This is a genomic window from Sphingobacterium sp. UBA7253, from assembly GCF_002472745.1.
Taxonomy (GTDB): Bacteria; Bacteroidota; Bacteroidia; order Sphingobacteriales; family Sphingobacteriaceae; genus Sphingobacterium; species Sphingobacterium siyangense.
The window spans coordinates 1-45,387 of the sequence record NZ_DKSP01000246.1; the positions used below are offsets into that span (position 1 = coordinate 1).

A 45,387-nucleotide genomic window follows, 5' to 3' on the forward strand; every position below is an offset into this window, starting at 1 on the left:
CCAAGACAGAATAGCTCAATGTCTTTATGGGCTTATCAACAGCAAATGACAGTACGCCATGTTTTCTATCGAGATAAAATTCACCTACAGTGTCCAATTCCACCAATAGATTTATACCCCGCCATTGCCTGTATTTTTTCTTATAGTCAAAGCCGTACAATGTGGGTTCCTTTGTTGTTATTGTTTTTTTGTTTTGATCAATGGTCTTGACACGTACCATATCATCGGCATAGCCCCATTTGAAATAACCCGCAATCCAAGGGTCATCTTCCTTTGCCCAGGCATCGATACGTGATTCTTTATACTGAAAAACACCGCCACGATTACTCGAATCCCGATTCCGTGGAATGGAACCTGTATCAATCACTTTCCCCATAGGCACCATTCCCTGATTGGGCCAACGCGCCAGATGAAAAGCTATGCCGTCCACAAATAATTCGCCCGGAGCATTGCCACTGGCTCTGGAAAAACCAACCTGGCGCAACTGTCCCAAGTCCTTGACACCATGTTCCAGTAAATTCAGTTGATAGAAATTGATCGATCCGTTCTCGCGTGTACGGAACAAACCTGTTGTCGACAGCGGAATGGAGCCTTTAAAAATAACCCTTTCATTGCCATAAGCCTGAATGATGGTATGGCTGTCTCTTTCATCCAACGAAATCCCCGAATCAAAGAAATAAGTTCCTCCACGGAGAAGCACGAAGGCTGTACGCTCCGGCTTCTCCCCCCGCTGTGTGCGCAACAACGTTAGCGCTTGAGCGACCGACGCCAAGGGATGCGCTAGTGAACCGTCTCCATGTTCACTTCCGTCAGGTGAAACAACCAATTGCAGTTGGCCGAAGCTATAAAATGGAATGAAGTAAAACAAACTATACCAGAAAATCTTCCGTGCTAAGGTCAACGCTCTTCTAAGATGCTTCATATCGAAAAATTTAACAGATTATAGTCCCCAATTAAAGATTATAGTCCCCAATTAAATGGTGCCAATAAAATCAACCATGAGCCTTACGTACTCATTAAACCGCGTAAAGGGCAACGTTTCGTATCGATCGTAAATATCATGATAGGCATCAATGCCACCCAGGGTATAGATGAAAAACGAAGGCACTCCCTTTTCATAAAAAGGATAGTGATCGCTCCGGTTCATTGGTCCACGCACCTTTACCTGAGGTAGGTATTTTTTTCCCGTATTGATTGCTGTAAGTCGTTCGAATTGTTCTTTAAATATCGTGCCGTTCACCACTTGAATGCCATCATCGCCTGTGCCTGCCATATCAAAATTAAGCAGGAATTTAATTTTTTTGAGGTCAATAAGTGGATTCTTAGCAAAGAAACTCGAGCCTAGTAAACCGCTTTCCTCGCCCGAAAAGGCCAAGAAAACCATGTTATAACGCGGCGGATGCTGCTGATAGTAGCGTGCCAGATAGAGCATGAGCGCAGTACCACTGGCATTGTCATTGGCACCGGTAAAAACAGTATGTCTACCGATCGCCCCCACATGATCATAATGCGCCGTGATGACAATCGTAGAGTCCGATGCACTGGTTCCCTTCAGCATACCGCAGACATTATTTGTCGTATAGTCTGGCTGAAAGCGGGCATGGATTGCCAGATTGATCTGCTTCCCCTCCAGCGCTACAGCAGCATTATTTTTCACATAAACAATTGGTCGATTGAGCTGACTGGTAGCTCCCCGCCAAAGTAGCTTTTGCTTGGTTTGCACCAGAATCCCACGATAATGCCCCCCTTGGGCAAGGCGCAGCAAGGCAGACCGGAATTGGTCTGGCTTCATTGTTTCCAAAGCCTTGCGCTCATCAAGTACTAGAAATTTGTGTTGAAATGCAGTATTTTGCATCAGTTTATCCAAAGCATCCGTATCAGACGATATCATGACCTCCGTCAGTCCAAATTTCCCGTTGAGGGACGGACTGGATGCTTCAATCAATACCTGTTCACCCATACGGAGTTTTTGGCCATCTATCGTAATTTTAACATCCTTAGGAAATACGTTTGCGGGCATTACAAAAGGTTGATAATAATGATCGCTCAAAGGCAGCAATCCGCTCTTTTTAAACTCCTTCGCAATAAAAGCGGCGGCCTTTCGATCACCATCAAACACATATCCACGACCTGCATAGGCTTTGGATGCCAGCTCCTTTACAACAGCTCGCGCATAGTCGACCTGCGCCCGTAGCGAAAAGCTGGAAATAAAGAAAAGAACAAAACAATAACAATACTTAATTTTCATGAGACGTAACAATAGGTAATGAAATAAAAGAAGCATATTGCCCCTGACAATAGATCCGATGTTCCTGCGTCTTGAAGTCTTTGTCGGCAGCCTCATAAATATTCATAAACTGCTGCGGATTTCGATCAACCAAAGGAAACCAGGAACTCTGTATCTGCACCATAATCTTATGCCCTTTTTTAAATACATGAGCAGCATCCTGCATATCGAAACGTACTTCCTCAATCCTGTTGGGTTTCATCGCTTCCGGATGAGCAAAGCTTTTTCGATATTTGGCCCGCATAACCTCCCCACGAATCAGACATTGACAATCCGAAAGTTTATCCCCTTTTTTGTACGGATGCACATCGATCAGTTTTACGACAAAATCGGCATCACTGCCGGTACTGCTGACAAACAGATTCGCCTGAATATTCCCCATCAACTTTACATCCTGTTCTAAGACTTCAGTTTCAAAGACAAGCACATCTGGTCGCTGCGCGGCAAAAAATTGATCTTCATACATGTATTTATAGCCGCGCAAAACAGTTTTTTCCCGTGTATAGGGAACAGGTTTGCTGGGATCAGAAATATAGGAGACATAGGGAGATGCCGATTTGGGAGCTGGCTTCAAACTCAATTTTCTATCTGCTGTAAGAAATAAGGGCTGTGACCGTACCTCTTCCACAGGCCATGTCCGGTGTGAAGACCAATTATTCTCGCCTGTTACAAAAACTGTAGCTGCAGCAAGTCCGTCTTTACCCTGCCCTTTGAGATGGCTTACAAAGAAAGGAAGTTCAATCTCTTTCCGATAATAACTGGCTGTATTTTGACCAAAATCCAGGCTATCCAGTTGCCTGCCACTTCCCCTAGACCAGGAACCATGATACCAGGGGCCCATCACTAGTTTTACACGATCCGGCGCAATTTTTCGTAGTGCCTGATAGGTTTTCAACGGTCCATATAAGTCCTCTTGGTCAAACCATCCACCAACAACAAGCACCTGCGGTTTCAGCTCGCGAATTCGAGAAAGATAGGCTCGCGAGGTCCAGTAGTCATCATAATTTGGATGAGACATCATTTCGTTCCAAAGGATGTTTTCGCCCTTTAAATACTGCTGATTGAGATTGGCTAGTGCACCTGCTTTCAGAAAAAAGGAATACGCTTGATCTGTTCCATAATTGGAAAATCCCGCTGGCCCCTTGCTGCCGATAGAATCGCGTTTTTTTCCAAACGAGGATAGAAACGAAAAACTCCCCATCAACATAAAAGCCCCATTGTGATGACGATCATCCCCTAAAAACCAATCCGTTACCGGTGCCTGCGGAGATACGGCCCGCAATGCAGGGTGTGAATCAATCAGTGACATCGATGCGTACATCCCGGGAGAAGAAATACCCCATATCCCCACGTTACCATTCGATTTCAGCTGTTTCACGAGCCAATCAATTGTGTCGTAGGTATCTGTTGATTCATTGACCGCTCCTGGCGCATCCGTATAGGGTCGATTGGCAATAAAATCTCCTTCAGACTTATATTTTCCCCTGACATCCTGGTAAACGAAAATGAATTTTTCCTTCACAAATTCCATGCTTGGACCGATCGGAATTCGAAAATTCTGTTCCCCATAAGGTGCAATACTGTAGGGTGTCCGCATCATCATAATAGGATAACTCTTTGCCGTATCTCTGGGGGTGTAAATCGCTGTATAGAGCTTTTTTCCATCCCGCATGGGAATATAAATTTCCTGTTTTGTGTAATGTGCATAAACATAAACAGAATCCTGCGCTGTGTTTTGGGCGCGTAATCCCAGGGAGAGTATCAAGCCTGTTAAGGCCAGCATCAGGTGTAATCGCATAACATTCAATTTAACAGGTTATATCTTGGCCAACAAGTTACGTATTTCCGCTAAGGTTTATTTTTTTTTGATCCCTGCGCTACCAATTCTTTCTTTCCCTTTGCTCCCTCCTGCTTTACCCTGGACAGTGCATATCCATTGACATCATCCAGCACCAACATCGGTCTATAATCCGGCGCCCTCAATTTGAGGACGACCCCTTCAAAATGTATGTTTTCTGCATGTCGAATATAAAAACCCCAGGCAGGAAGCTCTTTAAATTGGGAAAATTCGGGATAAGATGCTTCCATTTCGGGAATACTGTCGAGATCCGTTCTGCTCGTCCCCCGATAGGCATAGTGGGGGTTAGAGCCACCCGGGTAGCTGATTTCGATATTCCTAAAGGTTACATTTCGGATGGGCGCATTTTTCAGTCCTACAATACTCGAGGGTGATGGATTGCGCGGATTATCTTCAATAGGTCCTTCGTAGGAATAACCGCGGTCTGGTTTCTCTTTTGCCACCTCAACTTTTACGTTCTGAATCACAACATTATTAATGGAGCCGATGCGTTCTTTATTCCAGCGTGCGCCAATGCGCAAATAAAAAGGGTTCCCCGTGTTAAATGCTGTCAGACTATCGACAAGAATATCTTCTACTATGCCGCCATCGGGAGTTGCAATCGTCAAAGCCGAACGAAAGGTATCATAGACTTTATTGTTGATGATACGAATGCGTTTATAACCGCCAGCCGAAACAGTGCCGAATTTAATACCATTTGCACTCGACCGTGCTGTACAATTGCGGATCTCAACATCTTCACAGCTCTTCGTTGCATCATGCGACTTTAGGCATATTGCATCGTCCGAAGCATCGATAAAAGAGTTGAGCAACTTAAAGTTACGACAATCGACAATGTCGATACCATCATTGTTCCAAAAAGCCTTGCTATCAACTGTGATGCTATCTACGACCGTATTGACACATTGATCATAGACCTGAACCCAGTCAGCTGAATTTTTGATGGTGACACCATGAATACGGACATTTTCGCAAGAGCGCATATAAATGGCCTTTGGCCTTCTATTGCGCGGGCGATCATAGTCTAAGGGATCTTTGAGCACGCCGCTCTGGATCTGTGCAAGCAAATTATAAGCAACTTCACGCCCTTGCCCGTCAATAACTCCCTTCCCTTTAATGGTGATATTTTTAGCGTCCTTTGCATAAATCAAAGCACAATTCGGGACATCGATATTATAGTCATAAATATTGGTTGAGCCGACTAGGATTGCGCCTTCTTCGAGTTGAATATGCACATTCTCTTTGAGCACGACGGTCCCCGTCAGATAACGTCCAACGTAGAATCGTAACGTCCCCCCGCCCTGCTCATGAATAAAATCAATTGCTCTTTGTATAGAAGTGGTATTTAATGTTGTTCCGTTCGATTTAATGCCAAAAAGAGAAGCATTGTATTCTTTCGCCTGTAATGTCAGTATACCACCATAGAGGAGGATCATAACAAGAATAAGTTTAATTTTCATAAACATCCCATTTATAATGTTTTACCATTAGCCAACCGGCTATTTTCTTTGATGACCTGCTGACTCCCCTCTGATTCAACCAATGCCCTGCCAATGGCCTGAAAGAAAACATTGGACAGACGCACCGTTTTGGAATTGCTGACATACACACCAATGCTGCCCGGACTATTTATATCCAATGCGCTTAGGGTAACATCCGCACACTGATCAATAAATTGTGCTGCTCCGAGCAGGTTCAATTCCATTATGCCGTTGATCTGGATATTTCTAGAAGCTTTCAAATAAATTAGGCTAATGTCTTCCGCTTTTTCAGATAGATCAATGTTTCCTTTCTGTCTTAGCGCTGCGACCTGGCTACGCAATAAAGACTGCTGCCCATCAATGACGCCTTTCCCACCAATCTGAATATTAGATTGACCGACTGCGACAATAAGAGCTCTCTTGCCATCCTGAAGGCTGTAATCAAATATGTTGCTGCTGCCAACCAATACAGCGCCCTCATGCAGTTCGATGAATACATTGGATTTTAAACTAAATGTTCCCGTCAGATAACGTCCGACATAAAAATGTAGTTTACCGCCGCCTTTTTTGGCAATATAATCAATGGCATATTGTATAGAACCCATATTATTGGTTACACCATCGGACTTACAACCGAAAAGCGATGCATTATAGTCCTGAGCGAACAGCTTGAAGCAGCTCGCCCATAACACGATCAAAAATAGATACTTCTTCATGTTAGGCTGTCTAATTAATTTGGACATCTTTTGTTTGATATAAATGGAAACTGTCTTTTAACCGATCTCCATCCAAATAGGATTTAAAATCCCAGGCTCCCCCAGTGAGGTCATCGGCAACAATCGTGGGCCTGTAATCTGCACTTTTAATACGGAAAGTCACATTTTTTAAATTGATCTGTTTGGCATGACGGATATATAATCCCCAAGATGGCAACTCTTTAAACTGTGAAAATTCTGGATAAGCATTAGCCATTTCGGGTATGCCATCCAATGACTTAGGATCAGTCCCGCGGTAAGCATATAACGGATTTCCACCTCCGGGATAAATGATCTCTATATTCTCCAGCGTAACATTTTCGATCTTATGATCAGGTAAGCCGATGATGCTTGCCGGAGAAATATTCCGGGGCATATCTTCTACGGGTCCCTCATAACTATATCCCAAATCCGGTTTATTGGCAGGTACCTCTGCATATACATTGCGAATCGTTATATCTTTCATAAAGGGTTTCTTTCCCTTGCTCCAGCGATCGCCAATACGCAAGAAAATGACATTACCGGTATTGATACTTTTGACACCGTCCACCAGGATATTTTCGACGAATCCACCATCTACGGCAGCAAAAGTGATTGCTGATCGATACGTATCATAGACCACGAGGTTCCTGACAACAAAATTTCGGAAACCACCACGGGAGACTGTCCCAAATTTTAGGGCACTGGCACTGGAGCGCGCCGTACAGTTTTCGACCAGCACATTCTCACAGACTGCATTCGCATCGTGTGACTTAAAGCAGATGGCATCATCAGCCGCATCGAAATAGCAATTCCGGATCACGACATTCTTACAGTCTACCACATCGATGCCGTCATTATTCCAATACGATTTACTGTCTACATAAATACCTTCCACATGGAGGTCTTCACATTGGTCGTAGGTCTGATTCCAACTACCGGGATCACGTAAGGTAATATCCTTAATCAGTACATTTTTACACTCCCGGAAGTAAATATTTTCGGGGCGGTTCCACTCCCGCAATCGATCTAATTTAAGTTCATCCTGCACAATTCCCTTATGCACATTTTGAACGGCATTCATTGCCGTCTGAAAACCGCGGCCATTGATCGTTCCTTTGCCGATAATACCAATATTCTGTTGTCGAATCGCGTAGATCATCGACTGCCAGTTGACGACGGTATCTTTATGGTAATCAAAAGGATTGTTGGACCCCAAGAGATTTGCTCCCTGATCCAGTTGTAAGGTCACATTGGACTTCAGATAAAAAGATCCCGTGATGTAGTTGCCTGGGGTAAAGATGAGCTTCCCACCACCTTTGGCTGTAATATAATCAATGGCGGCCTGGATAGACCGTGTATTCAGTGCTTCACCATCACCGCGAATACCAAAATCTACAGCTTGATAATCCTGCGCTGCGACCAGCCTGACTGTTAAAGCCTGGATGATGAAAAGAAAAATAGGTAATATTTTCATGATTTAGCTTGTATATAAAGTGACTGGACCGATCAGGCCCATAGATTGTATTTCCTGCTCCCGACCTTTTCTATTGACCCAATATTGCGCATTTTCATTATCCTTCAACGTTTTCAAATAGTTTCCCATGGTGGTCGTAATACGCACTTCGATCTGGTTCTCCCCATTTTTTAACACGGTAGCGAGGTCGTAAATCCGCCTTCCATACCATTTTACACCAAGTGATTGGCCATTGACAAAAACCTCAGAAACTCCCGCTACCTTTCCAAGATTCAACAGGCATTGCCCTGCTGCAGACCAGTTAAATGAACGCTGATAGATTGCTGTTCCTGAAAACCACATCAATTGTTCATCCTCTTTAAAGTCCATCAGCCGCGGTAGTACCAGTTGTTGGGATGTACCTTCCTGTTTATGTTTTAATTCCACTTTCCACTGGGTACTCAAATCCAGGACATGGCTTCCAGTGGTTGCCAAAGGCTGCCAAACCGTACCTTCCCGATGGTTGTCAAATACAAAAAGAAAAGCATCTGCAGGTCCCATATCCAGTAGCAAACTATTTTCACGATCCAAGATTACCCGAGAACGTCTGCCCGTATCCAGATCCCATAGCCAGCATGTTTTCTTTCTGATTTCGGGAGCAATAAAAGAGATGTTTAGTCTTGCACTATTCGCCCGGTGCGCATTCTGGATAAAATAGCATTCACTACCATCATCCCGAATAGAACGCATCTGCATCACATAACGGTTAGGCTGATCGATATGCAGGTAATGGGGTAACCTAAACCGCTGCATGGCCAAATGGTACCAGTCCATAAAGTTATTGTCCTCAGGTTTAGACGTGGCAATAAATCGATCTGGATAGGATTGCAGCTTACGCAGTATAGCTTGCACTTCGGCATCATTTTTTACCTGATCTTGCAATCCCAAGCTCATCTGTGGTAACGTTTCAATCGCCACAACACGCCCACCGGATTGAACAAACTCAAGGAGGCGAGCCATTGACTTCGGCGAAATCCGTTTGATACCGGGCAAAAAGAGCACGCTATATTTTCTTTTGCCATAACATAGATTTCCCTTCTCTATCTTACAATCCTGCAGTATCATCTCCGTTATATAATCTGCATTCCCACCATTTTTGCTGATAGCTTCCCAAAGTAAGGAAGTATAGGGGACATTCAATTTCTCAGGAAAGGGATCCGTTTGCACGCCGTTCTCCGTCCAGAGATCATAATTGGCGGGTAAAATGGCCATATCAGCGAAGTAATCGCCCTGCTGCAGCTGCGATGAAAGGCGGGCTTTGTAATTATTTAAATAGTTAAAATAGGGCCACCAGTTGTTGCGTTCATTATAGAAAGAGCCATATTGAATCCACCCAGGAAAAGGAGCTTCTAAGGGCGAATAATTAAATCCATGCCAAACAGAATGTGTAATCCCGGTCATTGCACTCTGATCTGATCCCAGCTTTAACAATTCGAGCTGCGTATTAAAAACAAGATAAGTATTGGTCATCTCCTCACAGCTTACAAGCCGTTTTCCTTTCAGATGTGCTGCGGAGGAGACATATTTATCGATCATGGTATAACCACGTCCCCGACGATAGTCTTCATCAGGCATCTCTTCACCCAGCTTATGGCGCAAATAATTTGTTGTCCACGATTCCCCTTCCGGAATATCGTAGTCCAAGCTGCTTTCCAATGGAAAAAAACCTCTTCCATAGGCTTGCGCGCGCGATTTCACCCCTAGGGAACGACACCAATTAACATAGGTATCCGTAAAACGTTCCTTCAATAAACAGGCTTTGGTATATTCATAATCGAAACGTACACGGTTTAGAATCTCGGTAAGCTCCGCTCCTTTCTTTGCACCATAGTTTTCGTCGACCACGGCGCCCAAGCGCCCGACCTTAAATAAGATAAAAGGCAAATAAGGCATAATATCGTAACCGCGACGGCGCTGAAACTCAACAGCAAAGTCATCACACCAATTACAACCTTCGAGCTCCATGCTGTCGGTAAACAATGCCCGCACATAGTTCTTTAATGGCCCTATCTGCTGTTGCATTTGTGTAGCCATGCGCTCCAGGTAGCGAGACACGGTCGCCTTATCCATGTGATTGAGTATGGAGCCCGCTGCGCCCGGGGCGCCATTGATGACGGAGGCAAAAGCTTTAAATTTCACCAAGAAATAGAGGATATGCTTTCCGGGAGGAACAGGGATTTCAATTTTATCTTTACCAATTTCTGCCGCATAATCAACCGCATCATCGATAGAAAGCATCGGATCGTTAACCAATTTGATGGCGAGGATTTCGGGATTGCGCAATGGATTTTTATCCGTTACTGCAGGGTCTATCATATTAAAAACATGGTAGGGTCGGACAACATAGGTTGTGGGGCCCTCGATGGGTTCACAATGTACCAGAACTACCTGAGCGGTTTCATCTTCCCGGAGATCTTCCGAACCAAAGGGCCAGCCGGACCCAACGATGAGATCGGTGGTCATACCCATCTTTTTTGCTTCATTGGCTGTATACTGCACCATCTCTACCCATTCTTTGCTCAGCCATTTTAATGATGGAATACCCATATCGTCGGTACGCTTCGGAAAGGAAATGGGATTGATTTCCACTCCACCTATTCCGGCATCCTTTAAAAGCTTCAGTTCGCGGAGCAGTTCATTTTTATTGATTTTATTTCCATTCCACCACCAGCGCACAAAAGGTCTTTGTGTAGTCGACGGATTTTGAAACAGTGTATAATAGCTTTCCATATCCACCGATTCCTTGCCAAATGCATTTAAATGCTTGGCAAATAAGAAGGAGGCCCCCAATAAACTGCTTTGCTGTAAAAATATTCTTCGCTTCATCATGCTGAAATTAGGTTATAAGGTGCCTTGACAGGTAGTTTTTCATCCATAAGTTTTGTTTCCATTGGCGTTCACAATCGAGCGCTTGATTCCCTGAGGGGATGAGATACGGTGGCGGACCAAATTCAGTCGTCATGGTCAGCCGCGCATCGGGCTTATTGAGGTCTATCCAGCGTTGCCAGACAGCGCAGTGTGTCGCGACAATATCCCGATAGATTTTTTTTCGAACATCGGGCAGCTGGGATCCCTGGCTATGTCCAATACGGGCATGTACATGTTTTACATGGGACAACAGGCGGTTCAATTCCTCCTGCCGATCTTCAAGAAAACTCTCCGAGACACAGTACCAGTGAGAGATATCCAAGGTCAGTTTCAACTGCGGATATAGTTCCGCCATTGGCGCCACGGTATGCAGTCCATAACTCCATTTATTACGGTGAGTTTCCTGCAAAATTTCGATCCCGTATTGCTTTTCAACACGCGTACAAAGTTGTAGCCCTGTAAGCACATCGTCAGGCGAGAAATATTCCCGTCCCATCTGCACGGATATAAAAAGTGGAGCGAAATATTTTTCCCCGAGCTTTCCATAGTAGTTCAACTGTTCTTCCAACAAGGCAAAGTATGCACTGATTGAGTTCGCTTTTTTTTGAACACAGGTCACAATCGTGTAGCTGAGCTTATACTTTTGCAACAGTTTTACGACCTTCTCCGGATCGGTATCTTCGCCAAAAGGAAACCATTCGACCCCTACATAACCAGCCTTCACTACACGATCCAGAAAATCTTCCCATGCAACATGCTCATTTCCCCAGCGTGGATAAAAAAAATCAAGTTTTACCATCCTGCATGGTAGATTAGCGGATTTTGTTCGTCATTATTCAACAAATCCCCGACCGCTAAGGTTGCGCGATAATCTTCCGGTAAAATATTCGCTTGTCCATTGAATACATTTCCGTCAGGCATGTAAGCACAGGTCATAGCTCTTCTAAACCCGTTGGTCATGTTAGGTCCTGCCCCATGAATCGTCAATCCATTATGGAAAGTACAACTTCCGGCTTTGAGCGGAGTAGCCACCGGATTTACCCGTGCAAGCTCGGGATAGTGTTCGAAAATTGTCCCCATATTTTTTCCGATACCCAAATTCTCAAATCCGGTTAGCTTATACGATTGCGGAACAAAATACATGCAACCATTTTCCAGTGTGGAGTCATCGAGTGCAATCCATATGGAAAGTGCGTTTCGATCAGCAAATGACCAAAAAGGCGTATCCAGATGCCAAGCGGTAGGATTCGCAAATGGACGTTTAAATAGCGCTTGGTCATGCCAGATACGGATACCGTCAACACCGGCCAGCTTTGCCGCCATTTCTCCAATCCGCTGATCGACCATTAGCTCCTTCACTTGTTCGCTGGTCTGCCAAAGGTTTAACAATTGATCAAACACTTTTCCAAAGTAGTCTGCATCCTTATTGATACCATCATCTTCGCCAACTTTGGCTTCCTTTCCGGGCATTTTCTGACCTGCGCGCTGCTCTACAGCTTCAAATACAATTGTACGCCAGGTTTCAAGCTCCTCGGGATTTAAAAAATCTTCTATAACGATGTAACCATTTTCTTGGTAAAAGGCTATCTGTTCTTCAGTCAATTGGTTCTTCATATCATTAAATTTTAGGTTTTGTCGAAGTAATCTATAGTACTTGAAAATACACAAGATCAGCTACAGTTGTATCCTGAACTATCCTGTATTTTTAGGGAAGTACCAGCAAGGACGATTACGATCCTTTCTGGTACTTTTACGAAATGAAATCATTAAATCTATTGGCTCATTTAATTCTGAACCATCTTATTATTATATAACATTTCATCCAAAGGTATCTGTAGCGTCATTTTACTAGCAGGATAAGTTGATTTATCCACATGTGTGGCTGAGCCAGCACGGTCGACAGCAATGTTCCAGCGTTTATTGTTATAGAATTCACGTCCTCCCTCACCCCAGAGCTCCAACCGCGTTTGAAATTGCACCATCTCCAAGGTCGATAAACCCTGCATGGAAGTATAGTTGTCACAGGTCAATGTGGTCTGCCCAACTTTCGTTCGTGCAGCCAATAAGGTGTTCAACGTTTGTTTCGCACTTTGGTCATCTTTATTCTGTGCCTGCGCTTCAGCTTTCATCAGTAATACCTCCGAACTGCGCATATAATAACAACTTACTCGTCCAACATTCTTCTTATCGTCACTTCCCAAGCCATGGGTGGCGGCAAACTTGAGATTGGTATACATCGGAATAGTTCGTTTATCACCATTGGTCGGGTAAGTATAATCCCCCCAATCCGATGCCATAAAGCAACCCATGCGATAGTCCCGGTTATCAATTTTGGTATACAGCCGATTGTCAATCCGCTGGAAACCTTGCCCAATTCCGCCGTTTCCTTCGGCGAAAGGATTCATCCACCAATTGTGTACGGTAACGGCTTCTCCAAGCGCAAAACCAAACAACACTTCGGGGTTAATGGCTATATTGAGAAAACCATTTTGCTCGGGTCTCATTTCAGGCGCCGCCTGCGTTCCTTTATTCGTGGCACCATAGCTTGCCTGGCTCATTAACGTTGGATACTTTGTCAGTATTTCATTGCTGGCGCTTATCGTCGTGTTCCAGTCGCCGGTCCACAACGCGACTTTTGCCTGCATAAAGTAAGCTACACCAAGATCAAAATCGGAGGGGTCTGTTGTAAAGCCAATTCCCGCTTCTTTAAAAAGCCGGATCGCTTCATTGATATCGTTTTTGATAAAAGCATAGGTCTCATCCGCAGTAGATCGGGCCTTGCTTTCCTGAACCGGAGAATAGGTATCATAAAGCGGCATGCCTAATTTGGCTTTTCCTCCCTGCTGGTAGGCATTCTGATAGTTTTCCATCAGGTAATTATAGGCGTAGGCACGCAATATCAGTCCGCGGCCTTTGTATTCCTGTAATTTTTTATTCGTACCGACAGTCTCCGGATTAAGGTAGTTCAGCATTTTATTTGCTGTATTGACCATATTCCAGGCATAATTCCAATACGGGGTATTCTTGTCTGAAGCATCTGAAATAAAATCCAGCAGATTATACTCGTCGGAGCCAAATATATTAAGCAATCTATTGCCGAATACAATATCATTGCCCTCGAGGTTCCGCATCACATCAAATCCCTGGTTGCTTCCATAACGTGACTCGGATGATAATGCCCCAAAGTTGACCAGTTTAGGCATATTGTTCGCCATACCGCCCAATACAGCCTGAATTTTCTTCTCATCACCACTTTCGAGTAGTTTCCGGATCTGTTCATCCGTGATACTATTTGGGGGTGCAATGTCCAATTCCTTACTACAAGAAAACAATAATGTCACCGCCAATGCACATAAAAATATCTTTTTCATAACTGATTTTTTAAACATTAAAATTCCAAACTTACACCACCGGAGAATGTTCTCATGGTCGGATAAGAATATGCCGCCACTTCAAATCCACCAACAAGAGACTGACGTGGATCTATTCCCGAATGGGCTGTTTTCATAAAAAGGTTATCACCAGAAGCGAATATCCGAAGCCGCTTGATTTTCATTTTTGACAAGATACTTTCTGGCAAAGTATAACCTATCGTCACATTTTTAAAATTGAGATAGGAAGCACTGAATAAGCCCAAATCACTGTAGAGCCAGCTTCCTGTAGTTGCACCATTGCCATAGGTATTACCATACATCACCATAGGGAATTTTGCACCTGTGTTGTTCGGTGTCCAGGTATTACCGATGAGTTCCGATGAAAGCGCTTTTCCAGGATCTTCACTTACATACAAATTATTTCCGTACTCCGTACTAAAAAACTTTCCGCCCAATTGGTAAGCCAATGTCAAATACAGATCAAAATTCTTGTAACGTAAGGAAGTACTAAATCCGCCTATCCATTTAGGTAACGCGCTCCCCATTTCGTAGCGGCTAGCTTTTGAATAGTCTGTGGTTGTTATACTTTCGCCCTCTTTATATCCGGGATAAGTACCTGCGTCAACATCGGCTTTGCTAATCTGATGATAGTAAAGTGGTAAACCCGTATTTTGGTCCACACCGCCATATTTCAACATATAGAGGTTAAAGAAATCTTTGTTGACTCCACGTAAATAGGTAATATTTGCTACAGCACTTGTTCCTGCAGCAGCCCAAGCATCGGTACCTGCGGTCCAATTTCCTCCCAAAGCATCTGAACCGACACCATTTGGTACAGCTTTCAGCTTAGTGGTATAATGTGTTCCGTTTGTCGATACTGTCCAGTTGAAATCAGGTTTCTTGATGATGTCTACTGATAGGTCGATTTCAAAACCTTTATTTCCGATTTTTGCGGAGTTCGTCGCAATGGAAGACTGTCCCTTGGATATCGCAATAGGCTGATTCCAGATGGCATTTACCGTGACGCGGTTATAATAATCGAGTGATCCACGTACTCGTCCAAAGAAGCTAAAATCAATACCACCATCTAATGTGTGTATGTTTTCCCAGGTTAATTGGTCATTGACATATGCATTTTGATTTAAGGTGATATTGGCAGGTATACCCGTTCCATTTGTCGTCTGTGTATATGTGGCGGCGTAACTCCATGTTTGGTATCCCGAATAGTTGGATATTCCATTCTGATTACCGATTACACCATAACTGCCGCGTATTTTTAGGAGGTCGAGCCAGCCTTTGCTACTTTCCATAAATTGCTCACTGTCGATACGCCAACCGCCACCAACGGACCAGAACGTACCCCAGCGTTTATCTTTCAACTTGAACTTTGACGAGCCATCCCGACGGACAGATCCTTGAAAAAAGTACCTATCGTTGTAGTTGTAATTGACCCGGGAAAAATAACTTTCCATGGTACGTTTATCCTCACCGCCCCCCGGATTTGGGAACGTTCCACCGTCATAACGTCCGACAAAGTTGATATAAGATGCAAAATCATCAATCAATGCATAAGATGATCGGTAGTTGAGCTGCTCGTTCTTGAATGAATCATATTCATGCCCCAAGAGCGCCTCTATATTGTGTAAACCTATTGTTTTCGCATAATTCAGTAATTGTTGTAGGTTCAGAATCGTTGTATTGGATGCGGTCTTACCAAAGGCTCCAATGCCTGCTGCCTGTCCCGATTCGCTGTTCCAGTAACGTGTACGCATCTCATTAAACTTATCCATCGAGACATTTGCTGTAAACGTAAAGTCTTTCAGGAATTTGGCCTGCCCATACACCCTTGTTGTCCAATCATCCGATACACGTTGATCCAAATCATTGTCCAGCACCGTCAAAACATTGGTAGAAGATAGTGCAGCCGATGTTAACCCCAGTGGAGAGTAGGTATCTCCGGCAAGTACATGGACTTTATTTTTCCCATTGTCATCAATCAGGGCGCCATTTTTATCGCGTGCATAGAGCTGCACCAGCGGATTCTGTCCATTGATAAACCGGAACACATTGGCTGTAGAACTACCGGGGTTACGGCCGAAGCGTGTTGCCGGCGATTGTGTGGTCCGATTGGAGTAGCCGATATTAGCGCCCAATTTTAGCCAGGCATTCAATTGCGCATCAAAATTGGCACGTCCATTATAGCGTTTGAAGGAAGATCCGCGAATATAAGATGGATCTTCAAGATAACCTCCCGAGAGGAAATAATTTACTTTATCATTACCACCGGATGCCGATAAATCATAATCTTGTCGTAATCTATTCTCCAGTAGATAATCATCATATCTGTCGCTATATAACAGGCGAGCTCCAGGATTCAATTTACCATCTGTATTGACGAGGTATGCGCCACTCATGGTTGAACTCGCATCAGCTCCTGTGCCTGAGGGTGTATAGACCGCTCCCGGCACATCATACAACATCCAGTTACCTAAGCTGTTTCGTTGAAATTTAGTCGTAGACCCGATGTAGTCAAATAGGTGCGAACTGGCAAATTCAGCAGCCTGTTCGTGCGACATATTCGGATTCTGCACATTTGTTGTATATCTTTTTGAAATACCGGTACCATCCACTCCATAGCGTACAGAGTTGTACACAGAGAGCCAGGCGAATTCATAAATATCCTTCGGATTGGAAATTTTATCGAATTGATACGGTCCCACCTGATTGACACCGAGCTTTCCTTCGAATGAAATGCGGGGTTGCCCCGACACGCCTTTTTTTGTTGTCACCAAGACGACACCATTGGCACCTCTAGCGCCGTATAGGGCCGTCGATGCCGCGTCCTTCAAGATAGAAACACTCTGGATATCTTTTGGATTTAAGGTAGCGAGCGGATTATCATTTTGTGCGGGAACACCATCAATGACGACCAGAGCGTTTGAGGTATTCTGACTCGCCGATCCTATACCACGCACACGAATTCCCATGTCGATACCGGGCTGTCCATCCACTGCCGACACCTGAATACCGGGTGCAGCCCCTTCCAAGGCCCTACTGACCGTCGAATTTGACTGCATATTCAATGCTTTATTGTCGATTGTGGATACGGATCCCGTCAGATCCTTTTTTTTCGTCGCACCATAAGCAACGACAACAACTTCATCCAGCACAGTGTTGTCCTCCTGCAGTTCAACACGAAGTGGGATCCCCACAGTCCCTTCCATATTTTTTGCAATGTACCCTACATATTGGATTGAAAGAACAACTTTGTTGCTCGCGACAGAAAGGGTAAAATCACCATTTTCATTTGTTGAACTAGCATTTTTACCACCGACTTCTTTAATCGAAGCTCCAGCGATAGGTCGCCCGCTCTTGCTACCCACCACATGACCCTGTATAGTCTTGGTCACCTGAGCAACTAACGCAAACGGCATTCCCATCATCATTGCCACGCAAAGAATTAATGAGTAATGTTTTAATTTACTTTCCATTCTGATTAGAGGTTTAATTTAATTTGGTTTAATTTGTTTATAATTCTATATCGAAGTAATAGAAAACAAACTGAACAGCTGTACCGTACTATCCTGTTCTAAAATCATTTACGAAACAGTATGTGGCCTAAATAATTTTAATTCCACCAAGTTTTGTGGGATCTCTGCTGTGTTCCAATGCTGATGCATCAACAGTGCGGCACCCAAAGCTGTTGCTTGCGGCATCGCTGCAGCAAACACCTCCATAGCTGGAAATTCACGTGCAATCAAACTCATATAAATCTGATTTCGACTAAATCCACCATCGACAAATATCCGTGCAGTCTGTGTACAGCAAAGAACAAGTTGGGTGGCGGCTACCTGTGCCTTGACAAGACACCAGACTAAGCTGTGGTAAGCGGTTTGATAATCTGGATAACGATGCAGGTCAATGGCTTCAAAAGATTTCAAATCTATCGCGTTCGGAAGATCAAGCGCTGTCAAAGCCGCGATAATGTCCCAGTCGATTTCAAGCGTTCTAAATTTGGCCGTGGTCACCGCAAAGAAATCGGCAATACGCTTTGATTGAATTTCATGTTCATACCCTGCAAATAAACGGGAGGCTTTTACGGGAGTACCGCGATAGGAAAGATAGAACAAACAATCCTGCTGCAGCTCCTCTATTGTCAAATCGATCGACGCAAATGGGTTTAATGAAATGCACCAAGTGCCTGTAGAAATTAAAACAAAGGGTTCTTTATTACTCATTAGATAAGGAATAAGTGCCGCGGAACTATCATGTAAACCCGTTCCAACCCAATATGACTTACCTAGAAACGTACTTTTAAAGGCTGCATCTCCCGAAACAATTGGCGGGAAAGCTCCAACGAGGCCCTCGTCTTCTACCCATTGATGATAATGGTGTTGTTTGAAGTCCCAAAGTGCAGTATGGCAGCCGATGCTAGTCAAATCTGTACACAGCTTGCCTGAAACCAAAAAGCTTAAATATTGAGGTAAGTGTACCGCATAGGCAAGTTGCCCAAATAAATCAGGTTTTTCACGCTTCAGACGCAAGAGCTGTAAGCCCGAATTCAGACTACCCAATGATGGTGATGCCGTTGCCAATGAAAATGCGACAACACCTCCATACGCATCATATAACTGTTGCTGTATATCCGCAGGAAAATCCTTGAGATAGTTGTATAAGGGAGTCAAAGGTTTACCCTGTGCATCAATGTAAACCAAGCTAGCCCCATAGGCTGCAAAATTGATTGCCTGAATATCAAATTCGTCCCGCCGGAGTACTTCATGCAAGGCATCAAAAATCGACAGACGAAGGCTTTCAAGATTTTCACAAGGATCCCCATCTTCATCGACAGTTTCTAAAAATCGAGCAGATCGTTCCCATAGCACGCTATAGTTTTTATCAAATAAAAGAAGTTTTTTATTCGTTTTTCCAACATCAAATACGGCTACGACAGGTATACTTTTGTTTTCCATGTCGTGTATCTTTTAGAGGCCTGTAGCGACGCTATTTTTTCCTCTTTCCCCCACCAATCTATCTCGTAACGCCTGTTCTCTAAAGAGCCCTATTGGATCCAATGCCGCACCGATGCGTCGTCTCGCCTCAGCAAGCAATGGTCTTACATCGGTTCGAAATGCCTGTTGCAAAATCTCCTGGGCAGCTACCACATCGTTTTGAGCTTGCGCATCGCGAAGCGATTTCCGATCGATAAGCAAGGCCTGCGCATAGGCTATTTTAATTGCTTCTACCGATTGTAATAAATCAACTAATGGGTCTTTCAGATTATGTGAAGCATCGATCATCCAGCCTAAAGCCGATTCATGAGCCATTCCCCGCGCATCCATCCCATCGATCAATTCACTGAATATCAAAAACAATTGATAAGGTTTCATACAACCGGCCGTCAGATCGTCGTCTCCATATTTGCTATCATTGAAATGAAAGCCGCCCAATTTCCCTTCCATCAACAGCAGCGATACGATTTGCTCGATGTTTGTATTCGGTAGATGATGCCCTAAATCCACCAAGGTAAAAGCCTGTGGTCCCAGCTTATTTGCTAAAAGTAAAGACTGTCCCCAATCGCCAATGGTCGTCGAATAGAAATAAGGTTCAAATGCCTTATACTCTATAAACAGGCTCCAGTCTACGGGTAGATGCGCATAGATTTCCTGTAGGCTGGCAAGGGTATTTTCAAAGGCCTGTCTAAAATTAAGCTGCCCAGGGAATGATGAACCGTCAGCCAGCCATACCGACAAGCACGTTGACCCCAACTGTTTTCCAAAGTCGATTACTTCTATATTATGGTCTATCGCCTGTTGACGGACGCGTGGATCAACGTGATGCAAAGACCCAAATTTATAGCTGTGCTCCTGCCCGACCTGATCTTGAAATGTATTTGAATTCATCGCATCAAAGTGAATTCCAAAGGTTGCTGCATACTGCTTCAATGCTTCAGCATCTTTAGGAATATCCCAGGGAATATGCAATGAAATAGCATCACTCGATCCATTCAATGCATGCAGCAAGCCTACATCTGCAATTTTCTGCTCCAGTGTTGCCGGTTCACCGGCACCAGAGAAACGGCCAAAGCGCGTTCCACCTGTACCCAATGCCCAACTAGGGATAGCAATCTGGAATTGCTGTAGTTTTTCTACAATCTCTTCTGTTTGTACAATCTCGTGAGAAACAAAATCAAAGGCTCGCTGATGCCTCGCCTGCAACTGGTCATTATGTGCCGCGATAGCACACTTGTCTAAAATCATAATAGTACTGTTTTCGGTTTATTAAAATAGGGTATTGTGGTTTCTCGATCTATTGAAAACACAATACCGAAGATAGCGAAATTAGCGCACAAATGCCATTGCTACGCCACCGTCTACATTGAGTGTATTACCTGTAGATTTCGAGAGCAAACCACCCACAAAACAAAAACAGGCATTTGCAATATCCTCCGGTAGAATCACTTCATTCAACAAGGTCCGATTAGCATAAAATGTAGGCAGTTCCTCGATCTGAATACCATATGCCTTTGCGCGTCCCTCTGCCCATCCGCCAGCCCAAATATTGCTATCGGAAATCACTGCATCGGGGTTAACAACATTGACACGAATTTTGAATGGTCCAAGCTCCGCGGCGCATAATCTACTTAAGTGCAATTGTGCACCTTTCGCGCTTCCATAACCGACATTATTCGGACCACTGACAAGCGCATTTTTGCTGACTATATTCAAGATATCACCACCGATGTTCTGCCCCTTTAAAATTGGCGTGATCGCTTGGGTGACCAAAAATTGTCCTTTAACCAATACATCATACAATAGGTCCCAATCTTTTTGGGTATGGTCCTCGATAGATTTAGAAATCGACAATCCGGCATTATTCACTATGATATCTATCCCGCCAAATGCTAAAACAGTTTTATACAAGGCTTCTTGGATCTGTACTTCCTCGGTCACATCCAGTAGGACGGAGATCACTGCATCTTGGCCAAATTGTGCCACGAATTCTTGTTCGCATTCCGCCAAACGTTCAGCGTTAATATCGTTAAGCACAACCACTGCCCCTTCCTGTGCCATTTTCTTGGCAATGGCTTTTCCGATTCCACCACCACTTCCTGTCACCAAAGCAATCTTTCCGGAAAGTGCTTTTGGTTTCGGCATACGCTGCAATTTAGCCTCCTCAAGTAACCAATATTCGATATCGAAAGCTTCCTGACGAGGCAAGGCCGTATATTCACTTACAGCTTCCGCTCCTTTCATTACGTTAATCGCATTGGTGTAGAATTCTGCCGCTACACGTGCAGTTTGTTTGTCTTTCGCAAACGCAAACATACCAACACCTGGATATAAAACAATCACCGGGTTTTTATCGCGTACAGCTGGACTGTTTTCATGCTTGCAATTTTCATAATATTGTGCATACATTTCACGGTATGCTTCGAACAATGGCGCCAATTTCGCTTTTAGCTCTTCAACATTATCCAAATCTTCTGATTTATCCAAATTTAGTACTAACGGTTGGATTTTAGTTCTTAAGAAGTGGTCCGGGCAGCTGGTACCAAGCGGAGCTAAGCGTTGTAAATCGTTTGAATTTATAAATTCCAATACACGTTCATCATCTGTAAAGTGTCCGATCATGTGACGCTCACTAGAACAGAAACCTCTTAAAACCGGCGCAAGTTTAGCTGCTTGTGCAGTTCTTTCTTCCTTGCTCAGGCTAGTTACTTGCTGACCACCGAATACAGGTGCTTTTTTACCATAGTTTTGCTCAAGATATTCCGCGCAAGCTTCGATTACATCCAATGAATTCACATAACATTCATGTGCGGTGTCTCCCCATGTAAACAAGCCATGTGATCCCAACATAATACCCCGAATACCCGGGTTTTCTGCTAAACAGGCTCTTAACTTAAGGCCAAGATCAAATCCCGGTCGCTGCCAATCTACCCAGCCGATCGCCCCATTAAACAATTCTTGTGTAATCTTCTTCCCATCTTTTGCAGCGGCAATAGCAATAGCAGCATCGGGATGTAAATGATCAATATGTTTAAATGGTAAAAACCCATGTAATGGTGTATCAATAGATGGTGCTTTAGAATCCAGATCGTAAATACAGTGGTTAAATAGTTCAACCATCTCATCTTCATGCTCCAAGCCTTGATAAACATGCGCTAAACTGCGCAGCCGTTGAAGATACAGTGCTGCCAACCCCGATTTCTTAAGCGTCCCAATATCTCCTCCTGAGCCCTTTATCCACATCACTTCCACATCCTCTCCGGTCAATGGATCTTTTTCAAAAACTTTGCAGGAGGTATTGCCACCACCATAATTTGTGATTCTTAGATCCGCGCCTAAAATATTCGAACGATATAATAATAAAGCCACTTCATCACCGTCTAGTGTACGTGCTTTCTCATCGTCCCATAAGTAATTGACATGTTTATACATTTTCACCTCTTCTATATTGTTTAAGTATTAATTTTCTAATGTCCTTGCAAAGCCTACTATGCAAATGGAAATGATAATTGTGATAATTCCAGCAATAATGGAACGATAGGTTACACGGTCCACCCCTCGCCATTCTTTTAATACAACGCCCCAGGCATTTGAAATAAGAATGATGAAAGCCATATGTAATATCCAGGAACTTGCGCCATTGCCCAGTCGGCTTTCCCCCATACCGTAAAAGAAAAATTGGAGATACCAGGTTGTCCCTGCTGAAGCACATAAAAGAAAATTCCGCAACTTCGGCACTGCTGGTTTCGTATAATCTTTAAAAGACTTATTCTTGACGAGCAGATAAAGACACCAAATAAAATTTGTCATAAAGCCGCCCCACAGAATTACGATATAGGTTACATTATTTTGATAGAGAAACTCTCCTTGATTGGGGTTAGCGGCCTTCCATACCGCATTGCTTACATCCGCCATGGGTTTCCCAGACTCTATACCAAAATTGAAACAGGCACTTAGTATACCTGAAACGATCGCCACGACGATACCTAAGCCGAAGTTGTAATCAGATTTACTTTCTGCTGATAATGTTGAAAGATGCTTTTCTTTGGACATACCAGCCTTGCCACATAGATAGACTCCGACCAAGCAGACCAACAGTCCAATGAGAATACAAACACCCGGCTGTGTCGTAAAGAAATAATCGATACCGTGTTTACCCTCGGCCCGATTGAAAAAATAATAAATACTAGGCATCAAGGATCCAAACACCATGCTGAGTCCCAAAATAATACTACTTCCCAACGATACGCCAAGGTAACGGACACCAAGACCGTAAGTCAGACCGCCTATCCCCCAAAGCATACCAAACAAAAAGGTATAACTCAAAATGGATAGATCGGTCTCTTTAATAATCTCCATAAAATTGGGTATCGTGAGCATTGCTGCGATAGGAGGTATAATGATCCACGAAAAAAGTCCGCCCAAAATCCACATGGATTCCCAAGACCAACCTTTCACCTTTTTATAGGGCACATAAAAACTTCCAGACGCAAAACCGCCTATAAAGTGGAAGATTACTCCGAAAACAGCATTCATTATCTATGTATTTAGGTATTAGATATCTAAAGTAAATGATTTCAGAAAAGGAACTGTTATGTACTGTTATGTTGTAACGACAAAATAGTTACGCTATAGCTAAATTATTTCGATATAGCCCGCTATCCTGCAACAAATTTTGATTACTTTTAATTATTAATTACCGACAATGCATTGAAAAAATATTTGCTATTCTTAGATACGGAAACATCTGGTTTACCGAAAAAGTGGAACAAGAGTTACATGGACGGTGATAATTGGCCCCACATCTTGCAACTGGCTTGGATCATTTATGACGAAGAGCAACATGAAGTTAAACGAACCAATAAATATATTTATGAGCCGTTAATACCAATCAGTCCTGCATCAGAACAGATTCATGGATTGACACCGCCTTTTCTAATGAAATATGGTGAGAAGAAAAAAGAAGTATTACGGAAATTCAGTCATGACATCAAAAAATATAAGCCCCAGCTTATCGGGCATTTTCTTTCATTCGACCTGCAGGTATTAGCGGCCGAATTCTATCGATCCAACTTGGCTATTCCATTTCATAACTTAGCTTATTTCTGCACCTTGTTGCATAGCAAAAAATACGTTCGGAATCCGAATATGGTGCATCTTCCGCTTTCATCGCTGCATGATACACTATTTTCGAGTCCAGCCACAGAAATGCACAATGCTGAAAAAGATGCTGAAATAACTGCTAAATGCTATTTTGAAATGATTCGAAGAGATGAATTATCCGAGCAGGACATACAAAATCAGCAAGCTGAATTCGAGAACATCTGTTAATGTGACTTCCATGAAAAACTCCGACGCGATCCTACCCCTGCTGAAATCTACGCAGCCATTTCAAATTCTGCCCGAAACCCTACAATTGAGTATTGTCGACAGATTCAATGAACATCGTTTTTCTAAAGACACCTTAGTTTATCGGCAGAACATTACCGATATGGATGGTGTTGATTTAATCCTCGAAGGTGAATATGAAACATTCTTTCTAGATGTTTCCGATAATAAACGATTGGTCGAGATACACCATAAACCGTATTGTTTTGGTGGAATATCGGTCTTATTAAACCGAACGAAAGCACTCAAGTCCGTCATTGCCAAAAAAGGTACGATCATTTATCGTTTACCCCGAAAAGACTTTATTGAGCTCTGTAATGCGAATGAAGAGTTTTTCCATTTTTTCACCAACTCCTTTGGAAAAAGAATGTTAGATGAGGAGTTTTCTCATTTTGTTAAGTCGCCAGCCTCCTTCGAGGAAAGCTATTTTGCTGCAGACCAACTTTATTCGCGTAAAATTGAACACATCACCTACAAAGATATCGTTTCCTGTACACCGGATACACCAATCTTTGAGGCTGCACAAACCATGGCGAAACACAAGGTAAGCTGCATATTTATCAAAAAAGGGGAGCATATTCTTGGCTATGCGACAGATATTACCTTAAGAGACAATGTCGTGGCCCAGCAGATTCCGGCAACACAATCTATTGCTCAGGTAATGGATAACCCTATTGTCAGTATTTCGGATCAGGCCTATCTTTACGAAGCTGTACTGATGATGTTCCGTACGAAATCAAGATATCTCCTTGTTGAGAAGGCAGGCCATTATATCGGCTTCCTTAGCCGAAATCGGTTATTGAGTGAACAAGGGCAGTCTCCTCTCGTATTTATTCAATCGGTTAAACTCGCAGAAACATTGGATGAATTGCGTGAAAAATGGAATAATGTTCCCGAGATTATTCACCAATTGCTCGGTAGAGGTGTAAATGCAGAGATTGCGAACCAAGTTATTACCACCGTTGCCGACAGTATTGCACTTAAAGTAATTGAAAAAGTGATCGGGGAAATGGGCGAACCGCCTGCAAAATTTGTGTTTATGGTAACGGGTAGCGAAGGAAGGAAAGAACAGACGCTAATGACCGACCAGGATAATGCAATTATTTACGAAGATAAAGCAAACGAACAACGTGAGCTTGTACGCGCGTATTTCCTCAATTTTGCCAGTCGCGTATCGGATCATCTCAATACAATTGGTTTTAGCTACTGTACCGGGGGATATATGGCCAGTAATCCCGAATGGACACATTCGCTGTCACATTGGAAGAAAAATTACAAAAAATGGATTGAAGAAAGTATCCCCGAGAATGCGATTAAATTTTCGACCTTCTTTGACTGTAGGCGATTATATGGTGACCAGGGTATTATTGATCAACTCAAAGAATTTCTCAATATTGAGCTACAAAAACCCAACGAGCGTTTTTTTACGTTCATTGCAAAGAATGCGTTGCAATATGAACCGCCGCTCACATTTTTCAAAGCGATAAAAACGCAAACAATAGGTTCTTCTGAAGTCTTCAATATCAAGAAAGCGATGACGCCCATTGTTGATTTAGTCCGGGTTTACGCGCTGAAAAACAGAATTTATGAAGAAAATACAGGTGGTAGGCTAAAACAGCTTCTTGAGTTGGGCATCTTCACACAAGAACAGTACGAGGAGTTAAATCAATCTTATTATTACCTGATGTCGATCCGCCTAAAAAATCAGGCTAACCAGATCCGTATCGCTAAACTGGCACCCAACAATTACGTACCTATAGATAGTTTGACAAATATTGAAAAGGCGACAATTAAAGAAATATTCAAAACAATCAATAATTTTCAACTCGGTATTAAGCTTAAATTCACCAGCAATTTATTTGGTTAAGTAACTTATTGCCATATAAAGGCAATAAGTTACGAAGATCTGTTCTAAAAGCTTCTATTTTTTTGGCAAAGACAAATCAAACTGCCAATGCTTCGCTAATCGCACCAACTCTTGTTTTGTTATTGGGATGACAGCGCCATGTTTAGGCGAAGTGAAATTAGTGGATTTCATTTTACCTGCATTAAAGTGTCCCAGATCAACAAAATTTTTAAAATCTGTTGTTTCACTGAAGCCAAAATTATGGGGCGATATCCCATAGATATCATACATCAAAACCCATTTATCTTCTCCTATTCTTTTCCACACATTCGGCGCTTCGCAGGCTTCTGGTTCAGGATCATAGAAGCGATCATCGTACTGATAAGGGCCATTTGGATAATCTGAAACAGCTTGCTTAATGCCCAGAATACCATCATGGGCGACATAAAAAAGATGGTATTTATTGCCCACTTTCGTAATATCGCCATCGATGTAATTTTTATTTGCTTTGGGGTATTGAAACAAAAGCTGTGGTTCTGATTCAAATGCTGTAAACTCCTTATTTAAATAGGCGTAATAGAGCTGATTCAGTCCATTGCCAAACCGCATCGTAAAATAGATCATCATCTTCCCAGTACGATCATCATAGATGAGTTCGGGAGCCCAGAAGGAGCCTACATTTTCCCAACCTTGAAAGGCTTTCTCCAAGTAGAGCTCCGTATGCTTCCAGTGAATTAAATCAGTCGATTTCATTAAGACAATACCCCGGTTGTTACCCCATCCAAATGCGACTCCGTCACGCTCCCATTCCGTACTTCTATAACCCTGCTTTTGTGCGTAGATATGTAAATCCGTCATGACCATATAAAAATAACCATCTTTTCCGCGCATGATATAGGGATCCCGAATACCTTTCTGCTGTGCAATGCTATCGCCAGCAATGATCGGTTTTCCTTTATTGATATCGGTGAAAGAATAGCCATCCTGACTGACAGCAACATACAGACCATGGCTTTCATCCTTAAAGTAAACCATCAGGTAAGCCGCCAGATCCGATTCCTTTACCTGTGCAAACACGTTATGTACAAATAGAATCAGGGTAGTAAAAAAGAGTCTACGGATATTCATCTTATTTAACGGACATTTTAATCAAGGTAAAGGAATAGGGTTCAAATGTTTCAACAATCGTCTTTCCCTTATAAGTTACCGTATTTTGTTTTGGACGGATGTTCAATGGTTCCTCGATACTGTTACTCAGGTTTAGGTTGGCGTTGGCCAACGTGATTTTCTCTGCTGTCGCAGCAGGCTTTTTCTTCGAATCTATGTCGAGGTTCACTTTCATCGGCTTACTGTTGTAATTGACGACTTTCACGATAAGCTGTTGCGCAGCTGCATCAAATACTGCAGAAGCATAGAGGCTATCTTTGCCAGCTACGAATTCACCATCCCGTTTGATCGGAACAATGCTTGTTCCTTTATTGGTAGCATATAATTTTTGTACTTGGTAGCTCGGTGTTCCATATACCTGCAAGTTATCCACCCAAATTAAGTCCGGTGACCACTGCCATCCATCGACATGGCCGAATAATGGCGCATAAGATGCCATCTCCACGACGTCGCCATTTCGTTCGAGGCCCGTCATGAAAGCGGCTTCCGAGAGGGCCGCCTCCCAGGTACTTTTCCCTGGACCGTTTGGTCGCGTCGTATGCGAAGCGTATTCTCCTGCGAAAATTTTCACCCCATTTCTAGCGTAATTATCATAGCGATTGGCGCTAGACAGAAACCAGGATGGTGGGCGGTAATAGTGTTCATCAATGATATTGATATTCATCGCCCGCAGTTGATCATTTAAGAAGTCAAAACGATCTCCTTCGGGATCAGTGCCCGAACTGGCAATAATTTTGATCTCTGGATGCTTTTCGTTTAATGCTTTCTTGAAGACGGTCAACCGTTCGATATATTGCGGGCCCCAATTTTCATTTCCAACCCCCAGCATTTTGAGGTGAAAAGGCTCAGGGTGCCCCATATCCGCCCGTAATTTCCCCCATTTTGTATCTGTTGCGCCATTGGCAAATTCAATCAGATCTAAAGCGTCTTGCACATAGGTATCAAGTTCGTCTAATGGTACAAGTTCTCCGGTATTAAATTGGCAGGCCATACCGCAATTGAGAATGGGAACTGGAGATGCTCCAATATCTTCTGCCAGTAAAAAGTATTCATAAAATCCTAAACCAAAGGTCTGAAAATAATCAGGTGTCAGCCGATGGCTGAATTCGGTATTCCACCGGTTGATAATCAATTCCCTTTCTGTTATTGGTCCAACAGTTTTCTTCCATTGAAACCGATTAGCCAAATCTTTCCCTTCAACAATACAGCCTCCAGGAAAACGGATAAAGCCGGGTTTCATATCGGCAAGCATCTGAACCATATCTTTACGTAAACCCTTCGGTCTTCCTTTCCAGGTGTCTACTGGAAATAACGAAAGCATATCTACGTCTAACGTACCCGCCCCTGTAAACCAAACATTTAATTTGGCTTTATCTGTCGTTTGGTTGACAGGAAATTTAACTGCTGCTTCAGACCATGATCCGACGGGTTCAAGTGGAAGTTCAGCTGCGCCAATAACCTTATTCTGTTGATCGAGCAGCTCAACATGGATTTTCATCCCCTTAGCTACACTTTGATATTGTACAGAGAACTCATATGCTGCCCCCGCTTTCACCCCCATTCCTCTAAAGCCTTCATTTTGTAGTCCTAATTTCAGATTAGCCGCATTGTTTATCCTTAAATAACGTTTGTTCCCTTTACGTTTGCTATCATTTAGCAGCAGGTAGGTTCCCTCAGAGCCATTTTCGAGCTTTTTCCAGCCCATCCAAGGCTGATCAAATTCAAATGATCTATTCTTTACCAATTCAGCATAGATTCCCCCGTCGGCACCAAGATTGATATCTTCAAAAAAGACACCCCACATATGTGGTGACATTTTGCCCGTAGGTTTATCCAACGCTATATTTAATGTTATCGGTGACTGTGCCATTGCTGAAGAGCTCAAGCTCGCTAACAGTAACAGTATTGATACTACTCTTTTCATCCCTATATGTATTTGTTCATCAATAATTTATTATTTCAGGTTTTTACACCAACTCTAACAGCATAAATAAGGTAGCACGACATGACAACCCTATCAAAATTGGCGGTTATATTAATTCCAATACAATAACTGAAAATGCCGGAATATCCACTTCAATGGTACCATTCACTACCTTTGCTTTATTGTACACAACAGGTTTAATTGTTGTGGGCTTCTTGAAGGAATTATAATCGCGTAGATTCTCCGCGGTAAGAATTCGGCCCGTTACTTTTCCAGCTTTCAACAAACCGAGATCCACCTTTACCTTATTATTCTTTTTCGGATCAATATTTACCAAGGAGATATGAGTACGGCCCTGCTTGTCTTGTGACGCTGAAACCGAAACGGCCGGAATTTTTTCCTGGTTAAATTCAAAATCCGTTGATTGAAGGGAAATAGGAATTAACTTAGCATCCTGATGTACCTTATACATTTCCATCACATGATAAGTCGGCGTCAAAATCATATTCTTTCCTTCTGTTAGAATAACCGCCTGCAATACATTCACAGCCTGCGCTAGATTGGCCATCTTCACCCGACGAGCATGATTGTTAAAGATATTGAGCGTCATTCCTGCAATCATGGCATCACGCATGGTATTTTGTTGGTAGAGAAAACCAGGGTTCGTACCGGGCTCTACAGCATACCAGCCCCCCCATTCGTCTACAATCAGATCCACAAGTCCTTTCGGATCGTATTTGTCCATAATGGCGATATTCTTCCCCACCAGCTCATTCATAAACCAAGCTGATTTCATGGTTCTAAAATATTCCTCTTCCGAATATTGGGTCGCAGAGCCCTTATTATCCCAGTTGATCACTGCATAGTGATGAAGTCCCATACCTTTCATCAAACCACTCGGAATTTTCTTCATGAGTGTCTCCGTCCAATTGTAATCTGCACTATTAGCTCCTGATGCTATCCGATACAAACCACTTCCATTGGTCCAATCCGACATAAAAGTGGCGTATTTGCGATAAATGTCGGTATAGTAATCGGCGGTCATATTTCCACCACAGCCCCAGGCTTCATTTCCTACGCCCCAGAATTTTACCTTCCAAGGTTCCTGCCGACCATTTTTTCGTCGCCAATCCGACATGGGGCTTTCTCCTTTAAAATTCACATACTGTACCCAGTCGGCAAGCTCCTGTACCTCACCGCTACCCACATTACCCGCCAGATAAGGTTCCGCTCCAAGCAATTCACACATGTTGAGAAAATCGTGTGTGCCAAAAGAATTATCCTCTGTCACGCCACCCCACCAGTTGTTTACGATAGCGGGACGCTGCGCTTTGGGCCCAACTCCATCCTTCCAATGATAGGTATCGGCAAAACATCCACCCGGCCAACGTAAATTGGGAATGTTCAAATTTTTAAGGGCTTCGATAACATCTTTCCGGACGCCATCGGCGTGGGGAATTGAGTCATTTTTCTCCCCGACATAAAATCCATCATAAATACAGCGTCCCAAGTGCTCGGCAAAATGTCCATAGATATGTCGACTTATAATCTGCTCCTGCTGCGGCGTTTCTAATCTTACACGACTCTGTCCATACAACAATCCAGTGGTCAGCGTAAAAACAACGCCTAATTTTAATCTTAGCTTCATCATATAGATTTTATTATTTCACACTGAATTGGTAGGTTGTTTTTGAACTATATTTTTCTCCAGGTTTTAATACCGTTGATGTAAAATTGGGGTGATTTGGTGCATCTGGAAAATGTTGTGTCTCCAAACAGAACGCAGAACGGAATGGATACACTTTTCCATCTTTCCCTTTAGGGTCCGAATCTTTCATAAAATTACCACTATAAAACTGTAAACCAGGTTCGGTTGTGTAGATGTCCATTTCAATACCTGTTTTCGCGGCATACACCTGTGCGACCTTCTGGAAACCATCCTTCTTGTTGAGTTCAAAATTATGGTCATAGCCTTTTCCGATCTTCAGTTGTGCATTTTGATCTTCAATACGAGCACCAATACGTGTAGGTTTTGTAAAATCGAATGCTGTGCCCGCTACAGGCAAACTTTTTCCAGTTGGAATCAAGGTATTGTCAACTTCGGTAATTGCCTTTGCATCAATTTGAAGTTCATGATCCAAAATAGAAGAATCTCCGGCCCCATTGAGGTTAAAATAAGCATGGTTGGTCAGATTTAAGACCGTCTCTTTATCTGTTGTCGCCTGATAGGCTATGGCTAAAGCACCGTTGTCCTCCAGGGTATAGGTAACCTCCATCTTGACCGTTCCCGGATAACCCGCTTCTTTATCAGGTGAGGTATAGGCTAATGTGATTGATGTCGAAGTGCTACTGGCGACATCCCACACTTTATTGTAAACGCCATTGGTACCGCCATGAAGTGAATTCTCGCCATCATTCTTTTCTAAAGAATAAACCTCACCATTCAGTTTAAATGATGCTTTGCCAATCCGATTCCCATAACGCCCTACAATTGCGCCGTAAAAATTATTATAGTTATCCTTGTATTCTTTGGCCGAATCATAGCCCAAAATCACATCAGTCAATTTACCGTCTTTATCTGGCACTTTTAAACTTACCAGGCGTGCGCCATAATTTGTCAATGTAATAGCGAGTTTGTCATTCTTGAGCTGGAGTAGTTTAACTTCTTTACCATCAATCTGGCTATCAAAAGCTTGGTTGAAGGTAGAGTCAGCCAAGGTCGCTGCTTGCTTACTTTGAGTTGATGAAGACTGGCAGCCATAAGCCAATGAAGCACAAGTCAACAAACCAATAATAATTTTCTTATTCATCTGCAATTAAGTTTTACCCCATCGGTCTGATGGAGGCTTCCTAATTTTAATTAGGAATGGTTCATAATTAGTTAATTATTCAAATGGCAACATTTCTACCAAAAACGCACATAGATAGCAGTCACCAACAATAAAGTCACAACAATTAATGCCAATACGGACGGTTCCACTTTAAACATCGATCGATCCAATACAAAAGCTTTTGGATTAACTTTTGGTCCAAATAAGCTGACAGCAATCATAGCGATCATCGTAAACACAAATGCTAGTCCCATACATATCTGAAATGGAATTTCATAAACACCCGCTTTGTTAAGATATGCCGTATAGATCCATGTTTCTGGTCCGAAAACTTTTGTTGCAAACTCGTTGAAAAATACCGACAATGCAAATCCCGTAACCAGGCCTGTAATGGCAGCTGCCCCCGTAGTCCTTTTCCAGAACATACCGAGCAAAAACATCGCAAAAACCCCCGGACTGATAAAGCCTGTATATTTTTGGATAAAAGTAAATCCTCCGGCGCCACCGATGCCCAGTGCATCATTCCAGGTAAATAAAACAGAAAGTAGAATAGAGATCACAATTGTTATCTTACCAACCCAGACCATTTTTGCTTCGCTCGCATCTTTATTGATGTATTTTTTAAAGATATCCAGTGTAAAGATCGTTGCGATACTATTTGCCTTTCCAGCCAATCCGGCCACAATAGCCGCCGTGAGCGCCGCCAGCGCGAGTCCTTTCATTCCATTTGGCAGATAGCCCAATATCGCCGAGTACGCATTATCGGCATGAAACACCCCTCCAGGAGCCATTTCGTGTTGTAATGCGCCATTTTTATAAAGCACATAAGCAGCTATTCCTGGAAGCATGACGATAATCGGCATAAACAACTTTAGAAATCCTGCAAAAAGAATCCCTGTGCGTGCCGTCTTTAAATCAGCTCCCAAAGCGCGTTGTGTGATGTATTGGTTACAACCCCAGTAATTTAGGTTGACAATCCAGATCCCGGCAAGGTACATCCCTATTCCAGGCAACATCAGATATTTATTAATATCTTCCTGACTGGCACCCGGCCCTGGTTTATCGACAAATAGGTTAAAATGCTCCGGCGAATCTTCCATCAGTTTATTGAATCCCGCTAAGGCGTCTTGTCCCAAACCAAAATGTTCACTGACCAAGGTCAATGCCACATAGGTCGTCGCTATACCACCAATAATTAATACAACAACCTGAATAACATCTGTAAAGCCAATAACACGCATTCCGCCCAAAGTGATGATAACGGCAAATACGGCTAGAGCAACTGTAATGATGTGGAAGCTGTCACCACCTCCGGCCATACTCGAAATGGCGATTGCCCCGAGATACAAAATGGAAGTCAGATTGACAAAAACGTACAAAAACAACCAGAAGATTGCCATAATGAGACTTGTTGTTTCATTGTATCGGTTGTTCAAAAACTGGGGCATCGTGAAAATCTTGTTTTTCAGATAGACCGGAATAAACCAAACCGCAACAATAATTAAGGCTACCGCAGCAATGAGCTCATAAGCGGCTACAGCAATACCGACCTCAAATCCATTACCGCTCATACCAATAAACTGCTCAGCAGAAATATTCGATGCGATCAACGAAGAACCTATGGCCCACCAAGTCAATGATCCCTCCGCCAGAAAGTAGTCCTTGCTACTGCTTAAACTATTCGTCTTTTTACGATAAATCCAGTAGCCATAACCGGCTACAATAAAGAAGTAAATTACGAAGATGATGTAATCTACCGTTGCAAATTTTTCCATATTTCCCAAATTGGTTATTATCTATAAGCCATTTATACCCGAAGAGCAGGTATAAATGGCTTAGGCTATTATTTACTCAGTAAATAATATAGTTCATTCCATTTCAATTGATCTTCGAGTTTCGCTACCGTAGTATCCTCGTCGATCAATACATATTCCAGTCCGGCAATACGTGCAAAATCTTCCAGGTATTCGGGTGTTAAGCTCAAGCTGTAGGCTGTATGGTGTGCCCCCCCTGCCACAATCCAGGCGCTACAGCCTGTTTTCATATCTGGCAGCGGTTTCCATAACACACGCGCAACAGGAAGCTTAGGTAACTCTTCTTCCACAGCAACACCTTGTACTTTATTCACGATCAAACGAAAACGCGTTCCCATATCGACCAAAGAGGCATTCAATGCATCTCCGCTTTGGCCATTGAAAACCAAACGGGCAGGATCCGCCTTGCCGCCAATTCCTAGCGGATGTACTTCTATACGTGGTTTTCCAGTTGCTAAAGCGGGGTCTACTTCTAACATGTGTGAGCCAAGTACCATGGGATTCTGCGGATCAAAATGGTAGGTGTAGTCCTCCATAAATGCGGTTGTTCCAGCTAATCCTGCACCCATTACTTTGCAAGCGCGCACCAAAGCCGGAGTTTTCCAATCCCCTTCGCCGGCAAAACCATACCCCTCAGCCATTAAACGTTGTACCGCCAAGCCCGGAAGTTGCACCATCCCATGCAGATCCTCAAAAGTATCCGTAAAACCTTTAAAGTTTCCTTGTTCCAAAAATTTCCGTAGGCCAATTTCTATTTTAGCAGCTTCGATGAGGTTAGTATGATATTCACCGCCAGCTTTCACATTTTCGGCAAGTTCATAAGTCGCTTCGTACTCCGCTAATAATGTCGCGATTTCCGCTTCCGTACTCGCATTGATAACCGCTACCAAATCACCAATCGCATAGGTGTTTACAGCGAAACCAAATTGCGCCTCTGCCTCTACTTTATCGCCATCTGTAACAGCCACATAACGCATGTTATCGCCAAATCGTGCAAATTTAGCACCTTGCCAGTCGTGCCATCCCGCGGCTGCACGCGCCCAAACATTAATCCGTTCCAGCACTTCCGCATCTTGCCAATGCCCGGTTACGACTTTACGACCTATTTTTAAGCGGCTAACGATATGTCCAAATTCGCGATCCCCATGCGCACTTTGGTTGAGATTCATAAAATCCATATCGATACTATTCCATGGGATATCCTGGTTATACTGTGTATGCAGATGCAACAATGGCTTTTGCAATGCTTTTAATCCTCGGATCCACATCTTTGCAGGTGAAAATGTATGCATCCAAGTAATAACCCCAATACAGTTTTTTTCATTGTTGGCGGCTGCCAATGTTGCATAAATCTCGTCCGTATTTTTTACGATCGGTTTATATTTTACCGCTACTGGAATCGCTGCTTGGGTATGTAAATAATTGGCTATTTCCTCAGCATGTAGGGCAACTTGCCGCAAGGTTTCTTCACCATATAGGTCTTGGCTTCCCACGACAAACCAGACCTCAAGCTCTTTTAAATTGATATTCATGTTAAATTGTAGTTTTTGCTATAGATTTTTTATTACTAAAAATTATTGACCATAATAGGCGTTGGCCCCATGCTTCCGTTCGTAATGCTTTTTGATCAGTGCAGGCTTTAATCGAGGCGCATTCGGATTGATTTGTTCTGTCAACCAAGCCATTTTAGCAACCTGTTCCAATACTGCACTGTTATAAACAGACTTTGTTCCAGTTTTACCCCAGGCAAACGGCGCGTGGTTACCAACCAGAATCATTTCCACATCTTTATAATCCAGCTTATTTTCGGCAAAGTGATTGATAATCTGAAACCCCGTTTCATGCTCGTAGTTTCCGGCGATCATCTCATCGTGCATTGGTGGAGCACAGGGAATATCGACGGTCAAATGATCGGCATGTGTCGTTCCGAAAATGGGAATATCCCGTTGCGCCTGTGCCCATGCTGTCGCATAGGTGGAGTGCGTGTGGGTGATCCCACCGATTTCCTTCCAATGTTTATAAAGTAGCGCATGAGTTTTCGTATCCGATGATGGCCGAAGATCCCCCTCAACCACCTGACCATCAAAGTCTACAATCACCATGTGTTCCGGTGAAAGCTCTTCATATGGAACCCCACTTGGTTTAATCGCAAACACTTCCTGACGACGATCGACAACGCTCACATTTCCAAATGTAAAAAGCACCAATCCCAGCTGGGGCAATTGCATATTGCAATGGTAGGCTTCTTCTTTAATTGAATTATACATGATTAAAATTTGAATGGTTAAACAGTAATGGCGAGCGATTCCTTTCCTTCGATGAAAGCTCCCAAAGCCTTGTAATGTTCGTAGCGTTCGGCGTAGATGGTTACCCATCTTTCCTCTGGTATATAGGTTCGTTCAAAACCTTGCCCCATTGCCTTCATGGCATCCTCGACCCGGTCATACAAACCAGCCGCTGTTGCGGCGAACATTGCGGCGCCAATGGCACAAGTCTGTTCACTTTTATGAATACGAATAGGCATATTCATCACATTGGCCATCATTTGCATAATAAAGGGGGATTTCTTTGCAACTCCACCTAAACCGATCAAGCCTTTTACCGGAATACCCTGCTCCACGAAACGGTCAACAATAGCCTTTGCGCCAAAACAAGTTGCTTCGACAATTGCTCTGAAGATCCGAGGGGCATCTGTTCCGAGGTGCAAACCTGTAATCGCTCCTTTCAAGGATTGATCCGCATCCGGAGTTCGACGACCATTGAGCCAGTCCAAAGCTAATTCAGATGTTGCCGTTACGGGAAGTAATGCAGCCTGCTCACTTAGACTGAACAAGAGTTTCTCCTCCAGGGTTGCCATCAACTGTTCACGCGTATGCGCTTCGATCTCTTCAATATCTTGTATCAAATTTTTCGTTGGCCACAGTAACACCTGTTTCAGCCAAGCGTAAGCATCTCCAAATGCCGATTGCCCAGCTTCCATACCGATCATTCCCGGTATAATCGAACCGTCTACCTGACCGCAGATTCCCCTGACCAACGTATGCTGAACCTCCTCCTTCGGGGCAACTAGCATATCGCAGGTCGATGTCCCCATTACCTTACTCAGATAATATGGCTCTATTTGTCCTCCTACTGCCCCCATATGACAGTCAAATGCACCTACTCCGACAACGACCGAGGTTGTAAGACCTAATCGTTGCGCCCATTCTTCCGAAAGCTGACCAGCAGATTGATCAGCAGTGTATGTTTCGGAAAACAAACGATCAACCAAACCATCCAGCAATGGATCAAGTGTTGAAAAGAAAGAATTTGGCGGTAGGCCATCAAATTCTTCGGCCCAAAGCGATTTATGCCCCGCTGAACAAACCCCACGCTTCATCGCAGACACCTGTTTTCCTCCCGTCAATAGAAATGGAATATAATCGCAATGCTCAACCCAGCTATATGTGGCGGCACGGACTTTTTCATCTGCTCTAAAAACATGAAGTAATTTGGCCCAGAACCATTCCGAAGAGTATACTCCGCCCACATACTTCAAATAATCCACCGAACTATTTTGATTGTGCAGGTTAATTTCTTTGGCCTCTCCAACAGCTGTATGATCTTTCCATAAAACAAACATGGCATTGGGGTTGTCTTTAAACTCGTCCAACAACGCCAATGGAACCCCGGCTGCGTTTACGGCAACTGGAGTAGATCCCGTTGTATCCACGGAAATTGCTTTTACAGCTGCGCCAATATTGTCGATTTCCGATTTGAGCAAACAATCTTTTATTGTTGCTTCCAAGCCTTCGATATAATCCAAGGGGTGCTGCCTAAACTGACTTAAAGCAGCATCACAATACTCCCCTCTTTTCCAACGCGGGTAGTAAAATACAGAAGAAGCTATCTCCTCGCCATTGTTAGCATCAACCAATACCGAACGGACCGAATCACTTCCATAGTCCACCCCAATGACATACGATTTATTCATTTTTGCTGAATTTGGTTTATAACTTATAATTGTCTCTAAAGCCTTATTTTTCAATCCCCCCCCTTTCTGAAGTTCGCCTTGAAAAAATAATTAGTGTCAAATAAACATTTATTTTTTTAAATATGAAAGAAAATTTTCATATTTAAAAAATAGAGCTAACTTCATAGCAGCAAATTATGGTTAACCCGAATTCCTGACATAGGCGTATAAAAGCCTTTTAAAGGGATGTATCAGACAATTATTATACTTATTTTTAGCTATTTACTTTTTTACATAGTTTTGCTCGTGGAATAAATGGGGTGATGTCAGATAAAAAAAGATAAAACGATAGACGATGGAATATTATAAAAAAGATTCAGGGATCCTTTTGGCAGTAGACTGTATCATATTTGGATTTAACGGCGAATCCCTTGAAGTACTTTTAATTAAACGTGATTTCGAACCCGAACGAAATAAATGGAGTCTGATGGGTGGTTTCGTTCAATCTGACGAAAGCCCGGAAGAGGCGGCGAGCCGGGTGCTCAAACAGTTAACAGGGCTTGAAAATGTATACATGGAGCAATGTAGTGTATTCGGTGAACCTAAGCGTGAACCTAGCGACCGGGTTGTCAGTATCTGTTATTTTGCGCTGATTGATACGCAGCAATATCAACATATCCTCAGTGACGATTACGAAGCCCAATGGTTTCCATTACAGGAGCACCCAACACTGATCTTCGATCATGATCAGATGATCGCTTCTGCACAGCACCGTCTACGCATGAAAGCAGCTTTGTATCCGATATTATTTGAACTGCTGCCTGAGAAATTCACGATTCCCCAGATTGCAGCACTCTATGAGGGTGTTTACAATATCGAATTGGATAAGCGCAATTTCAGCCGAAAACTGCTTTCCTCAGACCTTATCATCAAACTGGAGGAAAAGGATAAGGAAAACTCAAAAAAAGGAGCATACTATTTCAAACTAAATACGGCAATCTATAAGGAAAAGATCATGTCCTTTTTACGGTATTTGCCAAGTTGGTCTATCGAATCATGATAAAGTAACGGGAAATGACCAATGGGAATTGGAATATATTTCACTTAACATTTTCGTTTTTTCAATAATTCCTTATATTTATCAAAGGTATATCCTAGTTTTACAATTAGGATAAGCTAGATTAACGCATTTTATAAAATAAACAACATGAGCAAATTGAGATTAGCATTTATATTCTTTACGATTTTATTTATTTCATCACATACACTATTGAAGGCGCAAGCTCCTGCTGCGGCTCCCGCCACTACAGCAGCACAACAGGATAATGCCTTCAAGTACAGTCCGGATGGATTAAAAAAAGGAAGTTTGGCGAATCAATTTGACCACCTGAATTATATTTCGAAAAACAACTATGATTTCAAGATGGTGCGAAAAACCAACCTTGATATTGTGAAACGAAATGTAATTGATACCGTAGCAAAACTCCACAAGGAAATCAGCTCTTTAAAATCATCTTCAAGCAACTATACGTCCAATACCAAAACTTTACAAGATTCAATTCAGGTTTTAAAGGATCAGTTGGCACAGGAGAAGGAAAAAACAGAAAGTTTCTCTTTCTTGGGAATCAATACATCTAAAACTTTCTACAATACTGTTGTTTGGACGATCATTGCGGTATTGGCAGTAGCAGCATTTATCTTCTTATTTTCTTATCGGAAAGCGAAAGTGGACACGGTGGAATTCCAAAAAACGGCCGAGCAATCGCAAGAGGAATTCGCAACGTTTCGTAAAAAATCCATGGAAAAAGAACAATTGCTCAAGCGCCAGTTGCAGGACGAACTAAACAAAAAAATCTAGTCCTGCTTTTCATAAAATAGCAGATTTATTTCGATCGACCTGTAACGAATCCTAGAGGCACTCGGTTACAGGTCGATTTCATTTAATCAGGTTCCATTCCTAAACGAATAAAAGATTCAGCGAAGTAAAGCTGTAAACTTCAAAAATACATCGCCGGATAAAAGAGAAAAACTATATTTGCAGGTATAGAAATCGAAACATACAGAATTACAATCGATAACATTTTGACCTACATTAATAAAATTGTAATTTAATTGCAAATTCTATTTGTTTTTAAAAACGAATAACCTTATTTTTGCTGACCAAAAAAGAGGCCTTTTATGTCTCTTATATAAAATTGATTAATAAATATTTAGTCCCTATAATATGCCCAAGATTGGTAAAATAGCGCAGATTATCGGCCCAGTTGTTGACGTCAACTTCGCCGACAGTGAAAATCTACCTAAAATTTACGATGCATTGTACATTCAAAAAGAAAATGGACAACGTGTTGTATTAGAAGTTCAACAACACTTAGGTCAGGATCGTGTACGTACAATTGCCATGGACGCAACTGAAGGTTTAGTTCGCGGAATGGAAGTTGTCGATACTGGTGCTCCTATCAAAATGCCTGTTGGTGAAGAAATCAAAGGTCGTGTATTCAATGTAGTTGGTGATGCCATAGACGGGATCCAAAATTTGAATAAAGAGAATGGTCGTCCTATCCACAACGTACCTCCTAAATTCGAAGATTTGTCAACTGAATCCGAAGTACTTTTTACTGGTATCAAAGTTATTGACCTTTTAGAGCCATATGCTAAAGGTGGTAAAATTGGTTTATTCGGTGGTGCCGGTGTAGGTAAAACTGTATTAATCCAAGAATTAATCAACAATATCGCAAAAGGTCACGGTGGTCTTTCTGTATTCGCTGGTGTAGGTGAACGTACACGTGAAGGTAATGACTTATTGCGCGAGATGTTGGAGTCTGGTATCATCAAATATGGTGAGCACTTTATGGAAGGCATGGAAAAAGGCGAATGGCCTTTGGATACTGTTGACCACGAATTGATGAAAGATTCTAAATGTACTTTCGTATTCGGTCAAATGAACGAGCCTCCTGGTGCACGTGCGCGTGTTGCTTTATCAGGTTTGACAGTTGCGGAATACTTCCGTGACGGTGATGGCGAAGGTCAAGGCCGTGACGTATTATTCTTCATCGATAATATCTTCCGTTTTACACAAGCGGGTTCTGAAGTATCTGCCCTATTGGGTCGTATGCCTTCAGCCGTAGGTTACCAACCAACATTGGCAACGGAGATGGGTTTAATGCAAGAGCGTATCACTTCAACTAAAAACGGATCAATCACTTCGGTTCAAGCTGTATATGTACCTGCCGATGACTTAACTGACCCTGCTCCAGCGACAACTTTCGCTCACTTGGACGCAACTACAGTATTGTCTCGTAAAATCGCTGAGCTAGGTATCTACCCTGCTGTGGATCCTTTGGATTCTACATCACGTATCCTTTCTCCTGCCGTTTTAGGTAACGAACACTATAATACTGCACAACGTGTAAAAGAAATTCTTCAACGTTATAAAGAATTGCAAGATATCATCGCCATCTTAGGTATGGACGAATTATCTGAAGAAGATAAACAAACTGTACACCGCGCACGTCGTGTACAACGTTTCTTATCTCAACCTTTCCACGTTGCAGAACAATTTACAGGTTTAAAAGGTGTATTGGTAGACATCAAAGATACCATCAAAGGTTTCAATATGATCATTGACGGTGAAGTAGATGAGTACCCTGAAGCTGCCTTCAACTTAGTAGGTAACATCGATGATGCTATCGAAAAAGGTAAAAAATTATTAGCAGAAGCAGTTTAATCTAGATTATATCTAAGAATAATGAAATTAACAATTATCACTCCAGACAAATTAGCATTCGAAGGCGAAGTAACTTCTGTTACTGTACCGGGCACTGCGGGTTCTTTTCAAATTTTGAAAGACCACGCTGCCATTGTTTCTACTTTGGAAGATGGAAAAGTAATTATTCAACAAAGTAAAGGTGAACAAGAAGTGTTCATTAAAGGTGGTGTTGTGGAAGCAAAAGACAATGTCATTACCGTGCTTGCTGAAGGAATTATCGGAGATTAAATCAAATCGATTTTATAAAATCTAAAAAGCTTCCGATAGAAATATCGGAAGCTTTTTTTTTTAAGTTTTTTTGACATTTTCTTCATTTTAGGAAGAAAATTGGCCATTGTAACAAAAAATAATTTTTTACACCTGTAGACCAATTTTAAATATGGTATACGACTAACAAAATATAAAACCGAATAAAACGAATTATTAAAAAATAAAATTTCACAAAAACAGATTTAATGAAATTTTATTCTAAATACAAAATTAGCACTTTGCCTATTGCCAATTATTGTAATTCCTGCTACCTTGAGGAAATGAAAATCGAAAGTTTTTATAGAAGCTTGAGATAGCATGATTTACCACCAATATTACAACAAGGGGAACTATTATACTTAGGTAAATTTTGGGTTATGAAATATTACGATAAAAACACGTTGATCTATTTAGATGGAGCTTTTGTAAAAGCTTCCGAAGCTGCATTGGATCCCTTTGCACAGTCACTGCATTATGGGTATGCGGTGTTCGATGGTTTACGTGCGTATAATACCCACAATGGGCCACGTATCTTTAAAGCTGACATGCATTTCGATCGCTTAAAGAGATCGTGTGAAGCCGTTAATATTCCCTATCGTTGGAGCAACCGAGAGCTGATCGACATCTGTTATGAGCTCTTGGCCAACAACAACCTAAGAGAAGCTTATATACGTCCATTGGTATTGACCGGTTCAAATATGCACCTAACCTCATCAACCGAAGCAACCATCATGATGGCAGCATGGGAATGGGGGCCATATCTTGGTCAAAACCTATTAAAGGTATGTATCTCTGATATCAAAAGACCTAATCCAAAGTCGTTTAAAATTGACTCGAAGATCTCTGGGCAATATGTAAACTCCATCCTTGCGACAACAGAAGCCATCAGGAAGGGTTACGACGAAGCTTTGATGCTCGACCATGAAGGCTACGTTGCCCAAGCATCCAGTGAAAATATTTTCATCGAAAAGAATTTCAAAATCTATACGCCGCCAGCGAAGAATATCTTTCCGGGCATTACACGCCAGACGGTAAAAAACATTTGTAAAAAATTAAACTTCGAAGTCATTGAAAAGCAATTGACGGTAGAGGATATTTACACTGCTGACAGCGCTTTCTTATGTGGAACTGCGGCAGAAATTATCGGAATCAAACAAGTCGATGATGTCATCTACAAAGAAGCCTGGGAACACAGCATAGGTGCATCAATCCAAAGAAGATATAAAAATTTAGTATTAGAGAACGAAAATTATGAAGTCATCATCTAACGGCGAAAACACAATGAACAAATACAGCCGTACATTTACACAAGACGAAACGCAACCTGCTGCAAAAGCAATGCTTTATGGTATCGGTCTTACAGATGCCGACATGGACAAAGCACAGGTCGGTATTGCCAGCATGGGATATGATGGTAATACGTGTAATATGCACTTAAATGATTTGGCACAAATCGTCAAGAAGGGCGTTTGGAACAATGATTTAGTGGGTTTGACCTTTGGAACTATTGGCGTGAGTGACGGTATGAGCAATGGTACCGATGGAATGCGTTATTCGTTGGTAAGCCGTGATGTAATCGCTGATAGTATCGAAACGATCTGTGGCGGACAATATTATGATGGCTTGATCTCTATTCCTGGCTGTGACAAAAACATGCCTGGTGCTATTATGGCCATGGCCCGTTTGGATCGTCCTTCTCTAATGGTATATGGTGGTACCATCGCTCCAGGACACTATAAAGGTGAAGAATTAAACATTGTGTCTGCATTTGAAGCATTGGGACAACGCATCTGCGGAAATCTTTCCGATGAAGACTATGAAGGCATTATCAAACATACCTGCCCTGGTGCTGGTGCTTGTGGCGGAATGTATACCGCAAATACCATGGCTTCGGCAATTGAAGCCTTGGGAATGAGTTTACCCTACTCATCTTCCAATCCGGCGATCTCGGAAGAAAAGAAAAATGAATGTTTAGAAGCAGGTCGACATATCCGCACGCTGCTTGAGAAAGATATCAAACCCTCTGATATCATGACACGTAAAGCATTTGAGAACGCGCTACGTACCATTGTTATCTTGGGCGGTAGTACCAATGCTGTACTTCACTTTATTGCAATAGGCAAAGCCGTAGGCGTAGACATCACGCAAGACGACTTCCAACGCATGAGTGATGAAACCCCGGTATTAGCTGACTTTAAACCGTCGGGTAAATACTTGATGCAAGATCTTCAGCAATTTGGCGGAACACCTGCTGTCATGAAATATCTTTTAAATGAAGGTTTATTACATGGTGACTGTATCACGGTAACAGGAAAAACGGTCGCTGAGAACTTGGCGGATGTTAAATCAATCATGGAATATGATCAACCGATTATCAAACCCTTGAGCGATCCAATCAAAGCTACAGGACACTTACAAATTCTTTACGGGAACTTAGCAGAGAAAGGTTCTGTTGCTAAGATCTCCGGCAAAGAAGGTGAAAAATTCACTGGTCCTGCACGCGTATTCGATGGAGAGCATGATTTAGTAGCGGGCATCGCATCTGGTAGAATCAAACCAGGAGATGTAGTGGTGATCAAAAATGAAGGTCCTGTTGGAGCACCAGGCATGCCTGAAATGCTTAAACCAACCTCCTTGATTATTGGTGCTGGCCTTGGTAAATCTGTTGCTTTAATCACCGATGGCCGTTTCTCGGGTGGTACACATGGTTTTGTCGTCGGACATATCACACCAGAATCTTACAAAGGCGGATTGATCGGTCTTGTAAATGATGATGACATTATCGAGATCGATGCGGTAAATAACAGCATCAATGTGCTGCTTTCCGATGAAGAGATTGCGCAACGCCGTGCCGCTTGGGTACAACCAGCGTTAAAAGTTAGCAAAGGAGTTTTATACAAATACGCTAAAACTGTTGCCGATGCATCAGAAGGCTGTGTAACGGATCAGTAGAAAATAAAAAACAGAGACATTAAGCAAATACAGACCTAAACAATCGACGCTTAATGTCTCAGATCTAATATCTAAATACTAAAAGACTGAATAATCAACAATAAAAAAATCAACGTAATGAGTACACTGGAAATAACAGAAAATAAGGCCGCTACAGCGCAGCAAACTCCGACACAAATTTCGGGATCGAAAGCTGTATTGGAGGCCTTATTGAGCGAAGGAGTTGATACCGTATTTGGTTATCCTGGAGGCGCAATTATGCCGATCTATGATGCCCTTTATGATTATACGGATCGTCTGAAGCATATTTTAGTGCGCCATGAACAAGGTGGAATCCACGCGGCGCAAGGTTATGCAAGAACTTCAGG

General features: G+C 42.6%; 32 protein-coding genes. 9 read left to right on the forward strand and 23 right to left on the reverse strand.

What is annotated here, in order from left to right; genetic code table 11:
- From B2X72_RS25805 to rhaT, 15 genes are all read right to left on the reverse strand, one after another.
- A partial coding sequence (locus B2X72_RS25805; protein ID WP_286852043.1) for a hypothetical protein occupies positions 1 to 922 on the reverse strand: 922 nt, incomplete at its 3' end.
- Positions 923 to 973: 51 nt separating this feature from the next.
- On the reverse strand, positions 974 to 2,248 hold the full coding sequence (locus tag B2X72_RS25810; RefSeq protein ID WP_286852044.1) for a M28 family metallopeptidase: 1,275 nt from the start codon (positions 2,246 to 2,248) through the stop codon (positions 974 to 976).
- Complete coding sequence (locus tag B2X72_RS25815; protein ID WP_286852046.1) at positions 2,238 to 4,085, reverse strand: CocE/NonD family hydrolase; 1,848 nt, start codon at positions 4,083 to 4,085, stop codon at positions 2,238 to 2,240. The genes B2X72_RS25810 and B2X72_RS25815 overlap by 11 nt, the downstream gene beginning before the upstream one ends.
- 50 nt (positions 4,086 to 4,135) lie before the next feature.
- Complete coding sequence (locus B2X72_RS25820) at positions 4,136 to 5,605, reverse strand: glycoside hydrolase family 28 protein (RefSeq protein ID WP_286852047.1); 1,470 nt, start codon at positions 5,603 to 5,605, stop codon at positions 4,136 to 4,138.
- A gap of 11 nt (positions 5,606 to 5,616) precedes the next feature.
- Complete coding sequence (locus B2X72_RS25825; protein ID WP_286852049.1) at positions 5,617 to 6,342, reverse strand: glycosyl hydrolase family 28 protein; 726 nt, start codon at positions 6,340 to 6,342, stop codon at positions 5,617 to 5,619.
- Positions 6,343 to 6,352: 10 nt separating this feature from the next.
- Positions 6,353 to 7,837 carry a glycoside hydrolase family 28 protein gene (locus B2X72_RS25830; protein WP_286852051.1) on the reverse strand — a complete coding sequence of 495 codons (1,485 nt, stop codon included), beginning with the start codon at positions 7,835 to 7,837 and terminating at the stop codon, positions 6,353 to 6,355.
- Between the two features lie 3 nt (positions 7,838 to 7,840).
- A complete protein-coding gene (locus tag B2X72_RS25835; RefSeq protein WP_286852053.1) occupies positions 7,841 to 10,705 on the reverse strand; it encodes a glycosyl hydrolase in 2,865 nt (954 codons plus the stop codon).
- A 7-nt stretch (positions 10,706 to 10,712) separates the two neighbouring features.
- The gene (locus tag B2X72_RS25840; protein WP_286852055.1) at positions 10,713 to 11,543 is read right to left on the reverse strand and encodes a sugar phosphate isomerase/epimerase family protein; all 831 of its coding nucleotides are present in this window, start codon (positions 11,541 to 11,543) and stop codon (positions 10,713 to 10,715) included.
- Positions 11,537 to 12,358, reverse strand: a complete 822-nt coding sequence (locus B2X72_RS25845; RefSeq protein WP_286852057.1) for a phytanoyl-CoA dioxygenase family protein — start codon at positions 12,356 to 12,358, stop codon at positions 11,537 to 11,539. The genes B2X72_RS25840 and B2X72_RS25845 overlap by 7 nt, the downstream gene beginning before the upstream one ends.
- A 170-nt stretch (positions 12,359 to 12,528) precedes the next feature.
- Positions 12,529 to 14,115 carry a RagB/SusD family nutrient uptake outer membrane protein gene (locus B2X72_RS25850; RefSeq protein WP_286852059.1) on the reverse strand — a complete coding sequence of 529 codons (1,587 nt, stop codon included), beginning with the start codon at positions 14,113 to 14,115 and terminating at the stop codon, positions 12,529 to 12,531.
- A 17-nt stretch (positions 14,116 to 14,132) separates the two neighbouring features.
- Positions 14,133 to 17,609, reverse strand: coding sequence for a SusC/RagA family TonB-linked outer membrane protein (locus B2X72_RS25855; RefSeq protein ID WP_286852061.1), 3,477 nt, complete (start codon positions 17,607 to 17,609; stop codon positions 14,133 to 14,135).
- 108 nt (positions 17,610 to 17,717) lie between these two features.
- Complete coding sequence (locus tag B2X72_RS25860) at positions 17,718 to 19,088, reverse strand: FGGY-family carbohydrate kinase (RefSeq protein WP_286852063.1); 1,371 nt, start codon at positions 19,086 to 19,088, stop codon at positions 17,718 to 17,720.
- Between the two features lie 12 nt (positions 19,089 to 19,100).
- Complete coding sequence (locus tag B2X72_RS25865; RefSeq protein WP_286852065.1) at positions 19,101 to 20,375, reverse strand: TIM barrel protein; 1,275 nt, start codon at positions 20,373 to 20,375, stop codon at positions 19,101 to 19,103.
- A gap of 81 nt (positions 20,376 to 20,456) precedes the next feature.
- Positions 20,457 to 22,559 carry a bifunctional aldolase/short-chain dehydrogenase gene (locus B2X72_RS25870; protein ID WP_286852067.1) on the reverse strand — a complete coding sequence of 701 codons (2,103 nt, stop codon included), beginning with the start codon at positions 22,557 to 22,559 and terminating at the stop codon, positions 20,457 to 20,459.
- A gap of 27 nt (positions 22,560 to 22,586) precedes the next feature.
- Positions 22,587 to 23,663 (reverse strand): L-rhamnose/proton symporter RhaT, encoded by a 1,077-nt coding sequence (gene rhaT / locus B2X72_RS25875; protein ID WP_286852069.1) that lies wholly within the window; start codon positions 23,661 to 23,663, stop codon positions 22,587 to 22,589.
- Positions 23,664 to 23,837: 174 nt separating this feature from the next.
- Here rhaT and B2X72_RS25880 point away from each other — a divergent pair, with 174 nt between their 5' ends.
- Together B2X72_RS25880 and B2X72_RS25885 are read left to right on the forward strand one after the other, a co-directional pair.
- The gene (locus B2X72_RS25880; RefSeq protein WP_286852070.1) at positions 23,838 to 24,458 is read left to right on the forward strand and encodes a 3'-5' exonuclease; all 621 of its coding nucleotides are present in this window, start codon (positions 23,838 to 23,840) and stop codon (positions 24,456 to 24,458) included.
- Positions 24,459 to 24,468: 10 nt separating this feature from the next.
- Complete coding sequence (locus tag B2X72_RS25885) at positions 24,469 to 26,382, forward strand: DUF294 nucleotidyltransferase-like domain-containing protein (RefSeq protein WP_286852071.1); 1,914 nt, start codon at positions 24,469 to 24,471, stop codon at positions 26,380 to 26,382.
- A gap of 54 nt (positions 26,383 to 26,436) precedes the next feature.
- Here B2X72_RS25885 and B2X72_RS25890 read toward each other — a convergent pair whose 3' ends face one another.
- The 8 genes from B2X72_RS25890 to B2X72_RS25925 form a co-directional block, all read right to left on the reverse strand.
- Positions 26,437 to 27,489, reverse strand: a complete 1,053-nt coding sequence (locus B2X72_RS25890; RefSeq protein WP_286852072.1) for a glycoside hydrolase family 43 protein — start codon at positions 27,487 to 27,489, stop codon at positions 26,437 to 26,439.
- Between the two features lies 1 nt (position 27,490).
- Positions 27,491 to 29,452 (reverse strand): alpha-L-arabinofuranosidase C-terminal domain-containing protein, encoded by a 1,962-nt coding sequence (locus tag B2X72_RS25895; RefSeq protein ID WP_286852074.1) that lies wholly within the window; start codon positions 29,450 to 29,452, stop codon positions 27,491 to 27,493.
- Between the two features lie 106 nt (positions 29,453 to 29,558).
- Positions 29,559 to 31,103, reverse strand: a complete 1,545-nt coding sequence (locus tag B2X72_RS25900; RefSeq protein ID WP_286852076.1) for an alpha-N-arabinofuranosidase — start codon at positions 31,101 to 31,103, stop codon at positions 29,559 to 29,561.
- Between the two features lie 10 nt (positions 31,104 to 31,113).
- Entirely contained in the window at positions 31,114 to 32,262 is a 1,149-nt protein-coding gene (locus tag B2X72_RS25905; protein ID WP_286852078.1) for an aldose epimerase family protein, read from the reverse strand.
- A gap of 95 nt (positions 32,263 to 32,357) precedes the next feature.
- On the reverse strand, positions 32,358 to 34,058 hold the full coding sequence (locus B2X72_RS25910) for a sodium:solute symporter family transporter (RefSeq protein WP_286852080.1): 1,701 nt from the start codon (positions 34,056 to 34,058) through the stop codon (positions 32,358 to 32,360).
- Between the two features lie 68 nt (positions 34,059 to 34,126).
- Positions 34,127 to 35,629 (reverse strand): L-arabinose isomerase, encoded by a 1,503-nt coding sequence (gene araA / locus B2X72_RS25915; RefSeq protein WP_286852081.1) that lies wholly within the window; start codon positions 35,627 to 35,629, stop codon positions 34,127 to 34,129.
- Between the two features lie 42 nt (positions 35,630 to 35,671).
- Complete coding sequence (locus B2X72_RS25920) at positions 35,672 to 36,364, reverse strand: L-ribulose-5-phosphate 4-epimerase (RefSeq protein ID WP_286852082.1); 693 nt, start codon at positions 36,362 to 36,364, stop codon at positions 35,672 to 35,674.
- A gap of 17 nt (positions 36,365 to 36,381) precedes the next feature.
- Positions 36,382 to 38,070, reverse strand: coding sequence for a ribulokinase (locus tag B2X72_RS25925; protein ID WP_286852083.1), 1,689 nt, complete (start codon positions 38,068 to 38,070; stop codon positions 36,382 to 36,384).
- Positions 38,071 to 38,404: 334 nt separating this feature from the next.
- On the opposite strand from B2X72_RS25925, the gene B2X72_RS25930 reads away from it, so the two are divergent.
- The 7 genes from B2X72_RS25930 to B2X72_RS25960 all read left to right on the forward strand — a co-directional run.
- The gene (locus B2X72_RS25930) at positions 38,405 to 39,109 is read left to right on the forward strand and encodes an NUDIX hydrolase (protein WP_201669665.1); all 705 of its coding nucleotides are present in this window, start codon (positions 38,405 to 38,407) and stop codon (positions 39,107 to 39,109) included.
- A 147-nt stretch (positions 39,110 to 39,256) separates the two neighbouring features.
- Positions 39,257 to 39,907 carry a hypothetical protein gene (locus tag B2X72_RS25935; RefSeq protein ID WP_286852085.1) on the forward strand — a complete coding sequence of 217 codons (651 nt, stop codon included), beginning with the start codon at positions 39,257 to 39,259 and terminating at the stop codon, positions 39,905 to 39,907.
- A 366-nt stretch (positions 39,908 to 40,273) separates the two neighbouring features.
- Complete coding sequence (atpD, locus tag B2X72_RS25940; RefSeq protein WP_075994361.1) at positions 40,274 to 41,776, forward strand: F0F1 ATP synthase subunit beta; 1,503 nt, start codon at positions 40,274 to 40,276, stop codon at positions 41,774 to 41,776.
- Between the two features lie 21 nt (positions 41,777 to 41,797).
- Entirely contained in the window at positions 41,798 to 42,046 is a 249-nt protein-coding gene (gene atpC, locus B2X72_RS25945; protein WP_286852087.1) for an ATP synthase F1 subunit epsilon, read from the forward strand.
- Positions 42,047 to 42,444: 398 nt separating this feature from the next.
- Complete coding sequence (locus B2X72_RS25950) at positions 42,445 to 43,335, forward strand: branched-chain amino acid transaminase (protein ID WP_286852089.1); 891 nt, start codon at positions 42,445 to 42,447, stop codon at positions 43,333 to 43,335.
- Entirely contained in the window at positions 43,319 to 45,019 is a 1,701-nt protein-coding gene (gene ilvD, locus B2X72_RS25955; RefSeq protein WP_286709709.1) for a dihydroxy-acid dehydratase, read from the forward strand. Before B2X72_RS25950 ends, ilvD begins: the two co-directional genes overlap by 17 nt.
- A gap of 117 nt (positions 45,020 to 45,136) precedes the next feature.
- Positions 45,137 to 45,387, forward strand: a 251-nt coding sequence (locus tag B2X72_RS25960; RefSeq protein WP_286852091.1) for a thiamine pyrophosphate-binding protein, incomplete at its 3' end; no start/stop codon positions are given.

Excerpts from the sequence above, each read along its gene's own strand:
- B2X72_RS25810 (WP_286852044.1), bottom strand. The coding sequence starts at position 2,248 with ATGAAAATTAAGTATTGTTATTGTTTTGTTCTTTTCTTTATTTCCAGC.
- B2X72_RS25815 (WP_286852046.1), bottom strand. The coding sequence starts at position 4,085 with ATGCGATTACACCTGATGCTGGCCTTAACAGGCTTGATACTCTCCCTG.
- B2X72_RS25820 (WP_286852047.1), bottom strand. The coding sequence starts at position 5,605 with ATGAAAATTAAACTTATTCTTGTTATGATCCTCCTCTATGGTGGTATA.
- B2X72_RS25825 (WP_286852049.1), bottom strand. The coding sequence starts at position 6,342 with ATGAAGAAGTATCTATTTTTGATCGTGTTATGGGCGAGCTGCTTCAAG.
- B2X72_RS25830 (WP_286852051.1), bottom strand. The coding sequence starts at position 7,837 with ATGAAAATATTACCTATTTTTCTTTTCATCATCCAGGCTTTAACAGTC.
- B2X72_RS25835 (WP_286852053.1), bottom strand. The coding sequence starts at position 10,705 with ATGATGAAGCGAAGAATATTTTTACAGCAAAGCAGTTTATTGGGGGCC.
- B2X72_RS25840 (WP_286852055.1), bottom strand. The coding sequence starts at position 11,543 with ATGGTAAAACTTGATTTTTTTTATCCACGCTGGGGAAATGAGCATGTT.
- B2X72_RS25845 (WP_286852057.1), bottom strand. The coding sequence starts at position 12,358 with ATGAAGAACCAATTGACTGAAGAACAGATAGCCTTTTACCAAGAAAAT.
- B2X72_RS25850 (WP_286852059.1), bottom strand. The coding sequence starts at position 14,115 with ATGAAAAAGATATTTTTATGTGCATTGGCGGTGACATTATTGTTTTCT.
- B2X72_RS25855 (WP_286852061.1), bottom strand. The coding sequence starts at position 17,609 with ATGGAAAGTAAATTAAAACATTACTCATTAATTCTTTGCGTGGCAATG.
- B2X72_RS25860 (WP_286852063.1), bottom strand. The coding sequence starts at position 19,088 with ATGGAAAACAAAAGTATACCTGTCGTAGCCGTATTTGATGTTGGAAAA.
- B2X72_RS25865 (WP_286852065.1), bottom strand. The coding sequence starts at position 20,375 with ATGATTTTAGACAAGTGTGCTATCGCGGCACATAATGACCAGTTGCAG.
- B2X72_RS25870 (WP_286852067.1), bottom strand. The coding sequence starts at position 22,559 with ATGTATAAACATGTCAATTACTTATGGGACGATGAGAAAGCACGTACA.
- rhaT (WP_286852069.1), bottom strand. The coding sequence starts at position 23,663 with ATGAATGCTGTTTTCGGAGTAATCTTCCACTTTATAGGCGGTTTTGCG.
- B2X72_RS25885 (WP_286852071.1), top strand. The coding sequence starts at position 24,469 with ATGAAAAACTCCGACGCGATCCTACCCCTGCTGAAATCTACGCAGCCA.
- B2X72_RS25890 (WP_286852072.1), bottom strand. The coding sequence starts at position 27,489 with ATGAATATCCGTAGACTCTTTTTTACTACCCTGATTCTATTTGTACAT.
- B2X72_RS25895 (WP_286852074.1), bottom strand. The coding sequence starts at position 29,452 with ATGAAAAGAGTAGTATCAATACTGTTACTGTTAGCGAGCTTGAGCTCT.
- B2X72_RS25900 (WP_286852076.1), bottom strand. The coding sequence starts at position 31,103 with ATGATGAAGCTAAGATTAAAATTAGGCGTTGTTTTTACGCTGACCACT.
- B2X72_RS25905 (WP_286852078.1), bottom strand. The coding sequence starts at position 32,262 with ATGAATAAGAAAATTATTATTGGTTTGTTGACTTGTGCTTCATTGGCT.
- B2X72_RS25910 (WP_286852080.1), bottom strand. The coding sequence starts at position 34,058 with ATGGAAAAATTTGCAACGGTAGATTACATCATCTTCGTAATTTACTTC.
- araA (WP_286852081.1), bottom strand. The coding sequence starts at position 35,629 with ATGAATATCAATTTAAAAGAGCTTGAGGTCTGGTTTGTCGTGGGAAGC.
- B2X72_RS25920 (WP_286852082.1), bottom strand. The coding sequence starts at position 36,364 with ATGTATAATTCAATTAAAGAAGAAGCCTACCATTGCAATATGCAATTG.
- B2X72_RS25925 (WP_286852083.1), bottom strand. The coding sequence starts at position 38,070 with ATGAATAAATCGTATGTCATTGGGGTGGACTATGGAAGTGATTCGGTC.
- B2X72_RS25930 (WP_201669665.1), top strand. The coding sequence starts at position 38,405 with ATGGAATATTATAAAAAAGATTCAGGGATCCTTTTGGCAGTAGACTGT.
- B2X72_RS25935 (WP_286852085.1), top strand. The coding sequence starts at position 39,257 with ATGAGCAAATTGAGATTAGCATTTATATTCTTTACGATTTTATTTATT.
- atpD (WP_075994361.1), top strand. The coding sequence starts at position 40,274 with ATGCCCAAGATTGGTAAAATAGCGCAGATTATCGGCCCAGTTGTTGAC.
- atpC (WP_286852087.1), top strand. The coding sequence starts at position 41,798 with ATGAAATTAACAATTATCACTCCAGACAAATTAGCATTCGAAGGCGAA.
- B2X72_RS25950 (WP_286852089.1), top strand. The coding sequence starts at position 42,445 with ATGAAATATTACGATAAAAACACGTTGATCTATTTAGATGGAGCTTTT.
- ilvD (WP_286709709.1), top strand. The coding sequence starts at position 43,319 with ATGAAGTCATCATCTAACGGCGAAAACACAATGAACAAATACAGCCGT.